Annotated in this window: 25 protein-coding genes (2 of these 25 only partly in view); 11 read left to right on the top strand and 14 right to left on the bottom strand. The window is 73.7% G+C overall.

The genetic code is table 11. The annotated features are described in order from the left end of the window. The 6 genes in view from AB0C66_RS26840 to AB0C66_RS26815 are tightly spaced (at most 49 nt apart) and all read left to right on the top strand, a layout consistent with a single transcriptional unit that may run on beyond the window. Nucleotides 1-728 carry the 3' portion of a trypsin-like peptidase domain-containing protein gene (locus AB0C66_RS26840; RefSeq protein ID WP_362443712.1) on the top strand. It extends 292 nt beyond the left edge of the window, so only the last 728 of its 1,020 coding nucleotides appear in the window; the start codon falls outside the window, past its left edge; its stop codon occupies nt 726-728. 10 nt (nt 729-738) lie between these two features. Further along, nucleotides 739-2,412, top strand: coding sequence for a hypothetical protein (locus tag AB0C66_RS26835; protein ID WP_362443709.1), 1,674 nt, complete (start codon nt 739-741; stop codon nt 2,410-2,412). After that, nucleotides 2,409-3,605: a MoxR family ATPase gene (locus tag AB0C66_RS26830; protein ID WP_362443706.1), complete on the top strand. Its 1,197-nt coding sequence runs from the start codon at nt 2,409-2,411 to the stop codon at nt 3,603-3,605. Before AB0C66_RS26835 ends, AB0C66_RS26830 begins: the two co-directional genes overlap by 4 nt. Continuing rightward, on the top strand, nt 3,602-8,761 hold the full coding sequence (locus AB0C66_RS26825) for an SAV_2336 N-terminal domain-related protein (RefSeq protein WP_362443703.1): 5,160 nt from the start codon (nt 3,602-3,604) through the stop codon (nt 8,759-8,761). The genes AB0C66_RS26830 and AB0C66_RS26825 overlap by 4 nt, the downstream gene beginning before the upstream one ends. After that, nucleotides 8,758-8,997 carry a hypothetical protein gene (locus AB0C66_RS26820; protein WP_362443700.1) on the top strand — a complete coding sequence of 80 codons (240 nt, stop codon included), beginning with the start codon at nt 8,758-8,760 and terminating at the stop codon, nt 8,995-8,997. Before AB0C66_RS26825 ends, AB0C66_RS26820 begins: the two co-directional genes overlap by 4 nt. A 49-nt stretch (nt 8,998-9,046) precedes the next feature. Then, the gene (locus AB0C66_RS26815) at nt 9,047-10,006 is read left to right on the top strand and encodes a hypothetical protein (protein ID WP_362443697.1); all 960 of its coding nucleotides are present in this window, start codon (nt 9,047-9,049) and stop codon (nt 10,004-10,006) included. Nucleotides 10,007-10,070: 64 nt separating this feature from the next. On the opposite strand, the gene AB0C66_RS26810 is transcribed toward AB0C66_RS26815, so the two are convergent. Continuing rightward, the gene (locus AB0C66_RS26810) at nt 10,071-10,649 is read right to left on the bottom strand and encodes a hypothetical protein (protein ID WP_362443694.1); all 579 of its coding nucleotides are present in this window, start codon (nt 10,647-10,649) and stop codon (nt 10,071-10,073) included. A gap of 90 nt (nt 10,650-10,739) precedes the next feature. Further along, on the bottom strand, nt 10,740-11,978 hold the full coding sequence (locus tag AB0C66_RS26805) for an ANTAR domain-containing protein (RefSeq protein WP_362443691.1): 1,239 nt from the start codon (nt 11,976-11,978) through the stop codon (nt 10,740-10,742). Between the two features lie 294 nt (nt 11,979-12,272). On the opposite strand from AB0C66_RS26805, the gene AB0C66_RS26800 reads away from it, so the two are divergent. Beyond that, a complete protein-coding gene (locus AB0C66_RS26800) occupies nt 12,273-13,220 on the top strand; it encodes a GlxA family transcriptional regulator (RefSeq protein WP_362443688.1) in 948 nt (315 codons plus the stop codon). 120 nt (nt 13,221-13,340) lie between these two features. After that, nucleotides 13,341-13,973 (top strand): DJ-1/PfpI family protein, encoded by a 633-nt coding sequence (locus AB0C66_RS26795; RefSeq protein WP_362443685.1) that lies wholly within the window; start codon nt 13,341-13,343, stop codon nt 13,971-13,973. Between the two features lie 66 nt (nt 13,974-14,039). Here the strand turns inward: AB0C66_RS26795 and AB0C66_RS26790 are convergent, their stop codons facing one another. The 4 genes from AB0C66_RS26790 to AB0C66_RS26775 all read right to left on the bottom strand — a co-directional run bounded on the left by AB0C66_RS26790 (nt 14,040) and on the right by AB0C66_RS26775 (nt 19,525). Next, nucleotides 14,040-15,536, bottom strand: a complete 1,497-nt coding sequence (locus AB0C66_RS26790; RefSeq protein WP_362443682.1) for an aldehyde dehydrogenase family protein — start codon at nt 15,534-15,536, stop codon at nt 14,040-14,042. Nucleotides 15,537-15,613: 77 nt separating this feature from the next. Then, complete coding sequence (locus AB0C66_RS26785) at nt 15,614-16,141, bottom strand: DUF5134 domain-containing protein (RefSeq protein ID WP_362443680.1); 528 nt, start codon at nt 16,139-16,141, stop codon at nt 15,614-15,616. A 13-nt stretch (nt 16,142-16,154) separates the two neighbouring features. Then, a complete protein-coding gene (locus AB0C66_RS26780) occupies nt 16,155-18,077 on the bottom strand; it encodes a primary-amine oxidase (protein WP_362443677.1) in 1,923 nt (640 codons plus the stop codon). Next, the gene (locus AB0C66_RS26775; protein ID WP_362443674.1) at nt 18,074-19,525 is read right to left on the bottom strand and encodes an APC family permease; all 1,452 of its coding nucleotides are present in this window, start codon (nt 19,523-19,525) and stop codon (nt 18,074-18,076) included. Before AB0C66_RS26775 ends, AB0C66_RS26780 begins: the two co-directional genes overlap by 4 nt. A gap of 316 nt (nt 19,526-19,841) precedes the next feature. On the opposite strand from AB0C66_RS26775, the gene AB0C66_RS26770 reads away from it, so the two are divergent. Together AB0C66_RS26770 and AB0C66_RS26765 are read left to right on the top strand one after the other, a co-directional pair. Next, nucleotides 19,842-21,389 (top strand): APC family permease, encoded by a 1,548-nt coding sequence (locus AB0C66_RS26770; RefSeq protein WP_362443671.1) that lies wholly within the window; start codon nt 19,842-19,844, stop codon nt 21,387-21,389. Beyond that, complete coding sequence (locus tag AB0C66_RS26765; RefSeq protein WP_362443668.1) at nt 21,386-22,150, top strand: IclR family transcriptional regulator C-terminal domain-containing protein; 765 nt, start codon at nt 21,386-21,388, stop codon at nt 22,148-22,150. The genes AB0C66_RS26770 and AB0C66_RS26765 overlap by 4 nt, the downstream gene beginning before the upstream one ends. Nucleotides 22,151-22,161: 11 nt before the next feature. Here AB0C66_RS26765 and AB0C66_RS26760 read toward each other — a convergent pair whose 3' ends face one another. Then, nucleotides 22,162-23,022 carry a LuxR C-terminal-related transcriptional regulator gene (locus AB0C66_RS26760; RefSeq protein WP_362443665.1) on the bottom strand — a complete coding sequence of 287 codons (861 nt, stop codon included), beginning with the start codon at nt 23,020-23,022 and terminating at the stop codon, nt 22,162-22,164. Nucleotides 23,023-23,312: 290 nt separating this feature from the next. Between AB0C66_RS26760 and AB0C66_RS26755 the strand changes: the two genes are divergently transcribed. Beyond that, on the top strand, nt 23,313-24,449 hold the full coding sequence (locus AB0C66_RS26755; protein ID WP_362443663.1) for a DNA alkylation repair protein: 1,137 nt from the start codon (nt 23,313-23,315) through the stop codon (nt 24,447-24,449). 66 nt (nt 24,450-24,515) lie between these two features. Here AB0C66_RS26755 and AB0C66_RS26750 read toward each other — a convergent pair whose 3' ends face one another. The 7 genes from AB0C66_RS26750 to AB0C66_RS26720 form a co-directional block, all read right to left on the bottom strand. Further along, the gene (locus AB0C66_RS26750; protein WP_362443660.1) at nt 24,516-25,838 is read right to left on the bottom strand and encodes an MFS transporter; all 1,323 of its coding nucleotides are present in this window, start codon (nt 25,836-25,838) and stop codon (nt 24,516-24,518) included. A gap of 2 nt (nt 25,839-25,840) precedes the next feature. Further along, nucleotides 25,841-27,208, bottom strand: coding sequence for an FAD-binding oxidoreductase (locus tag AB0C66_RS26745; protein WP_362443657.1), 1,368 nt, complete (start codon nt 27,206-27,208; stop codon nt 25,841-25,843). 82 nt (nt 27,209-27,290) lie between these two features. Next, nucleotides 27,291-27,878 (bottom strand): helix-turn-helix domain-containing protein, encoded by a 588-nt coding sequence (locus AB0C66_RS26740; RefSeq protein ID WP_362443654.1) that lies wholly within the window; start codon nt 27,876-27,878, stop codon nt 27,291-27,293. 160 nt (nt 27,879-28,038) lie between these two features. Next, on the bottom strand, nt 28,039-28,242 hold the full coding sequence (locus tag AB0C66_RS26735; protein WP_362443651.1) for an MbtH family protein: 204 nt from the start codon (nt 28,240-28,242) through the stop codon (nt 28,039-28,041). A gap of 65 nt (nt 28,243-28,307) precedes the next feature. Continuing rightward, on the bottom strand, nt 28,308-29,606 hold the full coding sequence (locus AB0C66_RS26730) for an MFS transporter (protein ID WP_362443649.1): 1,299 nt from the start codon (nt 29,604-29,606) through the stop codon (nt 28,308-28,310). Then, on the bottom strand, nt 29,603-49,588 hold the full coding sequence (locus AB0C66_RS26725) for a non-ribosomal peptide synthase/polyketide synthase (protein ID WP_362443646.1): 19,986 nt from the start codon (nt 49,586-49,588) through the stop codon (nt 29,603-29,605). Before AB0C66_RS26725 ends, AB0C66_RS26730 begins: the two co-directional genes overlap by 4 nt. A gap of 15 nt (nt 49,589-49,603) precedes the next feature. After that, nucleotides 49,604-57,671 carry the final stretch of a non-ribosomal peptide synthase/polyketide synthase gene (locus AB0C66_RS26720; protein WP_362443643.1) on the bottom strand. The gene runs 10,613 nt beyond the window's last position, so 8,068 of the gene's 18,681 nt are visible here — the last part of the coding sequence; the start codon falls outside the window, past its right edge; it ends in the stop codon at nt 49,604-49,606.

The raw sequence follows: 57,671 nt of genomic DNA, 5'->3' as shown, positions 1-57,671 counted from the left end.
TGTCCGGGGCGCTCGACCGGTCCGCCGCGCCCGTTCACCCCGACCGGGGTGCTTCGGTCAGCGCCACCCACGCAGAGAAGCTGATGGGCAGTCAGAGCACCCTGCTGCCGCTGGCCTTCCTGGAGCAGGGGGTGCGGGCGGCCCGCTGCGTCGGGCTGTTGCGCGGACCGCTGGGAGCCCTGGGCACCGGCTTCCTCGTGGCCGGTGACTTCGTGGTCACCAACCACCATGTGCTGCCGGACGCGGAGACCGCCGCCACCGCCCGGATCGTCCTCGGCTACCAGGAGGGGGCGGACGGCGAGATCGACGGCGGCCGGAGCTTCCCGCTCGACCCCGGACTCGGCTTCGCCCTCTCCGAGGAGCACGATCTGGCCGTGGTGCGCGCCTCCGAGCCGCTGACCGCGGAATGGGGCGCGCTGGAGCTCGCGCCCTCCGGCGCGCAGCCCCCACAGCGCCTCAATATCGTGCAGCACCCCGTGGGCGGCCCCAAGAAGGTCGCGCTCTACCACAATGTGGTCAGCCACAGCGATGAGAACCGCCTGCTGTACTTCACCGACACCCTGCCCGGCTCCTCCGGCTCGCCGGCCTTCGACGACCAGTGGCGGGTCGCCGCCGTCCACCGCGCGGGCGGCAACCTCCCGTCGCCGGACGGCAGCGGGCGCGTCTATATCAACGAAGGCACACCGGTGCGCCGCCTGGTGGAGCTGCTCGCCTCCGCCGCCTCCTGAAGGCGCGTCCGTGGCGACCCCGATCGAACCCCTGCCACCGGACGAGGCCGCTCTCCTGGCCGAATGGGAGCGCACCCGCTGGTGCGGCCCGTTCGGCAAGGAGCTGGCCGAGCGCCTCGGCGACGCAGTCCCGGCCGTGCTCGCCCAGGCCGGGATCGATGTGGTGTGGCCGGCCGGTGGGCCCGGTCCGCTGAGGGCGGCGCTGGACGGCGTGCTGCGGCGCCATCTGCACAACGCCGACGCGATGGAGCGGCTGTTCACCGCGCTGCTGGAGGACTACGGCCCTCAGGAGTGGATCACCGAGCAGCGGGCGCGCTACCGGGCGATCCGGGCCGGGCGCCGGGGCGGGCTCCCGGCCCTCGCCCCCGGGTTTCTGGACCCGGAGGAGCGCGCCGACCTCCACACCCTGCTGGGCGACGCCGGATGCCCCGCGGAGCCGGGCGAGCTGTGCGAGGTGTTGTGGGCCGCGGCCTCTTCCCTGGGGCTCCCGGCCGCCCGGGACGGTCTGCTGACCGCGGAGAAGGCCGGTACGGTGACCGCTCTGGTGGAGGAGCTCGACACGCGTCACAGCCCGGGGGGACGGGTCCCCCCGCTGCTGGTCTTCCTCGAACACCTCGCCGCCCGCGCCGAGGACCCCGTCCGCGACGAGCTGCGGGCCTGGATCGACACCGTGGCCTCGGCCCGCGGCCGACGGGTGCCCGCGGCGCGGCTGGCCGAGGAGCGCGCCGCCGCGGATACCGCGGCCTCGGTGTCCGACAGCTGCCACGCACCGCTGACCAGCTGTCTGATCCGGGTCGAGGCCACCGGCCCGGGAGCCGACCGGTACCGGCTGGCCGCCTGGCTCTACCGCCGGGGCCGTTGCCTCGGCATCAAGGTCCAGGACAACACCCTGTACACGGTGGCCGAGATCCCCGGCGGCGCCGAGGAGTTGATCGCCCGGCTCCAGCCGTATCTCCAGCATCTCGACCCCGAGGCCCTGACCTTCGAGTTCCTGCTGCCCTGGGAGGCGCTCGGCTGGCCGGTCGACGAGTGGAATCTGCGCGGCGGGGGTCAGCTGGCCGTGGACCGCCCCATCGGCCGCTACGGCCGGGTGGTCGTCCGCTCCCTGGACCGGCTGCGCGACGGCTGGTCCACCACCCAGTGGGTGGCGCGCTGGGAGCGGCTGGACGGACCGTCCGCCGCCGACGGACCACCGCCCCGGGCCTGTTGGCTGGACGGTGCGGGCACTCCGGCGGACGAGTCCGACGACCGGCCGGAGGAGGATCAGCGACCGCTGGTGGCGGACGGGGCGGCGCCACAGGTGCTGGCGGCCGAGGTCGCCTCCCGCAAGGACATCAGCTGTCTGATCCTGACCTACCCCTATCCGCATCTGACCACCGCGGTGCCGGACGCCCTGCTGTCCGCCATCCAGGAGGGCGTACCGGCCGCCGTGTGGTGGCGCGGCCACCGGGACGGCGGGATACCGCCCGGACGCGCCCGGCGCGTCGCCGCGCTGGCCGAGGAGGGCGCCGGGCTCGCCGGGCTGCCCGCCACGGTGCTGACGCTGCGCCAGGAGGCCGCCCGGTGCGCCGACGGGGCCCATGACGGCACCGGTATCGCGGTGTTGTGGGACAACCCGGGCTGGCATCCCGAACGGCTCAGAAGACTCGGCGGCCCCAGGGCCCACAGAGGAGGCAACGGATGATCCCCGAAGAGCAGCAGTCGCCCGCCGAGGCGCCCGGGGCGGGGGCCGGGGTGCCGGAGGCGCGCGCCGGGGCCGATCAGGTGCCCGCGCCGCCGAGCTGGTGGATCTACTACGGCGACGGCGTCCGCCGCACCGGCTGGACGCTGCCCGAGGCCCCGCCCTGGCGGCAGTTCGACGGCAAGCGGCCCGAACCCGACGAGCCGGTCGCCGAGCCGGACACCGCGACCGACACCGCCGTCTCCGACACCGCCACCGCGCCGGACGCCGCCACCGCGCCGGACGCCGCCACCGCGCCGGACATCTGTGCCCGCCACCACGGCGAGAGCGCCGTGCGGACCGACCGGATCACCACCTACCGCGCGGAGCCGGAAGAGGCCCGTATGGTCAACGCCGCGCTCCATCTGCGCCGTCCGCTCCTGGTCACCGGCAAACCCGGCACCGGCAAGTCCAGCCTCGCCCGGGGCATCGCCCATGAACTGGCCCTCGGCCGGGTGCTGCGCTGGTCCGTCACCAGCCGTACGACCCTCGCCGACGGGCTCTACGCCTACGACGCGATCGGCCGTCTCCAGGGCGAGCGGCGCACCGAGGACCCCGGCGGCGGCGCCACCAAGCACCCCGTCGACATCGGCAAGTATGTGCGTCTCGGGCCGCTCGGTACCGCTCTGCTGCCCTCCGACCGCCCCCGTGTGCTGCTCATCGACGAGCTGGACAAGGGCGATGTGGATCTGCCCAACGACCTCCTCTCGGTGCTGGAGGAGGGGGAGTTCACCATCCCCGAACTCCAGCGGTACCCCGAGTGCGATGTGAGGGTGATGACCGACGACGGGCGCCGGGAGCCGGTCCGGCACGGGAGGGTGCGCTGCGCCGAGTTCCCCGTGGTGGTGCTCACCAGCAATGGCGAACGGGAGTTCCCACCCGCGTTCGTCCGCCGCTGTGTCCGGCTGGACATCTCCCCGCCGTCCCGGCAGAAGCTGGAGCGCATCGTCGAGGCCCACCTCGGCCCGGAGGTGCTGCGGGCCTCGGCCGCCCGTCTCGAGCGGTTCGCGCGCGACCTCGAAGAGGGCCGCAAGCTGCTGGCCACCGACCAGTTGCTCAACACCCTCCGGATGGAGAGCGCGACCGCGCACTCCGACGACCCCGAGTGGCCCGTCGTCCTGCGTGAACTCCTCCGCCCGCTGAACGACACGGCATGACGGACCTCACCCATCTCCTGGCCATGGCCAGGGAATTGACAGGCGACGACGAGCTGACCGCCCGTGAGCTGGCCGAACTGCTCTGGCTGGCGGAGGAGGTGCGAGGCGCCGCGCGGACGCCCGCAGCACCGGCCGAGCCACCGCCCGGCGACCCGCCCGCGCCGCCGTCCGCGCCCCCGGCCCCGCCACCTGAGGCCGAGCCGCCACCCGGGGAGCCCGCGGACGACACCCCGCCGCAGCAGCCGCCCGCGGAGGAGCCGCAGCGGCCGCCCGCCACCCCGCTCCACAGCCCTGTCGCGTCCGGACCCGAGGACGGCGGCGGAAGCGGCGGCGGCGTCGCGAAGGCCAGCCCCCTTCCGCTGCGGCAGCCCTCCGCGCTTCCGCACCGGCTGGAGCTGGCCCGTGCCCTGCGCCCGCTCAAGCGGCGGGTGCGCGCCCCCGGCCGCGGGGTGCTCGACGAGCCGCGTACCGCGGACCGTTCCGCCCGCGCCCGCCGTCCGCTCCCGGCGCTGTGCCACGCCTCCGAACGCTGGCTGGAGCTGGCCCTGGTCGTGGACGAGAGCGTGTCGATGTCCGTGTGGCGGCGTACCGTGGACGACTTCCGCGCGCTCGTCGAAGGCCATGGAGCCTTCCGGGACGTACGGATGTGGCGCTTCGACGCCGACGAACCCGAGCTTGTCCTCCGCTACGGTCCGGGCGGTGGTGACGGCCGCACCGCCCCGGGCGCCGAGGGGCGCAACCCGGCCGAGCTCCACGACCCCGCGGGCCGCCGTCTGATCCTCGTCCTCACCGACGGTCTCGGGGAGTTGTGGGGCACCCCGGCCATGACCGGGACCTTACGGCAGTGGGCGCGCCGCGCCTCGCTGACCGTCGTCCAGATGCTGCCCCCCGACCTGTGGCACCGCACCTGGCTGCCACCGGTCCGCGCCGCGCTGCGCGCCACCGGACCGGCCCGGCTGACCGTACGTCCCGTGGGCCCCGGCGGCACCTTCGTCACCGGCGGCGGCTGTGCGACACCGGACCTGGTGCCGCTGGTCACCCTGGATCCGGAGTGGCTGCGCCCCTGGGCCCAGGCGGTGTCCGGCAGCCGGACCACCTGGCGCCCCGGTTCGGCGGTGGACCTCGCCAGGGCGCCGTCCCACGGCGAGCCCGATCCGGTGACACATCCGGTGCCGGAGCACGAGACGTCGGCGGCCCGGCTGGTGGAGGAGTTCCGCACCTGGGCCACGCCCGACGCGGTGGAGCTGGCGTTCCTGCTCTCCGCCGCCCCGCTCACGCTGCCGCTGATGCGATGGCTCCAGCAGACCCTGCTGCCCGCCACCGGCCCGGCACAGCTCGCCGAGGTCTTCCTCTCCGATCTGCTGGTCCGCCCGACCGGACGGCGCCGGGGCGGGAACCCCGACCGGGTGGTGTACGAATTCCGCGACGGCGTCCGCGACGAACTGGCCTCCGGGCTCACCCGCACCCGTGCGTACCAGGTGCTCACCACGCTCATCCGGGCCCCCGAGGCGCTGGCCGAGCCCTTCGGCGGCTCACTGGACTTCCGGGTGCTGGCCGCCGACCCGGCGGGCTCACTGGAAATCGCCGACGGCCGGGTGTTCGCCACCGTGGCCGCGTCGGTGCTGGGCGGTCTCGGCGGTGAACTCACCCCCTACGCGGAGCGGATCGACGACGCGCTGGGGGACCTCGACCGCGATCTCGACCGCGAGCGCACCAAGGACGAGCCGCGCGGACGGGTCTGTGTGACCGCCGCCCAGGTGGCCGGGCGCGATGTGGTCGTCACCTCCGTCGGCGGTGAGCTGTGGATCTGGGACCTGACCACCGGCCGCGGCCGACTGGCCGCTCACGGCGGGAAGACGTCCGTCACCGCCCTCGCGTGCGCCACCACGGCGTCCGGCCGGGCGATGGCGGTGGCGCTGTACGCGGACGGTGTGCTGGCGGCGGTGGACCTCGCCGCCTACCGCTGGCCGGAGTCGTGGCGGCGGGGGGTGGGCGCCCGCCCCGGGGCGCTGGCCTGCGGTGAGGTGGCGGGCCAGCGGATCGTGGCGGTGGCCGGGCCCGACGGGATCGATATGTACGACCTGGACAGCGGGGTGCGGTTCCTGCCCACCGTGCCGGTCACCGAGGAGGTCTCGGCGCTGGCGGTGCTGACGCTCCAGGGCCGTTCGCATCTGTTCACCGGGGACACCGAGGGCGTGGTGCGCGACCGGGTCCTGGAACCGGGCGGCATGGGGACGCTCCCGGCGGCGAGTGGACCGGTCGGCCGGCGCTACTTCCTCAGCTTCGCCCTCGGAACCCCCGCCGACCCGGCCACCGAATCCGCCTGCCATCGGCTCGCCCTGGCCTTCCAGGCGTTCGGCTGCCACGTCCGCGTGGCCACCCAGCCGAGCGAGGGGGAGTACCGGGGGGTGCTCGACGAGATCACCTCGGGGCTCACCGAAGCGGACGCCCTGATCGTCCACCTGGCGGGCCATCGGCGGGGCGACGCCGACGCGCTGCTCATGCCCGGGGGCCGGGGCCCGGAAGGAGGGCGTCGGATGCTGATCGCGGACGGCTGCCAGGAAATCGCCCTCGACCGGTTCCCCCTCCTCGGCTTCGACACCCTCGTCGTCCCCGCGCCGGAAGTCCCTTCCGGGGTGCTCACCCATGCGTTCGCCGAGGCCCTGGAGCGCCTGGGCGACGCACGCCGGAGAGCGCCGAGCGCCGAGCCGTACATCCCGCTGACCGAAGTGGTGGACTTCGTCGGGCTGCTGGCCGACGAGCCCACGGCGCCCCACCCGGTGCTGAATGTGCGCCACACCCGCCGCCTCCACGACGAGTTCCTGCCCAACCCCGGATATGAACCCGCCTCGGAGCGGGACACACCCGTCCGCACCCTGTGGAGGTATCCGCAGGACGCGCCGACCTTCCGCACGCTGACCGGATGGATCGGCAACCCCTCCGCCTCTCCACGGCTGGCCCTGGTGCTCGGCCCCGAGGCGAGTGGCAAGACCACCTTGCTGGTCACGCTGACGCAGTGGGCGCGGCGGGAGGACTCCGGCCGCGCTGCCGTCATGGTGTCGGCCGCCGGGGCCAGCCGTACGGCCCTGACGCATCTGCTGGCCGCGCGGCTCGGCGAGGAGGACGAACCACCCTCCGGACTCGACGAATTGGTGGGACGGCTCGCCCGGCGGGGGGACCAGCCCCTCATCGTGGTCGACGCCCTGGACGAGACCCCGAACGCCCGCGCCATCGTGCGGGAACTGCTGCTGCCCCTGCTCGACGCCAGGGTGTGCCGGGTGCTCGTCGGCTCCCGCTCGGGGCGTCACACCAGGGAGCTGTTGGAGAACGACCGGCCCGCGCTCACCGTGCGACTCACCGCCACCCGCGATATGCGGCGGCGCGCGGTGCGCACGGTGTGCGAGGAGATGCTCGGTTCGGCGCCGTACTACCGCCGCCGGGACGACGCCTTCGTGCGCAAGGCGTTCAGCGAGGCCGTCGCCGCCACCGTGGTCCGGCGGAGCGCCCCCGGAGAACAGATCGTCATCGGCCGCGCCTTCGCCGGATTCATCGCCTCCCGGGGCGAGCCGCTGGAGAGCGTCGACGAGGCGGAGTGGGTCGGCTCCGGAGTGCCCGGGTCCCTGTCCGACGTGGTGGACCTGTTGCTCGCCGACGCCCGCAACCCCTGGACCCGGCCCGCGCTCAAGATCCTCGCGGATGCCAGGGGCGACGGGCTGGCGGACACCGACATCCAGCGCCGGTGCGCCACGTTCGAGGGCGCCCCGCCCTCGCTCTACGAGGTGCGGGAGGCACTGGTGCCGGTCCGGGGGCTGGTCACCACCACCGTGGACGCGCGGGGCGCCACCCGCTACCGCGTGGTCAACGTGGCCGTGGCGAACCGTGTGCGGTCCGCGCCGACCGCCGATCCCGACCTGGCCCGCGATCCGTTGCCGGTCCGCCCCTGGTCCGCACCGGCCACGGTGGCCCGGCAGCCGGGCGGTCTGCTCGCCATGGCGGTCGACGGCCGGTCCGCCGCCCCCGCGCTGGTGTTCACCGGCACCCGGGCACCGATGCTGTCGTGCTACTTCACCCACGGGGAGGACCGGCTGCGCCGGGTGCGCTTCACTCCGCGCGATGAACTCCTGCCCCAGCTCGGCTTCGTGGACTGGTCGGGGGGCAGGGCGGCGGTCCTGGGGTCCCGGTCCGGGCTGACCGTCCTCCCGCTGGACGGCCCGGTCGTCATCGAGGAAGGCGCCCTCGAAGGGGCGGGCGCGATCGAGGCGTTCACCGCCACCACCAGCGCCGCCGGACGTCCGGCGGCGGTCACGGTGGACGGCGAGGGAGTTCCACGGGGCTGGCACCTGGACCACGGCACCCCTTGGGGACGGCCCTGCGTCGCCGTGCCCCGGGTGCTGTTCCTCCACCCGTCCGAGCTGGACCCGTGGGCCGCCGGGCTGAGTTCCGGTCTGGCGAAGGTCGGTCTCCCGCTCGCCGCGGACAGTGTGGATCTGCGGACGGTGTCCTATCTGCCCGTACTGCGACCGGCCCCGGACGAACCGGACATGCTCGATCTGGACACCGTGGCCGCGGCGCAGCAGCTGCTGCCGGAAGGGTCCACCAGGAGCAGATTCTCCTTCCGGGGGCTGCTGAACTCCCTGACGCGGCGGCTCGGTGTGCTCCCGGACTGGCTGCCCGCCGTCACCCAGGAGTTCATCACCTATCTCGCCGACGACGCGCGCCGGGCGGCGGTGCAGAGCATGCTCGCGGAAGCGGTCGCCGCACAGCGGCCCCGGGTCCTGATCACTCATGGAATGGGCTCCGTCATCGCCTACGAGGCCCTGTGGGAGCGGCCCGAACTGTCCGTGGAGCTGCTGGTCACCATGGGCACCCCGATGGGTCTGGACGCGATCTTCCCCCGGCTCCAGCCCGCTCCGGTGGACGGCAGGGGGCGGCGGCCACCGGGTGTGCGGCGCTGGGTGAACCTCGACGGCACCCTGGATCCGCTGTCCTTCAGCCCGCTGTCCGAGAAGTTCGACGGCGTCGAGCTGAACATCGTGTGCGAGGGGATCGGAACGCTGCTGGAAGGCGGCCGCAGGAGCTATCTGAACTCCCCGTCCCTGGCCGAGGTCCTGACCCCCTATCTCCACCTCACCCCTCCGAAGGAAAGGACGCCATGACGGACGAACGGCGGCCCTCCGGCCCGCCCCCGGGCCCCGAGGACGACTCGAACTTCCTCGAACACTCCGCCGGTGACCCGCTGCTGCCGCTGCCCGGCCCCTCCTCCGGCTACGAGGTCTACCTCTTCCGGTGCGAGGTGTGCGGCGAGGAGTGCAGGATGATGTTCATGGACGCGGGGGAGTCGCCCCTGTGCGCCAGGGAGCCGGACCACGGGGCGGCCACATGGGTGAGATGAGCCGGCCGGCCCCCGGCGCGGCGCGGGGGCGCCGGTGAAGCTCGACAGCGTGGCGAAGCCCCTCTCGCCCGCGCTCTCCGGCCGGTTCTTCCTCGTCTCGACGCTCCCCACCGCGGCGGGCGCCGTCTTCGTCCTGGTGCTGCTGTGGGCGGGCGCCCCCGACGCGGTGCGGTTCGAGCGGGCGTGGCGGACCGCGGCCGGTCTCAAGGCGGGTGAGCTGCTGCTCCTCGTACTGAGCGTCACCCTGGTCGGCGTCATCACCATGCCGCTGCAACTCTCCCTGGTGCGCTGGCTGGAGGGGTACTGGCCGCGCTGGCTGGCCCGGCCCGCCGCCTGGTGCACGGCGCTCCAGCGGCGACGGCGCGGTCCGCTGGGCTGGCCGCACGGCAGCGCCGTACCCTCCGCGGCGCTCGTCCAGCGCGAGGGGGAGCGCGGCGCCTGGCGGCGCAGCAGGTTCCCGGTGGAGGACCATCTGTTGCGCCCCACCGGACTCGGCAACGCCCTCACGGCGGCCGAGCGCCGCGCCGGACGGCTGTACGGCCTGGACGCGGTGGTGGTGTGGACCCGGCTGGAGCCGGTGCTGAGCGAGCGGGTGCGCGGTGCGGTGGCCTCGGGCCGTGACGCGCTCGACGCCGCGGCCCGGCTCTGTGTCACCGCGGGCGCCCTCGTCCCCGTCTCCGTGGCCTTGCTGTGGCGTTCGCAGTGGTGGCTGCTGCTGGCGCTGGCCCCGGCCGTCATCTGCTGGGCCGCCTACGCGGCCGCGGTGCACGCGGCGGTGGCGTACGGCGAGGTGCTGGCGGTCGCCTTCGATCTGCACCGCTTCGACCTGCTGGCGGCGCTGCACCTGCCGCTGCCCGACGACCGCGCCACCGAGCGCACGGCCAACGCGGAGCTCAGCAGACTGTGGCGGCAGGGAGTGGGAAGCCCGGCGGCGATGCGCTACGACCATCCTCCGCGGGCCGTGGATCCGGCCGCGGCGCCGTCCCCGGCCCCCGGCACGGGGCCCTGACGGTGTCGACCTTCGCCCAAGGGGGAGGCGGAGGCGGGGTCGGGGAGCCGCCGGGCCGTCGGTCTCAGGCGGTCGGCGGCCCGGCGGTGGCCGCCGCCTCGGGGCGGGGGCCCGGGGTCCCGCCGGGGGAGACGAGCGCCGAGACGGCACGGGCGTGCAGCGAGTCCAGGGTCGTCAGCTGGTGCCCCGCCGCGTCCAGCAGCTCCGCGAGGCGGCCGGTCTCCAGACGGGAGTCGTGCACGGCGGCGGCGAGCAGGGTGCGCCACAGCAGGGCCTTGCCCTCGACGCCCAGCCGCAGCGCCTCCAGCTCCAGCACCGTGTTCAGCCCGGAGCGGCGGCGGGTGCGGCCCCGGGGCCGCAGCCGGGTGATCCGCTCACCCGCCCACGCCCCGTAGATCTTGTAGCGGCGGGTGGGTACGTCCAGCGCGGCCATGCACCACAGCAGCGCCTTGCGGTCCCGCGCGATCTCCGCCTTGAGCCGTGTGAGCTCACCGCTGTACGCCGAGTGCCGGTGCTCACGGGCCATCCGGCGGGCGAGCCCGACCCCGGCCGTGGCTCCGGCGAGGTGGTCGTTGAGATAGATCTGGAGCATCCGCGGCGCGGAGGCGCTCCCGGAGCGGGCCAGGGCCGGTACCGCCATCATCGTCCTCCCGAACGCCGGGGCCCCCGGGGACCCGTTCACGCCCAGGGGTACCCGGCCGGGGCGCGTGTCAAGGCCCCCCTCACCCGTGCCTCACCCGTGCGGGGTGCCGGAGGCGGCGGACGGGCTACCGCGGTCGCGGGTGGCCCGCTGGTGGAGGTGCTCGAGGGCGTCGCGGAGGACCGTGGCCTCGTGCCACTCGAGCCACGCGCCGCCCTGCGCGGCGAGCTGGGTGAGGAGCCGCTCCTCGCCCGCGCTCAGAACCCGCCCGGTCCGGTCCACATGGAGGGAGAACACTCCGACGACCCGGCCGGAACCACCGGTCATCGGGAAGCTGTGCACGGTGCGGGAGCCCGTGGAGAGGATGAGGGTGCGGGCGTCGTCGGAGAACACCCGGTCGGTCGCGACGTCCGACATGACGGGGCGGGCCCGCTCGGCCGCCAGGGAGCAGGGCGTCTCGCCGTCGCCGACCACGTCGAAGAAGTCGACGAACTCCTGGTCGAAGCCGTGGTGCTGTTCCATCCGCAGCCGCCGCGCCGGATCGATGAGCTGGAGGTCCCCCATCTGCGAGTCCACCGTCTCCAGCGCCTGGTACAGCACCCGCTTCACCACCGCGCCGCGGTTGGCGTCGCCCCGGTGCGCCTCGGGCAGCAGCGGCAGCGGAGGCGCCGGGCGGCGCACCCGGCCCGGGAACCACAGCGCACTGCCCGGTGCGGGGCGCGGAACGTCCACGAGCGCGGCCGCCAGGGTGCGCAGCTTTACGTTATGCGCCTGGGAGCTCTCCTTCAGCAGGCTGAACGCCACCTCCGGACTGGACAGTCGGTAGCGCTCCAGCAGAATGCCCTGCGCCTGTGCGATCAGCGGATGCGAGCGCAGCCGTCCGCGCAGATCCGCGGCCTCCCGGCGCAGCCGCTCGAGTTCCGACTCCCGGGCGGCGGCCGTCGCGGCCTCCGTCCGGGCCGGTGTCTCGGCTCCCGCCCCTGCTCCGGGGGCCGTTGGACGCGCGGGGGCCGCCGCCCGCCGGGCCTCGGCCACGGTGGGGAAGAGCCGTACGCCGGTCTCGACCAGTGTCAGCCGCAGCAGCCGTGCCACCGCCTCGGGGGCGGCGGCCAGCAACAGGGTGCCGCCCGCGGCGTGCAGCGAGCGCACACAGTCCAGCAGTCCGCGCATACCGTCGGCCGTCACCGAGTGCACCCGGGACAGATCGACGACCACGGCGCCCGAGGGCCCTTCCAGCCCGGCCCGCAGGACCGCGGCGAACAGCGGATGGTCCGGTCGGTCCAGGTCGCCGTCCGGACGCACCGGTCTCTCGGGGCCACGCATCTGGTACATCTCCGCCTCGATTCCGCCTCGTTCCCCGGGGCCTCTCAAAAGGGGACGTCGCCCCGGGATTCGCCCACCATGGTCGGCCCGGGCACCGGGAGTCAACGCCGGCCCCGGCCGCCCGGACGCCGGACGGACGGAGCCGCGGAGGGCGTCCACGTTCTGGTGGACGGGGTGCGCGGACGGCGCGCGCGGTCCCTGCTCGCGCCCCCGCTGTGGCGATGATCACTCGACCCGGCCATGGCAGAAAAGGTGGGAAGAGCGTCATTGCTGTCCTCACCGGCGGCGGTCAGCATGGAAGGCATGGAACGGCGCACCGTACTCATCGTCCTCTTCGACGGCGTGCAGAGCCTGGACTTCACGGGGCCGCTGGAGGTCTTCACCGGTGCGGCCGAGATGGTCCCCGGCACGTACGAGATCAGGACCGGCAGTCTCGACGGCTCACCGGTGCGCACCTCCAGCGGGCTGACGGTCACTCCGGACCTGGCGCTGCGCGGCGTCCCCGCCCCGCACACCCTCATCGTGCCGGGCGGTGAGGGCACCCGTGTGATGGACTCCGGCGTCGTCGCATGGCTGCGTGAGAACGCCCCGCTGGCGCGGCGTCTGGTGTCGGTGTGCACCGGGGCCTATCCGCTGGCCGCGGCCGGACTGCTGGACGGACGCCGGGTGACGACCCACTGGGCGCTGTGGGAGGGGCTGGCCGCGCGGTTCCCCGCCGTGGAGGTGGACCCGGACCCCATCTTCATCCGCGACGGGACGGTGTCCACCTCCGCCGGGGTCACCAGTGGCATCGACCTCTCGCTCGCGCTCGTGGAGGAGGACCTCGGCCGAGATGTGGCGCTCGCCATCGCCCGCTATCTGGTCGTCTTCCTCCGCCGCCCCGGCAGCCAGCGGCAGTTCAGCGTCCAGCTCGCGGCACAGAGCGCACAGCGCCGCCCGCTGCGCGACATCCAGCAGTACATCGCCGAACACCCCGGCGCGGACCTGTCCGTCACCGCCCTGGCCGAGCGCGCCCGTCTTTCGCCGCGCCACTTCGCCCGCGTCTTCCGCGAGGAGGTCGGCACCTCGCCCGGCCGGTACGTGGACCAGGTGCGGCTCGAAGTGGCGCGGCGGCTGCTGGAGGACACCGACGACGGGATCGAGGAGGTCTCGCGCGCCTGCGGCTACGGCACACCGGAGGCCATGCGCCGCGCCTTCGTCCGGGACCTGGGCGCCGCCCCGGCCGAGTACCGGCGCCGCTTCCACCCCTGAGCCCCGTACACCCCAAGTCTCCTTTTTCCAGGCCCCGTTACCCCAGGCCCCGTTTGCCCTGAGCCCCGTCCCGCGGGTTGTCCGCCGGGATGCCCTCACCACCGACCGAGAGGCACCATCGTGCAGATCGCGATCCTGCTCTACGAACACTTCACCGCACTCGACGCCGTCGGCCCGTACGACACCCTGGCCGGACTGCCCGGCGCACAGCCGGTGTTCGTGGCCGAACGCCGCGGCCCGGTGCGCAACGACAGCGGCAGCCTCCAGCTGGTGGCCGAGGCCACCCTGGAGGAGGTGGAGCGGCCGGATGTCGTGCTGGTGCCCGGCGGTCCGCTCCCGGGCGAGCAGCAGAAGAATTCGGCGGTGCTCGACTGGCTGCGGGCCGTGGACGCCACCACCACCTGGACCACATCGGTGTGCACGGGTTCGCTGATCCTCGGCTCGGCCGGACTGCTCACCGGCCGCCGCGCCACCACCCACTGGACCGCCATGGAGGAGCTGAGGGCCCTGGGGGTGGCGGCCGTCGACGAGCGCTATGTGTTCGACGGCAAGTACGTCACCGCGGCGGGGGTCTCCGCCGGTATCGATATGGGCCTCGCCCTGGCCGGGCGGCTCGCCGGGGACACCATGGCGCAGACCGTGCAGCTGATGCTCCAGTACGATCCGCGGCCGCCGTACGACAGCGGCTCACCGGACAAGGCGCCCGCGGAGCTGACCGCCAGGATGCTCCGGGAGGTCCAGGTCCAGAGCTAGGTCCTGGCGCACGGAGGACGGCGGCCGCTGGGATCCCGCCGTCCCCCGTGTCGGCCCGCCCCACCGTCACAGCTGCATATTGACCGCCTTGACCTGGGTGTAGAGGTCGATCGCGCCCTCGCCCAGCTCCCGGCCCCAGCCGGACTGTTTATAGCCCCCGAAGGGCATCGCGGTGTCGAAGGCGTTGTAGGTGTTGACCCAGACCGTTCCGGCCTTGAGCTGCCGGGCGACCCGGTGGGCCCGGGAAACATCCCGGGTCCACACCCCGGCCGCGAGACCGAAGTCGGTGTCATTGGCCTGCGATGCCACACCCTCCGCCGCGTTGAAGGGCTGGGCGACCACCACCGGGCCGAAGATCTCCTCGCGCACCACGCTCAACTCGGGCCGGACATCCACCAGGACGGTCGGCTGCACGTAGAAGCCGGTGTCCCCGTGACGGCCCCCGCCGGTCAGGGCCCGGGCGCCGTCGGCGAGCCCCTGCCGCAGATAGCCGGTGACCCGGTCCAGTTGCTCCTGGTCGATCAGCGGGCCGACCTGGGTGTCCGGGTCCAGCCCCGGGCCGAGTACGGCCTGTCCGGCGAAGTCCGCCACGGCCTGGGTGAACTCCTCGAAGATGGTGTCCTCGACGAAGAGCCGGGTGCCCGCCACACAGCACTGCCCGTGGTTGAACAGCCATGCGTTGGCCGAACCGGGTACGGCCGCGTCCAGATCCGCGTCGGCGAAGACGATATTGGGGCTCTTGCCACCGAGTTCGAGGGAGACCTTCTTGAGGTTGCCGCGCGCGGCGTCGACGATCTTCTTGCCGACCTCGGTGGAGCCGGTGAAGGCCACCTTGTCCACTCCCTCGTGCGCGGCGAGGGCGGCACCCGCCTCGCCATAGCCGGTGATGACGTTGAACACACCGGGCGGCAGGCCGAGTTCGAGGATGAGCTCACCGAGCAGCAGGGCGGTCAGCGGGGTCTGCTCAGCGGGCTTGAGGATCACGGTGTTGCCGGTGGCCAGGGCCGGGGCCACCTTGAACGCGGCCATCAGCAGCGGGAAGTTCCACGGGATGATCTGACCGCACACCCCCACCGGTTCACGGAGGGTGTACGCGTGCCACTGCGCGCCCGGCATCCAGGGCACCGACACCGGAATCGTCCGGCCCTCCACCTTGGTGGCCCAGCCCGCGTAGTAGTGGAAGATGTCCGCCGCCCAGGTGACGTCCACCGCTTGGGCCACCCCCGCGGACTTACCGTTGTCCAGGGACTCCAACTGAGCGAATTCCTCGGCCCGTTCGAGCAGCCGGTCGCCGATCCGCCAGACGATCCGCTGCCGCTCGGACGGGGTGATCCGGCTCCAGGGACCCTCGAAGGCACGGCGGGCGGCGGCGACGGCCCGGTCGACGTCCTCGGCGGTGCCGAGGGCCACATCGGTGAGCTTCCGCCCGGTGGCCGGGTCATGGGTGGCGAAGGTGGCGCCCGCCGCGGCATCCACCCACTCCCCGTCGATCAGCAGTTGTTTGCCGCTCGCGAGGAAGTCGCGGACGGTGGGGGAGACGACGCTGTCCAGCGTGGTGGTCATGGCTTCGTCCTTCTCTCGGGTGGTGGGGCGGGTGGTGGGGTCGGGGGGATACGGGAGGTGGGGGCGGGCGCGGCGGCTCATGGGACCATCAGGCCGAGGGCGCCCGCCGTGGCGAGACAGCCGAGCCCGGCCCGCGCCCGCCGGGTGCGGGTACGGCGCAGCAGCGCCCATCGGGCCGCGGCCCACAGGGCGATCAGCACCAGCGCGGCCACCGTGGCGGCCGGTGTCCCGTGGTACGGGGACGGTGAAGCGATGCCGGGTCCGGTGCCGGAGTGGCCATGCGCCCTCGCGGCGCCGGTGCCACCCCGCACCGTGGCGTACCAGTGCAGGTGGCACAGGCCCGCCATGGCCAGCAGATCGAGCGCCACCGGAAGCCGTACCCGTGGCGGATCGGTGACCGTCAGCGCAGTCCAGCCGGTGGCGGCGGCGAGGACGAGACACCAGATCGCGGGGCCGAGCGGACCGGCCGCCCCGGGCAGGGCCATGGCCACCATGGCGGTGGCCATGACCAGATGTGGCACCCAGCGGCGTGGCACCCGTTCGCGGTGGGCCGCCAGACAGCAGCCGCTGCTGATCAGCCCGAGCAGCGCCGCGAGCGCCATCATCGGAGACCTCTCCTCAGCCCTGGCCGTGACAGTGGCCGTTCGCGCTCGGCGGCACGTCCAGGGTGGGGTTGCGGTCGAAGAAGCCGACCGGCTTCAGGGTGAAGCCCGCGTAGTCCACCGGCATCACCGGCCAGTCCTCCGGGCGCGGGAAGTGGGTGAGCCCGAAGGTGTGCCACACCACGATGTCCTCGCCGTCCACCGCGCGGTCGGCCGCCGTCCACGCGGGCAGCCCGGCGCCGCCCGGGTGCTGGTTGACGAAGTCGCCCGCCGGATAGCGCTCGTCGGGGTGGTACGGGGTGACCCACAGATGGCGGGTGGCGAAGGCCGCGCGGCCGTGGATGACGGAGGATTCGTCGGCCAGCAGGGTGGGGCCGCCCTCGGGGTGGAGGGCGTAGCCGGTGGGGCGGCCGAACCGGTTGGTCTTCTCCGGGTTGACGATATGCCAGGTACGGGCCCGGCTTCCGTCGGCCGGGCGCTGGGCGAGCGATTCGCGGGTGAGCCGGGTGCGCTGTTCGGCGAAGGCGTTGCCGTACGGATTCTCCGGTCCGATGGGCACCCGCACCGCGTCCACCTCGTCGACCGCGTTGCACGCGCCGTCGACCATCATGTCCAGCCGGGCGGAGAACAGATGCTGGTGGTACGGGGCGCCGAGGCCGGGCGCGATCTCGCTCGCGAACCGATGGCCCTCCTCGGGGTAGGCGGAGGTGAACACCACGCCGGTGGCCTTGGTCTCGCACTGGATGGTGCCGTCCAGGTAGAGGTACCAGTAGAAGCCGTAGTCGTAGTTGCCGATGGTGGTGAAGAACGAGACCACCATGCGGCGCTGGCGGCGGGTCTCACTGGAGCCCGCGAACATATCGCTGTGCTTCCACAGCACGCCGTAGTCCTCCTCGTGCAGACAGATGGCGTTACGGATCACCGTGGGATCGCCGAAGTCGTCGGCGAGCACCACATCGGCGTAGGTGATCTCCCCGAGGCAGTCACAGCCCAGCTCGAGCGAGTTGGTGTAGCGGGCGAACATGTACTCGCCGCAGTCGAAGTAGTTCTGCCAGAAGCGCACCGGCGAGGGGTCGGCGTAGGGCACCACCATCTCGGCCACCGACGCCCGGTAGACCACCGGACGGTCGTCGAAGGCGATCTGGTGAAGGGTCAGCCCCTCGCGTTCGTTGAAGCCGATCCGCAGACTCCAGTTCTGCCAGCGCAGTTCATTGCCCTCGAGGGTGAAGCCGGGCCCCTCCGGCTGGGTGATCTCGATCGGCCGCAGCGTGGTGCGGTACGGGCCCGTCTGCGCGGGGTCGTCGAAGTTGCCCGGCTCGGCCGGGACCGGATGCGTCCGGTGGTCGATCACCCGGATCACCTTACGGCGGGTGAGGTCCACGAAGGCCACCAGACCGTCCACCGGATGGGCCCAGGGATGGTCCTTCTCGTGCAGCTGCTGGAAGCCCAGCGCGCGGACGATCCGGCGGCCCGCCTCACCGGGGCAGTCGTCGTACGCCCCCGCCGACAGCGGCACGGTGCGTACCGTGCCCGGGTCCAGCTCACGGCGTTTGAGGGCGGCACACCACTCCTCGCTGCCCAGCAGGACCTCTTCCACCAGGTCGAATTCGCTGTCGGTGATGGGGAGTTGACCGGTGACCGCCGGGTCGAGAGCGGTGTCGCGGTCCACCGCGGAGCGGGTGGCCGAGACGATCACATCGCGGGAGCCGCCGGTGGCCAGGTCCAGCAGCAGGGTCCGGAAGCGGCGGTCCACCGGTGCGCCGGGGGTGTGGGCCAGCACCGTGGCCTTGTCGGGCTCCTCCAGTGCGCAGAAGGCCATCCGTACGGTCCCGGTGAGCAGCCCGGCGCCGGTCAGTACCTCCTTGACGGTACGGATCTCCTGCTCGGTGGCCATGTCCAGCGGATGGGCGGCGGTGGCCGTGACGGGCGCGGTGCTCATGCCAGTTCCTCCAGTTCACGAGGGGTCGGGTCGTGTGGTTCCGGGTGGTGTCCGGTGGTGCGGGCCGCGTCGCGCCGTAGCTTCGCCAGGACCACACCGGAGGCGAAGAAGGTAGCGAGCACCGTCTCGATGGCCACGGCGAGAGCGGTGGAACCGCCGATGAGCAGCGGGAAGTTGGACACCGTCAGCACCAGGCAGCCGCACAGTCCGGCCAGGCCGAGCAGCGGGGCGACCAGGGTGTGCCAGGGGCGGGTGTCCGCCCGGGTGCGCCGGAAGAAGACGATGACCGAGAGACAGGTGAGCGACATCAGCACCAGCACCCCCAGCGTGGCGGTCCCGGCCATCCACGCGAACACCTGGCTCACCGGGTCGAGACCGGCCGTCACGAACACCGCCAGCAGGACCAGGGCGCCCGCGCTCTGCGCCAGCGAGGCCCGGTACGGGGAGCCGTGGCGGGGGTGGCAGCGGCCCCAGGCGGCGGGCAGGGCCGAGGACCGCCCCAGCGAGAACACATACCGCGCCACCACGTTGTGGAACGAGAGCAGCGCCGCGAACAGGCTGGTGGCCAGCAGGATCCGGACCAGGTCGCCACCCGTGCCGCCGAGGTAGCGGGTCACCGAGGCGATCAGCATGCCCGCAGGATCCGATCCCGCCTCGGCCACGGCCTTCCGGTCGCCCCACGCGGACACCAGCGCCCAGGACGACAGCGCGTAGAAGCCGCCGATCAGCAGCAGGGCGAGATACGTGGCGCGCGGGACCGTACGCTCCGGGTCGCGGGCCTCGTCCCGGAAGACGGCGGTGGCCTCGAAGCCCAGGAAGCTGGCGATGGCGAACATGATGCCGATGCCCGGCGATCCGGAGCCGATCTCCGACAGGTGCAGGGGCGCGGTGGACGGTCCGGAGTCCCCGCCCCGTACGGTCACCACCAGATCGAAGACCAGCACGATGCCGACCTCGCAGACCAGCAGCACCCCCAGCACCCGGCTGGACAGCTCGATATGCCGGTAGCCGAGCACCGCCACCAGACCCAGCGCGGCGAACGCGTACAGCGGCCACGGCAGCCCCGGGCCCCCGTAGTGGGTCACCAGCTCCCGCAGGGTGGCGCCGAGGTAGCCGTACACCGCGAGCTGGACGGCGGTGTACGCGGCCAGCGCCAGGAACGCCGAGCCCAGCCCGGTCACCCGGCCCAGCCCCTGCTGGACGTATGCGTAGAATGCGCCCGCGTGCGGCACATGGCGGGTCATGGCGCAGAAGCCCACCGCGAACAGCGTCAGGATCGCGCAGCACACCATGAAGGTGGCGGGGAAGCCCGCCCCGTTGCCGAGCGCGATGCCCACCGGAACCGCCCCCGCGATCACGGTGAGTGGGGCGGCCGCGGCCACCACCATGAAGACGACCGACCGGACTCCCAGCGAGCCGTCGAGCTTGGATGTTCTCCCCGCGTCCATGGATCCTCCCGGGGATCTGGTCGAGGCGGATGGCGATGGGCATTGACGTTCGCGGCGCCGCCACCCGGGGTCAAGGCGCGATCTCCCGGCCGGTAAATCCCGCCCCGCCGCTCTCGCGCAACCAGGGAATGCGGCGGCCCGGATTCTCATAACCCGGGAATCGCGCACCGGGAATTCTCATTCCGCCGGGGCGGTGGGCCGACGCGGCCCGGTGCGTTACCTTGTTCGCCACGAAGGACCCCGCGGGACACAATTCCCGGCCGCCTTCCGCGAGGTTTTCCCACGGCCCGGCCCCACAGCACACGGGAGGAGCCCGATGCGTCCCGGCGAGCGGAGAGGGCCTCCGGTGGAGGAGCGGCCGAGGCCGCCGCGCGCCGGCGGCTATGTGGCCCTGGCCGAGGCCGCCACCCGCGAGCCGCACCGGCTCCGCTCCCGTTCCCCCGTACACGGGCTGGACCGGCGGCGGCTCGATCCGCTCCAGGTGCTCGCCCAGTCGGTGTCCGGCGCGGCCCCGACCGCCGCCATGGCCGCCACCCCGGCGATCGTGGCCTCCCAGGCCGGGCCCGCCACCCTCTGGTCGTTCGCCGTCGCCACCGTCGTGGCCCTGCTGGTGGGCTCATGCGTCGGCCGGTTCACCCGGCGGATGGCCGCGGCGGGCTCGCTGTACAGCCTCACCGCCAAGGGGCTCGGCCCCACCGCCGCCTTCACCAGCGGCTGTGCGCTGCTGGTCGGCTATGGCGCGCTGACCATGGCCGCCCTCAGTGGATCGGCCGACTACCTCGGCATCCTCCTCGCCCGCGGCGGGATCGGCACCGGCCGTTCCGCCCCGGTGTTCATCGCCGTCCTGCTCGTGCTCGCCGCCGCCGCGACGGCCCTGATGGTCCTCGGCATCCGGCTGGCCGCGCGGGTGATGCTGCTGACCGAGGCGGCCTCGATCACCCTGATGCTGGTGATCTTCGGAACGCTGCTGGCCCGCCACGGCCCGCCGGACGGCCTCCCCGGGCTCGGTCCTGCCCGTCCCGACCTCGGCGCCACCGCCGCCGGAGTGCTGCCCGCCCTCGCCGCCTTCATCGGCTTCGAGGCGGCGGCCGCCCTCGGGGTCGAGGCCCGCCGCCCGTTCCGTACCGTGCCACGCGCCGTGCAGTGGACGGCCGGTGCCTCCGGGCTGCTCCTGCTGCTCGCCGCGTACGCGCAGCAGCTGGGCCTCGACGATGTGCCCGGCGGGCTGGCCGGGCAGCGGGAACCCGTCGGGGCCCTGGCCACCGCCCAGCGGCTGCCCTGGCTCTCGGTCCTGCTCGAGGGCGGTATCGCGCTGTCCTTCTTCGCCGCCGCGCTGGCCAGCGCCACCGCCCTGGTCCGGGTGGTGTTCTCGATGGGCCGGGAGGGCATCGCGCCACGCGCCCTGGGAGCCGCCCACCCCCGGCACCGTACGCCGCACCTCGCCATCGCCGTGGCCCTGCCGCTGATGGCCGCCGTACCCGTGGCGCTGCGGCTCGCGGGCGTGGACGCGGGCCGCGCGCTGCCGGTGCTGCTCAAAACCGCCGCCTTCGGCTACCTCGTGGCCTATCTGCTGATCTGCCTCGCCGCGCCCGTCTTTCTGCACCGCATCGGCGAACTCACCCTCGGTCCTGTGGTGGTGACGGCGATCTGCGCACCGGTGCTGATGGTGGTCCTGGGCGCCTTCGTCACCACCCAGTCCGGCTGGGCGCTGTGGGCGATCGGCGCGGTCCCGGCCGCCGGTGCCCTGTGGTTCGGCTGGCTGCGGCTGCGCCGACCGCGGGAGCTCGCGGCGGTCGGGATCTACGACGAGACCAGCGCCGCCGATCTGCTCCACGGCCCGGCCGCGCCGGAGGACCGCGGATGAGCCCGCCGCGGGAGCCCGCCGCCCTGTCCGGACGCCAGCCCCGGGCGGTGCGGAACGCCCTCGCCGTGCTGGAGGAGGTGATCGCCATCGGGCCGGGCGCCACGGCCAAGGAGATATCGCGCGCCCTCGGACTGCCCTCGGCGACCACCTACCGGCTGCTCAACCTGCTGGTCGCCGAGGAGTATCTGGTCCGGCTGCCGGGTCTGGGCGGTTTCGCGCTCGGCCGCCGGGCGGCCCGGCTGTGCGTCCCCGTCGCTCCGCCGCTGCCGACCGCCGCCCGCGCCGTGCTCGACCATCTGCGCGAGGTGATCCGCTGGGGTGTGCACCTGGCCGACCTCACCACCGGACGGATCGTGCTGACCGATCCCGACCCGGACCATCCGCCGTCAGAGGAAGCCCTGCTGGCCCGCCATCCCCACGCCTCCGCCCTCGGCAAACTGCTGCTCGCCGAAGAGGCCGGGGACGGGGAGTTCGCCGCGCACCTCCCCGAACCGCACCGGTTCACCCGCCACACCATCACCGACCCGGCCGGGCTGACCGCCGAGCTCAAGGAAGTGGCCGCCGCCCAACTCGCCCGCCAGTGCGGTGAGCTGCGCCCGGACCGCGGCTGTCTCGCCGTCCCGGTGCGCCATCCGGCCACCGGCGCCCTGGTCGCGGGACTCGCCCTCGCCGGACCGCCCGCGCGGGTGGCGCAGCCCAACGGCGAGCTGATCGCCGTGTTGCGCGAGCACGCCGACCGGCTGGCCCCGCTGCTGGCCTGAGACCCCCGCCGCTACGGCAGCAGGCCCCGGCGGCGGGCGACGACCACGGCCTCGAAACGGGTCCGGGCGTCCAGCTTGCGCATGGCGCCGCGCAGATACGCCTTGACGGTCTCCGGGCGCAGCGAGAGCCGGTCGGCGGCCTCGGCGTTGGTGCAGCCCAGCGCGACCTGGGCGAGGACGTCGAGCTCCCGGGGGGAGAGCGACCCGGCCGGTTCGGGGGTGGTGGAGCCGAGTCCGGCCAGCCGCCGGGAGGCGGCGCAGAGCCGGGCGCGCAGCGCCTCGTCCCCCACCGCCTGGGCGATCAGCCGCAGTTCGGCGTGGAGCTCACGGACCTCCTCGGCCCGGAACCGCTCCTCCGGGGTGGCCGGCTCGCACTCCGCCGCCCGCTGGAGCCGCAGCCGCCGGTCGACCTCGTCCCGTACGGCGAGCTCCCCGGCCAGCTGCCGTGAGATGTCCACGACCGCGTCCGTCGCCCGGTCCCCGAGGGAGGTGACGGTACGGCTGGCGCCGTAGAGCACCCCGCGCACCGCGCCGGTGACCACGACGGGGACCGCGACCACGGAACGTATGCCCTCCGCGGCCACCGGGCCGTCGTAGTCATGGGTGATCGAGCGCGATGCCTCGTAGTCGGCCACGGAGGCGGGCCGCCGACTGGCCAGGACCCGGCCGCCGAGGCCGGTCGCGGATCTGATGCCGAGCCCGCGCAGCGCCGCCGTCCGTACCCCGGCGAACTCCGACAGCCGCAGGACGCCCTCGGACACCTGGCCGCCGAAGACGACCGGGAGGTGGGAGCGCTTCTGGACCGAGCGGAGCGCCTGCCGGAAGGCGTCCCCGTCGTCGGGCCGCAGGGAGAGGTCGGTACTCGTTTGCATTGCCACTGCCCCTTTCCGGGGGTAGTCGGCTCCGTGCGTATCGCGCAGCATAAGACGGCGTAACGCCGCGGCAAAAGGCCCTGGGCCGGAAAAGAAAGGGAGTTGTTGTCCTCTTCGGTTCTCCGGATGGCCGCGCCGCCGAATTCCGGCGCGCTTGAACTCACCCGCTTCCCCTGCGCGTGAACTCGCCCGCGTAAGGCGTCCGATGTCCACTGCTAAAGTGAATCCGGCGGTTCTCCGGTGCGCACTCCCGGACCTCGCCGAAACCACAGAGGACAGGGGGACGGCCGGTGCCGACCGCGGATGAATTGCTGGGAGCCGGGGTGGTGGCGGATCTCGCCGCCCGGATGGAGGCCGTGGACCCGGCACGGCCGCTCACCGCCGTACGGCGGACGGTGACCGCGCTGGACGGCCTGGGGCTGCGGGAGCGCAGCGACCTGGTCCGTGACGCGCTGCTCACCGATCTGCCGGGCGACTACCCGGAGCTGGCGAAGCGGGTGCGGGCCGCGCTCGGCGACGTGGGGTTCACCGGCTGGCTGATCTGGCCGGTGAGCGAGGCCGTGGCGGTACGGGCGCTGGAGCACCGGGCGGCCGATCCGGACGGCCCGGGGGACACCTTCGAGGACGCGCTACAGCTGCTCGCCGCGCTCACACCCCGTCTCACCTGCGAGTACGCCATCAGGCGGCTGCTGAACGCCGATCCGGACCGGGCGATGGCGGTGATACGGGAGTGGACCGCGCACCCCGATGAGCATGTACGGCGGCTGGCCAGCGAGGGCACCCGGCCCCGGCTGCCCTGGGCGGTCCGGGTGCCCGCCCTCTCCGCCCGCCCCGAGGCCACGCTGCCCCTGCTGGACGCGCTGTACCGGGACCCGTCGGAGTATGTGCGGCGCTCGGTGGCCAACCACCTCAATGACATCAGCCACGACCGTCCGGAGCTGGCCGTGGAGACCGCCGCGGCCTGGGCCGCGGCCCCCGACGCCCGGACACCGCGGGTGATCCGGCACGGTCTGCGCACGGTGGTGAAGCGCGGGGATCCGCGGGCCCTGGCGCTGCTCGGCTTCGCACCGGTCACCACCCTGGCCGTGTCCGGTCCGACGGTGGCCGAGCCGGTCGTACGGGTCGGTGGTGAACTGCGCTTCGGCTTCACCCTGGAGAACACCGGGGCCACCCCGCTGCGGCTGGCCGTCGACTACCTCGTCCACTACCGCAAGGCCAACGGCACCACCTCGCCGAAGGTGTACAAGCTGACCACCCTGACACTCGGGCCGGGAACGACGGAGACCTTCAGCCGGGTGCGCTCCTTCCGGCAGATCAGCACCCGGGTGTTCCACCCCGGTGAGCACAGGGTGGAGCTCCAGATCAACGGGGAGCCGCGCGGCTCGGCCCCGTTCGAGCTGGTGATCCCCCGGCCCGTGGCCCCCTGAGCGCGCGGCGCGTACGGAGCCCGGAACGGCCACGCCGTCCGGGCTCCGGTCGTCCGTGGACGGCGGTCAGTCGCGTACCGTCCGCGCCCGCGCCAGCAGGGCCAGCGAACAGATCAGGGACACCGCCACCAGCACCATCTGGTAGATCACCACCGGCACGATCGAGCCGCCGGAGGTGTGCAGCAGCCACTCGCCGACCAGCGGTGCCGTCCCGCCGATGAGCGCCGAACACAGCTGGTAGGACAGGGAGATACCGGTGTAGCGGACGGCGATCGGGAACGCGGCGGCCAGCAGCCCCGCCAGGATCGCGTAGTTCATCGCGCCGGTGACACCCAGCAGACTGATCCCCAGCCCCGCCAGTGTGGGGTTCGAGGTCGAGACACAGGCGTACATCACCGGCACCAGGCAGAAGTTGAGTGCCAGCAGGGTGGCCACGGTCCGGCGCGGACCGAACCGCTCGGCCAGCACCACTCCGAAGGGCTGGACGAAGAACTGCACCACGCTGTAGACGAGCAGCACATTGAGCATGGTGGAGCGGTCCATGCCCAGATCGCCGGTGGCCCACGACAGGATGAACGTGGTGATGAAGTAGGTGGCGGCGATGCCGATCGAGCTCGCGAGCACACCGAGCGCGAGGGTTCCGGGATGTCCCGTGACCAGGTCCCGCAGCGGCACCCGCGCCACCCGCTTCTCCTCGCGCAGCCGGGTGAACTCCGGGGACTCCTCGACCTTCAGCCGCACCGCGAGACCGACCACCACCATCACGGCGGAGAACAGGAAGGGGATGCGCCAGCCCCAGGCGTCGAACGACTCGTCCGGAAGCTGGGTGAGCAGTGCGAACATCCCGGTGGCGAGGATCGATCCGGCGGGTGAACCCTGCTGGGCGAAGGCACCGAACGACAACGCCCGCCCCTTGGGCGCGTGTTCACTGGCGATGAGCACCGCACCGCCCCATTCGCCGCCGACCGCGATGCCCTGGAGCATGCGCAGCACCACCAGCGCGGCGGGCGCGGCCACCCCGACCTGGTCGTAGCCGGGCAGCAGTCCGATGAGGGTGGTGGCGATGCCCATCATCAGCAAGGTGGTGACCAGTGTCTTCTTACGGCCGATACGGTCACCGAGGTGGCCGAAGAGCAGACCGCCGATCGGCCGGGCGAGGAACCCCAGCCACAGGGTGCCGAACGCCTCCAGCGCGCCGGTCGTACCGCCTCCGCCACCGAAGAAGACATCGCCGAGGACGAGTGCGGAGGCGGTGGAGTAGATGTAGAAGTCGTACCACTCGACGGTGGTGCCGATGAAGGAGGCCAGACCGGCCCGACGGGCGGCCCGGGTACGGTCGGTGGCCCCGGACTCGCCCGTGGCCGCGGTGGTGGCGGTGGCGTGGTTCATGGTCAGCGTCCAGATATCCGGTCGGCGAGCAGGGCGATGGGGGAGGTGGTGGTGCGTCCGGCGGCCTCGGCGCGGTCGGCCGCGCGATAGGCGGCGTACATTCCGTGCACCCCGAGCCAGCGGAACGGCTCCGGTTCCCACTTGCGGGTGCGGTGGCCGACCCAGGGCAGCTCGGTCAGTTCGCTGGAGCGGCCCAGCAGCAGATCACACAGGGTGCGTCCGGCCAGATTGGTGGCGGCCACACCGTGGCCGACATAGCCACCGGCGGAGCCCAGCCCGGTGGCCGGGTCGAAGTCGATCGAGGCGCACCAGTCACGGGGCACGGCCAGCACCCCCGACCAGGCGTGGTCGATGGCCACGTCGGCGGTGTCCGGGAAGAGGGAGGTCAGGATGGAGCGCAGGGCGCGCACGGTGTCGGCCGAGGTCTGCCCACTCCGGTCGGTACGTGAGCCGAAACGATACGGCACCCCCCGGCCGCCGATCGCGATCCGCCCGTCGGGGGTGCGCTGGCCGTAGGTGTACGCGTGGGTGGCGTCGCTCAGCAGCTCCTGCCCCTCCCAGCCGAGCCGCTTCCACAGCCGGTCGGGGAGCGGTTCGGTGACGATCATCGAGGAGTTCATCGGCAGCCAGGTGCGCCGCTCGCCCTCCAGCGCGCTGGTGAAACCCTCGGTGGCGCGTACGATCCGGTCCGCGCGGACGGTGCCGAACGGTGTGCTGACCCGGCCGGGCGCGAGCGCGGTCACCGGGGTGGACTCCAGGATCCGCACCCCGCTCGCCGCCACCGCCCCGGCCAGCCCGCGCACCAGCTTGGCCGGGTGCACCCGGGCACAGTGCGGATTGTGGTAACCGGCCAGCGCGCCGTCCAGCCGCAACCGCTCGGTGACCTCGGGTGCGCTCAGCCAGGCAAGGTCCGCCATGCCCCAGTGGCGCGCCTGCTCGTACACCGCCCGCAGCCGGGGCAGCTGGGCCGCGCCGCGGGCGACGGTGAGATAGCCGCTGCGGACGATATCGGCCTCGATGCCCTCGGCCTCCGCCACCGCGATCACCTCGTCCACGGTCCGGACCATCTCCCGCTGGAGGGCGATCACGGCGTCGCGGCCCCGCCGCCCGGCGTAGGTGGCGGCCGATCCGGCGATCTTGCTGCTCAGCCAGCCCGCGTTCCGCCCCGACGCGCCGAATCCGGCGAACTCCCGCTCCACGACGGTGATGTCGAGCTCGGGCGCGGCCCGCTTGAGGTAGTACGCGGTCCACAGCCCCGTGAAGCCCGCGCCCACCACGCACACATCGGTGGTGAGGTCGCCGTCCAGCGGCGGCCGTCGTTCGGGGAAGCCGGTCTGGCGGTACCAGAAGGACACATTTCCGTTCAGCACTGCGGCACTCAGCCAATCGTGTAGTCCGGCCGCTGGTCGGGCGGTCGTGGTGGCCCGGTTTCTGAGGTGGCTGCGGGACGGGTCAGTAGCTGGGCGGGCTGATCACCCACAGCACTCGGGCGCCGGCCCCGGCCGTCTCGCACAGCCGGTGCGGTACGGCGGAGGAGTAGCGGATGCTGTCGCCACCGCCGAGGGTGAAACCGCGGTCGCCCAGGCAAAGCCTGACCGTCCCCTCGAGGACGTACAGGAACTCCTCCGAGTCACCGTGGCTGTACTGGGTGTCGCCCGTGGAGCCACCGGCGTCGAACTCCCCGAGGAACACCTCGAGATGGTGCTGCGGCCCCGGCGTCAGCCGGAACTTGCGTCCGCCGAGCACCCCGAGGGCCAGCCGCGGTGCCTCGTCGGCCCGCAGCACACTCGGCCCGCTGGTGAAGTCGTCGCCGAACAGATCGGCCACCTTCAGCCCGAGCGCGGAGGAGATCTGCTGGAGGGTGGCGATGCTCGGGTTGGCCTGACCGCGCTCTATCTGGCTCAGATAGCCCTCGCTGATCCCGGCGGACCCGGCGACGGCCTTGAGCGTCAGACGGCGGGCCTTGCGCAGGGTGCGCAGCCGCTCGCCCACGGATTCGTCGTCGCCCCCGGACCGCTGGACGGGGAGTTCGTGTTCCATGGCGTGCCACCGTAGAGACGGCTGAGCCTTGAGCACAAGGGTCTGTAGTAAGAACTCAGAAATCTTTACCGGGCCGCCCACTCGGCCTGCCCGGGTGACGCCCCGGCGAGGGCCGGCCGGTACGCGGTGCGACCGGCCGCCCTCGCCATGCGGACCTGGCTCAGGAGGCAGCCTGGTCCATGCGCTCCCGCAGACTGCGCGGCCGCATATCGGTCCACACCTCGTCGACATGGGCCGAGCACTCCTCCTTGGTGCCCTCCTTGCCGACCGGGTGCCAGCCGTCGGGCACCTCGAGATCGGCGGGCCACAGCGAGTACTGGTCCTCGTCGTTGCGCAGCACCTGGTAGCGGGCGTTGTCGTCCATGGTGTTCTCCTCTTGCGTGTCGGTTCGTGCCGAATGGTGAGGGGCCGGTCTGTCGGAAGTCGGTGTCAGCTGTCCTCGGGCTCCTCCTTCTCCGGGCGGCCCCGGGACATTCCGCGCAGCGTCGGGCCCGCGGTGGCCAGCACGGCCGCCACGGTGATACCGGCCGAACACACCAGGATCGCCCCGTCGCCCGGCAGCACTTCGGTGAGCAGACCGCCCAGCGCGGGGCCCGCCGCCCCGGCCGCGCCGCACGCCAGCACCAGCACACTGGTCAGCCGCCCGCGCAACGCGTCGGGTGTGCGCAGCAACTGGTCCGTCATGATGGCGGTGTTCGCCGTCGGCGGGAACAGCGCCATCAGCGCGAACAGCACCCCGGTGAGATAGCCGTCGCGCACCACCACGGTGACCGGGGTGAGCAGGGCCAGCGCCCAGAACACCGCCACGATGGCGCGGTAGGGACCGAGCCGTCGGTGCCAGGCCGGTGCCACCAGCGCTCCCACCAGCCCACCCGCCCCCAGCATGGCCGCCATGACCCCGACCTCCCCGGAGGGCACCCCCCGGGTCCCGGCCAGTACCACCACCACGATGTAGAAGGCGCTGAAGAACAGGTTGAGCACGATGGCGCACAGCACGGTCACCCGGATCGGGCGCTCCCGCCACACCCACCGCAGACCGTCCAGCACCTCCCGGCCCGGATGTGGCGCCGGACCCGCGGGCCGCTCCCGTCGCGGCAGCCGCAGGAAGAGCAGAGCGGTGAACGACACCGCGTGGGTGACCGCGTCAGCCAGGAACGGCACGAAGCGCCCCGCGGCGAAGAGGAAGCCACCGGTGGCGGTGCCCGAGAGCTGTCCCATCGAGGCGCGGGCGGTGTTCATCGCGACGGCCGTGGGCAGTTGGGCGTCGGTCACCAGCGCGGGCAGGGACGCGCTCTCGGCCGGTTCGAAGAGCGCGGCGCACGCCCCGAACACCGCGGCGACGGCCACCATATGCGCCACGGTGGCGGTGCCCGTCCACACCGCGACCGCCAGGCTGACGGCGGACACCGTCTGCGCCCCTTCGCACACCAGCATGATGGTCTTGCGGTCGTAACGGTCGGCCAGCACACCGGCGGGCAGCCCGGCCACCATCTGGGCGGCGGCGATGGTGCCCATGACGAGCCCGGAGGCGGCGCCGGAGCCGGTGAGCGCCAGCACCAGCAGCGGGAACGCGATCATCGTCGCGTGGAACCCGAACTCCGACAGCGCCTGACTGCCCCACAGCAGACGGTAGTCGCGGTTGCGGGACAGTGGTGTCTCCGGAACCTCCCGCCCCCCGGCCGTGACACCCGGCCCGTCCGGCGCCACGGCCCGCCGCTCCCCGGTCATCCGTCGCCCCGGCAGTCCCGGGCGATCCGGCGCAGCGCGTCCGCGAAGTCCGCGGCCACCGCCTCCACCGTCGACCGCTCATGTACCTCGGGGTGGTAGTACCAGGTGAAGCCCAGCCGTCCGTCCTGTACCGCGCCCACCACCTCCAGCAGATGGGAACCGCCCTGGCCCGGGTCGTGGTCCTGGCCGAAGGAGCCGTGCTCGGCGTGGAGAAGACCGCCCTGGGCCTGCGAGGAACGGGCGTCCCACTGGCCCAGATAGTTGAACACGATCTGCGGCCCGGGACCGGTGCCGGTCAGCCGCTCCCGCACCTCCGGCGCCCCGAAGGTCCGCAGCGCCCCGTAGCCGAAGCCGTTGCCGGGCACCGTGCGCAACTGCCGTCGCACCGACTTGACCAGTGCCCGCCAGTCGGTGGCCGCGCGGTCACCGACCTCCGGTCCGCCCGGCACCTCGAAGGAGACGGGGTACATCGTGGTGAACCAGCCGACCGTACGGGACAGGTCGGCGCCCTCGACCACGTCCTCCCGTCCGTGGCCCTCGAGTTCGACGGACACCCGGCCGCGCCCCGTCCAGCGTGCGAGGGCCAGTGCGAGGGCGGCCAGCAGCACATCGTTGATCCGGGTGCGGTACGCGGTGGGGGCCGAGCGCAGCAGCGCCTCGGTGTCCGTCTCGTCGACCTCGACCGGCACCGTGTCCGTCTCCGCGCCCGGGGCGTCGACGGTGTGGTCGACGGGCAGCGGCCGGGCCTCCAGCGCGGTGGCCCAGTGGTCGGCCTCGTGGTCGAGGCCGCCGTCGGCGACATGGGCGGCGAGCCCGGTGGCCCAGTCGCGGAACGAGGTGGACTTCGGCCCCAGGTCGACCGGTTCGCCCCGCAGGGCCTGCTGGTACGCGGTGTCCAGGTCGTCCAGCACGATCCGCCAGGACACCCCGTCGATGACCAGGTGATGGGCGGTCAGGAAGAGGTACGGACGCCGGGTGTCCCCGCGCCGGAACAGCGCCGCCTTCAGCAGCGGCCCCCGGTCCAGCGCGAAGCTCGCGTGCAGGGCGTCGGCCGCCCGCTCCATCGCCGAGTCCGCCTCGTGCGGGGGCAGCGGGGACAGATCGTGGTGGGTGAGCACGGTGGCGGTGGGATCGGGGGCCGGGTTCTCCTGCCGCCACTCCGCCCCGTCTCCGGTGACCTCCCGGGTGAACCGCATCCGCAGCGCGTCATGGTGGGCGAGCAGGGCCGCGAGGGCCACCTCGAGCGCCGTCTCGTCCGGCTCCTGGTGCAGCTCCAGCAGCGCCGACTGGTTGAAGTGGTGCGGACTGACGGTGTGGGTGGCGAAGAACCAGCTCTGGATCGGGGTGAGCGGAAGGGCGCCGGTGACCGGCCCCGAGCGGTCCTGGTCCCGTTCGGCCGTCACCACCTCCGCCAGCGCCGCCACCGACTGATGGGTGAACAGGTCCTTGGTGGACATGTGCAGCCCGGCCTGCCGGGCCCGCGAGACCACCTGGATGGAGAGGATGGAGTCCCCGCCGAGATCGAAGAAGTTGTCGTGGACGCCGACCCGTTCCAGCCCCAGGACATCCGCCCAGATCGCCGCGATCTTGCCTTCCAGCGCGGTGCGCGGTGCGACATGGCCGGGGCCGGAGGAGGCCGGGGCCGGGTCGGGGTCGGGCAGCGAGCGCCGGTCCACCTTGCCGTTCGGGGTGAGCGGCAGCGCCTCCAGCGTGGCGTACGCCGAGGGCACCATATGGTCCGGGAGGATCCGGCCCAGGAAGTCACGCAGGGACGCGGCGGTGGGGGAGGCGCCCGGTGCCGGGACCACATAGCCGACCAGCCGCTTCAGCCCCGACGGAGGTTCCATGGCGGAGGAGGTGTCCCGGACGGCGACCACCGCGTCCCGCACCTCGGGGCAGCGCCGCAACGCGGCCTCCACCTCCCCGGGTTCGATACGGAATCCGCGCACCTTGACCTGGTCGTCGGCCCGGCCGAGGAACCGCAGGGTCCCGTCCGCGTCCCAGCGCACCACATCGCCCGTGCGGTACATCCGCCCGCCCGCGGGGCCGAACGGATCGGCGGTGAACCGCGCGGCGGTCAGCCCCGCCCGGCCCAGATAGCCACGCGCCAGGCCCGGGCCCGCCACATACAGCTCCCCGGCCACCCCGACCGGCACCGGTCGCAGCGATTCGTCCAGCACATACGCGCGGCTGCCGGGGATCGGGCGGCCGATCGGCGGCGCCGCGGAACCGGCGGTCAGCGGCTCCGACCAGGTACTCACCACCGTGGCCTCGGTCGGGCCATAGGAGTTGATCATCCGTCGGCCAGGGGCCCAGCGGTCCACGAGGGCGGCGTCGCACGCGTCACCGCCGACGATCAGGGTGCGCAGCTCCGGGAGTCCGGTCTCCGGCACGGTGGCCAGGGCCGCCGGGGGAATCAGCGCGTGGGTGATCCGCTGCCGCTCCAGGACCTCGGCCAGCCGATCGCCCAGCAGCGGCCCCTCGTCGGCGACCACCAGAGTGGCGCCACTGGTCAGCGCGGAGCACAGCTCCAGCACGGAGGCGTCGAAGCTGGGCGAGGCGAACTGGAGCATCCGGTCCCCGGCGTGGACGCCGTAGTGCGCGGCGACCGCCGCCGAGAAGTTCGCCAGACCCGCGTGGCCGACCACCACGGCCTTGGGCACCCCGGTGGATCCGGAGGTGTAGATGACGTACGCCGGGTGGTCCGGGGTCAAGTCCCGCACGCGCGGCGGCTCTTCGGGGCCCTCGTCGACCCAGACGGCCGACCGGTCGTCCAGCACCACCGCGGGCGCGGCGTCCTGGAGCATGAACGCCCTCCGCTCCTCGGGATAGGCCGGGTCGACGGGCAGGAACGCACCGCCCGCCTTCACCACGGCGAGCTGTGCCACCACCATCTCCACCGACCGCGGCAGCACCAGCGCCACCAGCCGCTCCGGCCCCACTCCCCGTGCGGTCAACTGGTGGGCCAGCCGGTTCGCCGCCGTGTCCAGCGCGGCATAGGTGAGTTCACCCGCCGGGTGGCGTACGGCCGTGGTGTCCGGGACCGCCGCCACCTGCCGCGCGAACAGCTCGGGCAGGGTGGCGGGCGGCACCGGGAGCCCGGTGTCGTTCCACTCCCTCAGGGTGCGCCGCAGCTCCTCCGGAGTCGTCAGCGGCAGGGCGCCCACCGGCCGGTCCGGATCCTCGGCGATACCGGTGAGCAGGGCCTCGAGGGCGCCGCCCATCCGCGCGGCGGTCGCGGCGTCGAACAGGTCGGTGTTGTAGCCGATCAGCCCGCGCAGCGTGCCGTCCTGGGCCTCGGCGAACTCCAGGGTGATGTCGAAGCTGGCGGTGTGCACATCGAGTTCGACATCCTCCAGCACCAGTCCGGGCAGCTCCATCGCCGGCGCGGGGATGTTCTGGAGTACCACCATCGCCTGGAACAGCGGTGTCCGGCTGGTGTCCCGGGCCGGCTGCACCTCGTCCACCACCCGCTCGAACGGCACGTTCTGGTGGGCGAAGGCGTCCAGGACGGTACCGCGCACCTCGGCCAGGAAGTCGGTGAAGCCACGCCGGGGATCCACCGTGGAGCGCAGCACCAGGGTGTTGACGAAGAACCCGATCAGCCGCTCCACCTCGGTGCGGTCCCGCCCCGACGTCACCGTGCCCACGGCGATGTCCCGCTGCCCGGACAGCCGGGCCAGCAGGATCTGGGACGCCGCCACCAGCGTCATGAACAGCGTGGTGCGCCGGGTCCGGCCACGGTCCTTCAGCCGCCCCGCCACATCCGCGGGCAGGGTGAACTCGACGGTGGCGCCGTGACGGGTCTGCACCGCGGGACGGGGCCGGTCGGTGGGCAGCTCCAGTGGTGGCACCCCGGCCAACTGGTGCTTCCAGAAGGCGAGTTCCTCCTCGGCGTGCGGTCCTTCCAGCTCGGTGCGCTGCCAGGACGCGTAGTCCGCGTACCCCACCGGCAGTGGCGGCAGAGCGGGCGCCCGGCCGCTCAGCTCCGCCCTGTACAGCTCCCGCAGATCGCCGGTGAGCACCCCGGTGGACCAGCCGTCGGTGATGATGTGATGCGACGTCAGGGCCAGTACATGGTCCCGCGCGTCCATCCGGATCAGCGCGGTGCGCAGCAGCGGTCCGCGCCGCAGATCGAACGGGCGGGCCCGCTCGTACGCCAGCAGCTCCGCAAGCTCCGCTTCCCGCTCCGCGTCGGACAGCGCCGACAGATCGGTGGGAGTGAGCCGCACCTCGGCGGGCGGACGCACGATCTGCACCCCCCTGCCGTCCACCGTGTCGAAGGTGGTCCGCAGCGACTCGTGCCGGGCCACCAGCGCGGTCAGCGCCCGGCCCAGCGCCCCGATGTCGAGGTCCCCGCGCATCCGCAGCGCCAGCGGGGTGATGTACTCCGCGCTGTCCGGTTCGAAGGAGTCCAGGAACCACAGACGCTGCTGGGGATAGGACAGCGGAAGTTCCGCGTCCCGGCTCACCGGTGCGATGGGGGTGAGCCGCCGTCCGCCGCGGCCCTCCGGCACACCGAGTGCCGCGGCGAGCGCGGCCACGGTCGGATGGGTGAACACCATCCGCGGCGAGAGCTCCCGGCCGAAGGCTTCCCGCAGCCGTGAGGTGAGCCGGATGCTGAGGATCGAATCACCGCCCAGCGCGAAGAAGTCGTCCTCGGCGCCGACCCGTTCCACCCCCAGCACCTCGGACCAGATCTCCGCCGTCAGCCGCTCCGCCTCACCGCGGGGTGCCCGGGAGGGCGCCCGGTCCCCGGCGGTGGCCGGGGCGGGCAGCGCCGTACGGTCCACCTTGCCGTTGCGGCTCAGCGGCAGCGCGGCGAGGGCCACCACGGCCGACGGCACCATATAGTCCGGCAGCCGCTCAGCGGCGTGGGAGCGCAGCCGCTCACCGTCGACGGGGGCGCCGTCGGCCGCCACCACATAGGCCACCAGCCGCTTGGTGCCGGAGCCGTCCTCGCGGGCCGCCACCGCCGCGTCGGCGACCGACGGGTGCGCGGCGAACACCCGCTCCACCTCGCCCGGTTCGATCCGGAAGCCGCGCACCTTTACCTGGTCGTCGGCGCGTCCGGCGAACTCCACCGCCCCGTCCGGCCGCCGCCTCGCCAGATCCCCGGTGCGGTACATCCGCGCCCCGGGCGGTCCGTACGGATCGGCCAGGAACGACGCCGCGGTCGGGCCGGGACGGCCCAGATATCCACGCGCCACGCCCTCACCGGCCACGTAGAGCTCCCCGACCACGCCCGGCGGCACCAGCCGCAGCCGCGCGTCCAGGACATACACCCGGGTGTGGTCCAGCGGGCGGCCGATCGGCACCGTCTCCGGCACCTGGTCCGCCCCGGACATCGGGAAGGCCGTGGCGAACGTCGTCGTCTCCGTCGGCCCGTAGCCGTCCACGACCCGCAGCCCGGGGCAGTGCGCCAGCACCCGGCGCACCGCGGCCGCGGGCACCACATCGCCGCCGGTCCACACCTCGCGCAGCCCCCCGAAACAGTCCGGGGCGTCCTGGGCGAGCAGCCGGAACAGCCCGGCGGTCAGCCAGATCCCCGTCACACCGTGCTCCGCCACCAGCGTCCGCAGCGCCCCGGCGTCCAGCTCGCACGGCGCCACCACCACCTGCCCGCCGCGCAGCAGCGGCACCCACACCTCGTAGGTGGCCGCGTCGAACGCCACCGGCGAGTGCAGCGGCACCCGTTCGTGTCCGCCGCCGTCGAAGCCCCGGTGGCGGGCGAGCGCCACCACATCGCGGTGGCGCACCCCCACCGCCTTCGGCTCCCCGGTCGACCCGGACGTGAACATCACATACGCCAGCCGGTCCCGGTCCGCCGGGACCGGCGGCGGGGTCCGCTCGGCGTCCCGCGCGGCCGCCACCTCGGCCGCCGTCAGCATCACCGTCGCGTCCACCGCCGCCAGCAGCGCCTGCCGCCGCTCACCCGGGGCACGGGCGTCCACCGGTACGTACACCCCGCCGGCCTTCACCACGGCCAGTTGCGCCACGACCAGTTCGGCCGACCGGTCCATCAGCAGCCCGACCCGGTCCTCGGTGCGCACCCCGGACCGTATGAGCACCCCCGCCAGCCGGTCCGACCAGTCGTCCAGCGCGCGGTAGTCGAGCACGGTGGGGCCGTCGGTGAGAGCCACCGCCTCCGGGGTGCGCTCCGCCTGGGCGGTGAACAGCTCCGCCAGCGACCCGGTGGGCAGCGGCGGAGCCGTGGTGGTCCACTCCGCCATGGCCGCCCGGCGCTCCGGCGCGGTGAGCAGCTCCAGTGCGTCCAGGGTGCCCCCGGCGCCGTCGGCGATCCCGGTCAGCAGGGTCCGCAGATGGCCCGCGGCCCGCTCGGCGGTGGCCGCGTCGAACAGCGCCGGGTCATAGGCGATGTCGAATCCGAGCGTCTCGCCCAGATAGGCGCGCAGGCAGAGCGGGAAGCTGGTGGAGTCCTCGGCCCGCACCTCATGGATGACGATCCCGGCACCGGTCGCCGAGGACTCGTCGAAGGGGTAGTTCTCGAAGACCACCATGCTGTCGAAGAGCGCCTCACCGGGCGGCAGCGCGCTCAGCCCCTGGATCCGGGGCAGCGATACGAAGTCGAAGCGGCGGGAGTCGCTCTGGTGCTCCTGGAGCTCCCGCAGCCACTGCGCCACCTCACGGCCGCCCTCCACCACGGCCCTGGTCGGGACCGTGTTGATGAACATGCCCACCATCGTCTCCACACCGGGCAGTTCGGCCGGGCGCCCCGAGACGGTGGTGCCGAACACCACGTCGGACACCCCGCCGTAGCGGGAGAGCAGCAGTGCCCAGGCGCCCTGCACCACGGTGTTGACGGTCAGCCCGTGGCCGCGCGCGGTCTCCCGCAGCCGCGCGGACACCTCCCGGCCGAGCTCCAGCCGGGTCAGCGCGCCGGAGTCGGCGCGGTGCGCCTCCGCGGGCCGCCGGTCGTACGGCAGCGGGGTGCGCGCGGTGAACCCGGCCAGCGCCTCCCGCCACCAGCCCTCGGCCCGCTCCTGGTCCTGCTCGTTCAGCCAGCGCAGGAAGTCCCGGAACGGACGGCGCGCGGGCGGATGCGGGGTGCGGCCCTCGACGAGCGCCGCATAGCCCTCGCACACCTCGGCGAACACCTGGCCGGTGCTCCAGCCGTCCAGCATCACATGGTGCGAGGTCCACACCAGGGTGATCTCGTCGTCACCGAGCCGGGCCACCGCGATCCGGCTCAGCGGAGCCGCCGTCAGCTCCATCCCGGCCGCCCGGTCCTCGGCGAGCAGCCGCCGCAGCGCCGCCTCCCGTGCCGCCGGGGACAGCTCCCGCCAGTCGTGGTGGGCCACCGGCAGCACCGCCTCGCGGTACACCACCTGCACCGGTGCGGGCAGCCCCCGCCAGCGCACCGCGCTGCGCAGCACCGGCGTCCGGTCCACCACACCCTGCCAGGCCGCGGCGAAGGCGTCCGGGTCGGTGATCCCGCCGATGCGCAGTGCCATCTGGTCGACATAGGCGCCGCCGCTCTCGCCGGTGTCCGTTTCGACGAGTCCGTGGAAGAGCATCCCGGACTGCAACGGGGTCAGCGGACAGATGTCCTCGACCGACGCGCCGTCGCCCGCGAGCAGATCGACCTGGCGCTGGTCCAGCCCGGCGAGCGGGAAGTCGGAGGGGGTGCGGCCGCCCGCCCCGGGGGTGGCGCAGTGCGCGACGATCTCCCGCAGGGCGGCCATGACGCCGTCGGCCAGCCCGCGCACCGTGGCCTCGTCGTACATCCGGGCCGGATAGGTCCAGCCCAGCTCCAGCCGTCCGTCCTGGACCGCCCCGGTGATCTCCAGCAGACAGCCGCGCGTCTCCCCGGCGGGCGCGTCCCGGCCGGTCGACGGAAGCGCCTCGCGGCAGAGGCCGGACGCGGCGCCGCCGTCGGCCACCTCCCACTGGCCGTGGTAGTTGAAGGAGATCTGCGGCACCGGACCGCCGCGCAGCGCGTCGGCCGCGGAGCCCTCCGGCGCGAGGTGGCGCAGCGCGCCATGGCCCAGACCGTGCCGCGGTACGGCCCGCACCTGCTCCTTGACCGAGCGCAGGGTGTCACGCCAGTCCGCGTCGGCCGCCACCGTCAGCGCGAGCGGGAACTCGGCGGTGAACCAGCCGACCGTCCGCGACAGATCGATCTCCTCGAACAGATCCTCACGGCCGTGGCCCTCCACCCCGATGAGCACGGTCTCGCCACCGGTCCACCGGGCCAGTGTCCGGCCGAGCGCGCTCAGCAGCACCTCGTTGATCCGGGTGCGGTACACCCCGGGTACCTCGCGCAGCAGCGCGCCGGTCTCGGCGCGGCCGAGTACGGCGGTCACCGTGGCGGCGGTCTCCTGGGTGTTGACGCCCTCACGGTCCACCGGCAGCGCGAGGGCGGGCGTCCGCGCGGTACGCGTCCAGTACGGCAGCTCCGAGTCGAGGCCGCCGGAGCGCACATGCTCCGCCAGCCGGGCCGCCCACTGGGCGCAGCCGGTGCCCACCGGGGGGAGTTCGGGCACCCGCCCGTCGGCGGCCTGCCGGTAGGCGGTCTCCAGATCGCCCAGCAGAATGCGCCATGACACCCCGTCCACCACCAGATGGTGGGCGGTGAGCAGCAGTTCGGGCGGGTGCCGGTGGCCGGAGGTGAACAGCAGGGCCCGCACCACCGCCCCCTCGGCGATGTCGAGACCGGTCTGGGTCCGGACGGTGGCCTCCCGCACCGCCTCCGCCCGCGCCTCCTCGCCGAGCCCCGACAGGTCGTACCGCTCGAAGACCCCGGCCGGGGCCGAGGGCAGCACCTCCTGCCGCCACCGCCCGCCGGAGAAGGCGAACCGGGTGCGCAGCGCCGGATGGTGGTTCACCAGGGCGCGCACCGCGTGCCGCAGCGCGGCCACGTCGAGGTCATCGGTGAGCCGCAGCCGCTGGGTCATGGTGAAGTGGTGCGCCTCACCGGGCCGCCGCCCCTCCAGATACGCGTACTGGATCGGGGTGAGCGGGGCCGGTCCGGACGGTGCCGGGGCGGCCACCGGGCCCGGGGCGGCCGGGGTGACGGCGCCCAGGGCGAGTTCGGCGATGGTCTGGTGGCGGAAGATGTCCTTGGAGGTGAGCCGCAGCCCGGCCTGGCGGGCGCGGGCGACGATCTGGATGCTGAGGATCGAATCGCCGCCCAGGGCGAAGAAGTTGTCCTCCACGCCGACCCGGGGGGTGCCCAGCACCTCCGACCAGATCCGGGCCAGTTCGGTTTCGGCCGGGGTGCGCGGCGCGGTGTACGTCTCCGTATCGGGCCGGACGGGCGGCGCGGGCAGCGCCCGCCGGTCCACCTTCCCGCTGTCGGAGCGGGGGATCCGCTCCAGGGTGACGAACGCGGCCGGAACCATGTAGTCGGGCAGGGTGCGCTTGAGCCATGCGCGCAGCTCCACCGGATCACCCGCGCCGGAGGCATCCCCGGCCACCAGATAGGCCACCAGGCGCCGGTGGCCGGTGTCCTCCCGGACCACCACCACGGTGTCCTCGACGGCCGGGTGGTCGCGCAGCGCCGCCTCGATCTCACCGGGCTCGATCCGGAAGCCGCGGATCTTGATCTGCTCGTCGGTGCGGCCAAGGAACTCCAGCGCCCCGTCCGCGGTCCAGCGCGCCCGGTCGCCGGTGCGGTACATCCGGGTGCCGGGCGGACCGTAGGGATCGGCCACGAAGCGCTCCGCGGTGAGCCCGGGACGGCCGAGGTAGCCGCGGGCGATCTGGGCACCGGCCAGATGCAGTTCACCCGGTACCCCGGGCGGCACCGGCCGCAGCGCGCCGTCCAGTACGTAGGCGCGCAGGTTCCGGCCGGGCCTGCCGATGAGGGGACGGTCGCCGAGGTCGGCCAGCCGTCCGTACACCGCGTCCACGGCGCATTCGGTGGGCCCGTAGAAGTTGTACGCCGTCGTCTCCGGAAGGGCGCGCAACTCCCGCCACAGCGCCGGGTCCAGGGCCTCGCCGCCCACCATCACGATCCGCGGGTGGTGGCGGCCCGGGGCGAACAGCCCGGCGGCCATCAGCTCATGCAGATACGACGGGGTCAGGTCGAGGAAGTCCACCTCGCGGGCGCCGACCAGCTCCACCAGCGCGGCCGGGTCGAGCCGTTCGGTGTCACCGATCAGATGCACCTCCTGCCCCAGGGCCAGCATCAGTGGCCCCTCCCAGGAGGTGTCGAAGGAGAACGCGGCGGTCAGCGCGGTGCGCAGCGGACGGCCGCCTACGGCCGTATGCGGCTCCACCAGACCCGCCCGGTGGTCATGGCAGAGGTTGACCAGCTGGCGGTGTTCCACGGCCACGCCCTTGGGACGGCCGGTGGATCCCGAGGTGTAGTTGAGGTACGCGGTGTGCTCCGGGCGCAGCGGTGCGAGCCGGTCGCCGTCGTCCGGATCGGTGGTGGGCAGCCCGTCGAGCGGCGCGGCGGCCAGGGCGTCCGAGGTGAGGACGACCTCCGGCGCCGCGTCCGCCAACAGGAACTCCAGCCGCTCGGTGGGCAGTTCGGGGTCCAGGTACACATAGGTGCCGCCCGCCTTGACGACGGCGAGCAGCGCCACCAGCAGCGCGGAGGTGCGTGGCAGCCGCACGGCGACCACGGTCTCCGGGGCGACGCCCAGGCCGATCAGATGGTGGGCCAGCCGGTTGGCGCGCGCGTTGAGCTCTGCGAAGTCGTAGCGGGCGTCCTCGGCCACCAGCGCGGTGGCGTGCGGAGTGCGGGCCGTCTGCTCCTCGAAGAGCCGCGGGAAGGTGGTGTCCGGCACCGCGAGCGCGGTGGCGTTCCACTCCTCCAGCACCGTGTGGCGCTCGGCGTCCGAGAGCATCGGCAGCTCGCCCACGGTGCGGTCGGGGTCCCGCGCCACCGCCTCCAGCAGCGACCGCAGCCGGCGGCACATCCGCTCCACGGTCGCCGCGTCGAACAGATCGGTGCTGTACTCCACGAACGCGGTGAGCGTGTCCCCGTGTTCCACGAAGTCGATCCCGAGGTCGAAACCGGTGCCCCGGCCCGGCATCCGGACGGCCTCCACCGCCAGACCGGGCAGCTGGGGCACCTCGCCGCCCAGGTTGTGCAGCGCCACCATCACCTGGAACAGCGGACTGCGGCTGGTGTCCCGCTCCGGCTGGAGCTCGTCCACGATCCGCTCGAACGGCACGTCCTGGTGGGCGAAGGCGTCCAGCACGGTGGTGCGGACCTCGGACAGCAGCTCCGGGAACGGGCGGTCGGCGCGCACCCGGTTCCGCAGCACCAGCGTGTGCACGAACATGCCCACCAGATGCTCCAGTTCGGGGCGCTCCCGGCCGGAGGTCACCGTGCCCACGGTGATGTCCTCCTGCCCCGACCAGCGGGCGAACAGCACCTGACAGGTGGCGAGGAGGGCGGTGAACAGCGTGCCCTCGGCGCGACGGCCGGTCTCCCGCAGCCCCGCCACCAACTCCGCGTCGAGCCCGAACTCCAGCAGCGCCCCGTTCCGGGTCTGCACCGGCGGCCTCGGACGGTCGGTCGGCAGCTCCAGCGGAACCGGCCCCGCCAGCCGCTCCCGCCAGTGCGCCAGCTGCGCCTCCACCGCCGCCGCCCCGCCGCGCGGATCGCGCTGCCAGGCCGCGTAGTCGGCGTAGCCGAGGGGCAGCTCGGGCAGTTCGGGGTCGCGTCCGGCCACTGCAGCCGCGTACAGCTCGGTCAGATCGGTGCCGATGACGGCGGTGGACCAGCCGTCGGTCACGATGTGATGCATCGTGAGCGTGAGGATGTGCTCGGTCTCCGTCAGCCGGATCAGGGACGTCCGCAGCGGTGGTCCGGTGCGCAGATCGACGGGGGTGGCGGTCTCCCGAGCCAGCATCCGGTCCACCTCCCGCGCCCGCTCGGCTTCGGGCAGAGAGCCGAGGTCATGGACGGCGAGCTCCACCTCGAACGGCTCCCGTACCCGCTGCACACCACGCCCGTCGACCTCGGCGAAGGTGGTGCGCAGCGGTTCATGCCGGGCCACCAGCCCGTCCAGCGCCGTGCGCAGGGCGGCGGTGGCCAGCTGTCCGCGCAGCCGCAACGCGAACGGGGTGAGGTACTCGGTCCCGTCGTCGTCGAAGGAGTCCAGGAACCACAGCCGCGCCTGGGCGAAGGAGAGCGGCAGATCACCGCCGCGCGGTACGGCGGGGATGGCCTCCTGGGCCGCCGCCGCGGTGGGTGCGGTGAGCGCGGCGGCCAGGGCGGCCACCGTGGCATGGGTGAACAGGATCCGGGGGGACACCTCGCTGGAGAACGCCGCCCGCAGCCGGGAGGCCACCCGGATCGCCAGGATCGAATCGCCGCCCAGCGCGAAGAAGTTGTCCTCCGCCCCGACCTCGGCCACCGCGAGCACATCGGCCCACACCCCGGCCACGGTGCGCTCCGCCGGGGTGCGCGGGGCGATCCGCGTGCCGCTGGTGGCGAAGCCGTCCGCGCCGGGGGCGGGCAGTGCCGCGCGGTCCAGCTTGCCGTTGGCGGTCAGCGGCAGCGTGTCCAGCGGGACGTACGCGGCCGGGACCATATGCGCGGGCAGCGTACGGCCCAGCGTCTCCCGGAGCTCGGTGGCGGACGGCCGCGCGGACGCCTCCGCCGCCACCGTGTACGCCACCAGCCGCCGTACCCCCGGCTGGTCCTCGCGCACCGTCACCACCGCGTCGGCCACGCCCGGGTGGCCGGTCAGGGCCGCCTCGATCTCACCGGGCTCGATACGGAAGCCCCGGATCTTCACCTGGTGGTCGGCGCGGCCCAGATACTCCAGGGTGCCGTCCGCCGTCCACCGGGCCCGGTCCCCGGTGCGGTACATCCGGCCGCCCGCCGGACCGAACGGGTCCGCGACGAAACGGGACGCGGTCAGCCCCGGACGGCGCAGATAGCCACGGGCGAGCCCGGCCCCGGCCACGTACAGCTCACCGACCGCACCCGGCGGCAGCGGCTCGAGACCGTCGTCGAGTACGTACACCCGCAGATCGGGGATGCCGGTGCCGATACCGCTGCCGCTGGCGCGGGCCGCGCCCTCGCGGTCCAGCGCGGCGTAGGTGACATGCACGGTGGTCTCGGTGATCCCGTACATGTTGACCAGCCGCGGCGCGGTGTCCCCGTGGCGCGCGTACCAGCCCGCCAGCCGCCGAGGTTCCAGCGCCTCGCCCCCGAACACCACGGTGCGCAGGGCCAGTTCGGTGCCGGGGCGCTCCTCGTCGGCGCGCGCCAGCGCGGCGAACGCCGAGGGGGTCTGGCTGAGCACCGTCACCCGCTCCTCGGCCAGCAGCCGCAGGAACTCCTCCGGGGAGCGCGAGACGGCGTACGGCACCACCACGAGCAGTCCGCCGTGCAGCAGCGGGCCCCAGATCTCCCACACGGAGAAGTCGAAGGCGTAGGAGTGGAACATGGTCCACACCTCGTCCGGGCCGAAGCCGAACCAGGGCGCGGTGGCGGTGAACAGCCGCACCACATTGCGGTGCGGCACCACCACACCCTTGGGCAGCCCGGTCGAGCCCGAGGTGTAGATGGCGTAGGCGGGGCTGTCCGGCAGCGGTCCGGCCCCGGCCGGGACGGTGGCGGGGCGCGCCGCCAGATCGGCCGCCACCGCCGGGTCGTCCAGACACAGCGCGGGCACCTCCCCGGCACATCGCGGCGCCAGGTCCCGGGTGGTCACCACGGCCACCGGCTCGGCGTCGGCGAGCAGATGGGCGATCCGGGCGGCGGGCAGATCCGGGTCCACCGGCAGATACGCCGCACCCGTCCTGAGCACCGCCACGATCGCCACGACCAGGTCCAGCGAGCGGGGGAGCGCGAGTGCCACATACCGCTCCCGCCCGGCACCTCCGGCGGCCAGCCGGTGCGCCAGCCGCCCGGCCCGCGCGTCGAGTTCGGCGTACGACAGCGACGCGCCCGCGCAGGCGACGGCGGTGGCGTCGGGTGTGCGGTCCACCTGCTCCGCGAACAGCTCCACCACGGTCCGCTCGGGCGAGGGCCACCGCGCGGTGTCCGGCCCGGCCCACTCCCCGACCAGCCGGGCGCGCTCGGCGTCCGTGGTCCACGGCAGGGCGCGCAGCGGACGGGCCGGGTCCGCCGCCATCCGCCGCAGCAGCAGACACAGCCGGTCGGCGAGGTCGGCCGCGGTCCGCTCGTCGAAGAGAGCCGGGTCGTAGCCGAGGTTGAAACCGAGCCGGTCGGACAGATGCGCCCGCAGACTCAGCGGGAAGTTGGTGGCGTCGGTGGACCGCACCTCCGCGATCCGCAGCCCGGCCTCCCGCGCCGAGGAGTCGTCGAAGGGGTAGTTCTCGAAGGCCACGAGGGTGTCGAAGAGCGGGGTGCCCGCCGGGACCTCGCTCCAGCCGGTCAGCTGGGCCAGCGACACCGCCTCGTAGCGCCGCGAACCGGCCTGCGCCATCTGGAGCTCCCGCAGCCACTCCACGGTGTTCCGGTCGCCGTCCACCCGCACCCGGGTGGGCAGGGTGTTGATGAACATGCCCACCATGGACTCCACCCCGGCCAGTTCGGCCGGGCGCCCCGAGACGGTGGTGCCGAAGACCACGTCCCGCTCACCGGAGTACCGCGAGAGCAGCAGTGCCCAGGCGCCCTGCACCAGGGTGTTGACGGTGAGCCCGTTCCCCTGCGCGGTGCGCCGCAGCTCGTCCGAGGCGTCCCGGCCGAGCGCCACCGACAGGGTGGCGGAGGACCGGGCGAGGTGCGATTCGCGGGGCGCGCGGTCCCAGGGCAGCGGGGTGGGCGTGGTGAACCCCGCGAGCAGCGCCCGCCAGTGCTCCCGCGCCTCCCGGTCGTCCTGGCCGTCCAGCCACTGGAGGTAGTCGCGGAACGGGCGGCGGGACGGCAGGACGGGGCGGTCGCCCCGGGCGGCCGCGGCGTACCGCTCACACACCTCGGTGAACACCTGCGCCAGGCTCCAGCCGTCCAGGACCAGATGGTGCGAGGTCCAGATCAGCGCCAGCCGGTCGCCGGTCAGCCGGGCCAGGGTCAGCCGCATCAGCGGCGCCGCGCCCAGATCGACACCGCGCGCCAGGTCCGCCGCCCGGACCCGCTCCAGCTCCTCCTCGCGCCGCTCCTGGGGAAGTTCGCGCCAGTCCAGGTGCGCCACCGGTACGGTCACCTGTCGGCGGATGATCTGCACCGGGCGCTCGACGTCCTCCCACACCACCCCGCCGCGCAGTACGGGGGTGCGGTCCACCGTCTCCTGCCAGGCGTCGGCGAACGCCCGCGGATCGCTCACCCCGTCCAGGATCAGGGTGGCCTGGTCGAGATAGACGTCCTCCTCATCGCCGACCAGCCGGTGGAAGAGCATGCCCTCCTGAAGAGGCGTCAGCGGATGGATGTCCTCGACATCCCGGCCGTCACCGGCCAGCCGGTCCACGCCCGCCTGGTCCAGCCCGGCGAGCGGGAAGTCCGAGGGGGTACGGCCCCCGGCGTCCGGCCGCCCGCAGTGCCATACGATCTCCCGCAGCGCGCCGAGCATGGCCTCGGCCAGCCGCCGCACCGTGGAACCGTGGTGCACCTGGTCGGAGTAGAGCCAGGTCAGCTCCAGTTCCCCGGCCGCCACCAGACCGGACACATCGAGCGCGTAGGTGGACGGCTCATCGGCGGCCAGATCGGCTCCCAGGCTCTCACCGGTCAGGGTGAACCCGCCCTCGTCCGCCACGGAGTCCCACTGGCCGTGGTAGTTGAAGCACACCTCGGGCAGCGGCAGGGCGCGCAGCGCACGGGCGGCGGAGTCGGGCCCGCTGAGGTGGGCCAGCGCCTCGAAGCTCAGCCCCCGGTGCGGCAGGGCGCGCAACTGCTCCTTCACCGACTTCAGCACCGCGCCCCAGTCGTGCCCGGGGAGGGTGAGCGACACCGGGTACTGGGTGGTGAACCAGCCGACGGTACGCGACAGATCGACCGTGTCGTCGATCTCCTCCCGGCCGTGGCCCTCCATGGCCACCAGCACCCGGTCGGCGCGTGTCCAGTCGGCCAGCACCCGGCCGAGCGCGCTCATCAGTACGTCATTGATCTGGGTGCGGTACACCCCGGGCACCCGGCGCAGCAGCGCGTCGGTGGTGTCCCGGTCCAGCCGCACCCGGACGGTACGGGTGGAGCCCGCGGTCGCCCGGCCCGGGAGGTCCACCGGGAGCGGGGCGCCCCCGGCCCGTCCCACGCCCTCCCAGTACGCGAGGTCACCGTCCAGACCGCCGCCGCGCACCAGGGCGTTGAGCCGGTGGGCCCAGCGGGTGAAGGGGGTTCCGGCCGCCTCCAGCCGTATCGGCTGCTCGGCGGTGGCCTGGCGGTAGGCGCTCTCCAGATCGCCGAGCAGGATGCGCCACGAGACGCTGTCCACGGCGAGGTGGTGTGCGGTCAGGAACAGCCGCGGCCTGGCCCCGCCACCGCGCAGCAGCAACGCCGCCCGTAGCAACGCGCCACCGTCCAGGTCGAGTTCGGCGCGCGCGGCCTCGGCCGCCGCCTCCGCCGCGGCGCGCTCCTCCTCACCGCACAGCGCCGACAGGTCGTGGCGGCGCAGCAGCGGCCCGGCCACGGCGCCGTCGCTCCGCTGCCGCCACCTGCCGTCCGCGACGGTGAACCGGGTGCGCAGGGCGGGGTGATGGGCGGCCACCGCCTCCAGGGCGGCCACCAGGGTGGTCTCGTCCAGGTCGGGCGGCAGATCGGCCACCATCGACATGGTGAAGTGGCGCAGCGGGCCGTGGGTGGTGAAGAACCAGTGCTGGATGGGGGTCAGCGGCGCCGGAGCGGTGTCGTCCGGTGTCTCGCCGCCGGTGGCACCTGATGCGGTCCGGGCGGACACCGCGGCGGCCAGGTCCGCCACGGTCTGATGGAGGAAGACATCCCGCGAGGTGAGCCGCAGTCCGGCCTGGCGGGCACGGGAGACGGTCTGGATGCTGAGGATCGAATCGCCGCCGAGCTCGAAGAAGTTGTCCGTGGCGCCCACCGGTCCGGCGCCCAGCACCTCGGCCCAGATCCGCGCGAGCTCCTTCTCCACCGGGGTGCGCGGCGGCACATAGCCGTGCTCCCGCCGGTCCGCGTCGAGCCGCGGGGCGGGCAGCGCCCGCCGGTCCAGTTTGCCGCTGGTGGTCAGCGGCATGGTGTCCAGGGCGGTGAACACCGCCGGGACCATATGGCCCGGCAGGGTGCGCCCCAGAGCCGCCCGCATCTCGGCGGCGGTCAGCTGCTCACCCTCGGCGGCCGGGACGTAGTACGCGGCCAGCCGGGCATGGCCGCGGTCGTCGGTCACGGCGATGACGGCCGCCTCAGCGACGGACGGCACCGCGAGCAACGCGGCCTCGATCTCGCCCGGTTCGATCCGGTGGCCGCGGATCTTCACCTGGTCGTCCACCCGGCCGAGGTAGTCCAGCTCCCCGTCGGCGGTCCAGCGGGCCAGATCGCCGGTGCGGTACATCCGGCTCCCGGGCGGGCCGCAGGGGTCGGCCACAAAGCGTTCCGCGGTCAGCCCGGGGCGGCGCACATAGCCCCGCGCCAGCTGCTCACCGGACAGATACAGCTCACCCGCCACACCCACCGGCACCGGCCGGAGCCGCGCGTCCAGCACCTGGGCCCGCAGATTGCCCAGCGGCCGCCCCACCACCGGCCGTCCGGCCCCCGTGACGCGGGCGGAGAGCGCGTCCACCGTGCACTCGGTCGGCCCGTAGAAGTTGTAGGCGGTGGTGCCGTCCGTCCCGGCCAGCTCCCGCCACAGGCTCTGGCCGACGGCCTCGCCACCGAGCATCAGCACCCGCGGGCGGTGGCGGGCGTCGGTGAGCAGACCGGCCGGCAGCAGCTGGCGCAGATAGGAGGGGGTGAGATCGAGGAAGTCGACGCGGTGCTCGACGACATGGCCGACCAGGGCGGCCGGGTCCAGCCGGGTGGCCTCGTCGATGAGGTGCAGCTCATGGCCGTCGGCCATCAGCAGCAGCCCCTCCAGCGAGGTGTCGAAGGAGAACGAGGCGGTCAGCGCGGCGCGCAGCCGTCCGCCACCCGCCTCCGCCACCAGGCCATGACGGTGGTTGACCAGAAGATTCACCATCGCCCGATGGGATACGGCCACCCCCTTGGGGCGGCCGGTCGAACCGGAGGTGTAGAGGACATAGGCCGCGCCGTCGGGGTGCGGTGGCGCGACGCGGTCGGTGTCCGAGGGATCGGTCACCGGCGAACCGGCCGGTACCTCCCGCAAGGCCGCCCGGTCGAGCACCAGCGCCGGTTCCGCGTCGGCCACCAGGAACGCCAGCCGGTCGTCCGGGAGTTCGGGGTCGAGCGGCAGATAGACCCCACCGGCCTTGAGGACGGCCAGAATCGCCACCACCATGTCGGCGGTGCGTGGCAGCCGTACCCCCACCACCCGCTCGGGACCCACCCCGCGCGCGATCAGATGGTGCGCCAGCCGGTTGGCCGCCGCGTTCAACTCCGCGAAGGTGTACGCCGTGTCCCCGGCGACCAGCGCGGTGGCCTCCGGGGTACGGGCCGTCTGCGCCTCGAAGACCGCGGGGAAGGTGGTCGGCGGTACCTCGCGGACGGGACCGTGTCCGGCCTCCACCACGCGTCGCCGCTCCTCATCGGTCAGCAGCGGCACCTCCCGCAGCGGCCGCTCCGGCTCGGCCGTCACCCCGTCGAGCAGGGTCAGCAGATGGCCCGCCATCCGCTCGGCCGTCGCCGCGTCGAACAGTTCGGTGCTGTACTCCAGCAGCCCCCGCAGCTCCGCACCCTCCTCGACGAACTCCACGCTGAGGTCGAAGGTCGAGGACCGCCGGGGCACATCGACGCTCTCCGCGGTCAGCCCGGCCGGGCGCGGTGTGTTCCGCGGGGTGCTGTGCAGCAGCACCATCACGTCGAACAGCGGATTGCGGCCCGCGTCCCGGCGCGCCCCCACCGCCTCCACCAGCCGCTCGAACGGCGTCTCGTCATGTGCGAAGGCGTCCAGCACCAGGGCGCCCGCGCCGTCGAGGAGCTCATGGAACGAACGGCCGGTGTCCACCGCCGACCGCAGGACCACCGTGTTGACGAAGAAGCCGACGGCGCGCTCCAGTTCGGTACGTCCGCGTCCTGAGGTGACCGTGCCGATCGCGATGTCGTCCTGCCCCGACCAGCGGGCGAACAGCCCCTGGCAGACCGCCACCAGCGCGCCGAAGAGGGTGGTGTGCCGCCCGGCGGCCAGCTCCCGGAGCCGGGACGCGGTGGCCGCGGACACGGTGAAGGTGTGCACGGCGCCCGCCGAGGTGCGCACCGCGGGCCGCGGCCGGTCGGTGGGCAGCTCCAGCGGTTCGGTGTCCTTCAGCCGCTCCGTCCAGTAGCCGAGCTGACGCTCCAGCGCCGCCCCGGACAGCCGCTCCCGCTGCCATACCGCGAAGTCCGGGTACTGCACCGGTACCGGTGGCAGCGGATCCGGCGCCCCGGGTGTGGCCGCGGCGCCGTACAGGGCACACAACTCATCGGTGAGCACCCCCATCGACCAGCCGTCCGTGACGATGTGATGTGCCGTCAGCAGCAGCACATGTTCCGTATCGGCCACCCGGATCAGCAGCGCCCGCAGCAGCGGCCCGGTCCGCAGGTCGAACGGGCGGGCGTACTCCCTCAGCAGCAGCCGGTCCAGCTCCGCCCCGCCGTCCGCCGCGTCGACGAGGTCCGCCACCGCGAGCGGCAGCTCGGCCACCGGGGACACCACCTGCACGGGACGGCCGCCGGTCTCCTCGAACGTGGTCCGCAGCGCCTCGTGCCGCGCCACCAGGCCGTCCAGCGCCCGGGAGAGCGCCGGGCGGTCCAGCGCACCGGTCAGCCGCAGCGCCACCGCGCTGTTGTACCCCGCCTCGTCCGGCTGGAGGGTGTGCAGGAACCACAGGCGGGTCTGGGCGAAGGACAGCGGAAGCGGCCGGGCGCGATCCGCGCGGGGGATCGCCTCGGCGCGTCCGGCGCGGCCCGCCAGCCGACGGCGCAGCGCCTCCTGCATTTCCTCCGGCAGGGCGGCGGCGCGGCTCTTCCTCGAAGACGTCATCGTCTGTTGTGTCCTCTACCGTTCGTGGTGGTCGCCGCTCGCGGCGGCGTCTTCGAGTTCGCGCAGGATGGACTCCTCGACCAGGTCGGCGAGGCCGGAGACGGTGCGCGCGGTCAGGATGTCCCGCGGCGTCAGCTCCACACCGAACGCCTCCTTCGCCCGGGAGGCGATCAGCAGACTGCGCACCGAGTCGCCGCCCAGCGCGAAGAACTCGTCCTCCGCGCCGACCCGGGCCGCTCCCAGCACCTCCGCCCAGATCTCCGCGAGGACCTCCTCGGTGGGGGTGCTCGGCGGGACGAAGCGGGCCGCCGGAGCGGTCGCGGCGGCGGGCGCGGGCAAGGCGGCACGGTCGGTCTTGCCGTTCTCCGTGAGCGGCAGCCGGTCCAGGACGGCGAAGGCCGACGGGACCATATGCGCCGGCAGCGTCCGGCCCAGCAGGTCGCGCAGCTCGGCGGTGTCCGGGGCGGTGGCCCCGGCGGCGGGCACCACATGCGCCACCAGACGGCGTACCCCGGGCTCGTCCTCCCGGACGGTCACCACCGCCGCCACGAGGTCCGGATGGCCGCACAGGGCGGTCTCCACCTCCCCGGCCTCGATGCGGTAGCCGTGCAGCGAGAGCTGGTGGTCGGTGCGCCCCAGGTGGTGGATCCGGCCCCACGCGTCATGGCGGGCCAGATCGCCGGTGCGGTACATCCGGCTGCCGGGCGGGCCGTAGGGGTCGGCCACGAACCGTTCCGCGGTCAGTCCCGGACGGCCCAGATAGCCGCGGGCCAGCGAAGGCCCGGAGATCCACAGTTCCCCGGGGACTCCCGGGGGCACCGGCCGCAGCCGCCGGTCGAGCACCCGCGCACCGGTGTGGGGCACCGGCCGCCCGATCGGCGGCGGGGCGCCGTCGGGGTCGAGCGGATCGGACCAGGTGGCCACCACGGTGGTCTCGGTGGGCCCATAGGAGTTGATCATCCGGTGGTGCGGTGCCCACCGGGCCACCAGCTCCGCACCGCAGGCGTCCCCTCCGACGATCAGCGTGCGCAGCCCGGGCAGTTCCTCCTCGGTGCCCGGGGGCAGGGTGGCCAGGGCCGCGGGCGGGATCAGGGTGTGGGTGATCCGCCGCTCCCGCAGCACCCGGGCCAGCTGACCGCCCAGCAGCGGACCGGCCTCGGGCACCACCAGCATCGCCCCGGCCGGCAGCGACATGCACAGCTCCAGGACGGAGGCGTCGAAGCTGGGCGAGGCGAACTGGAGCACCCGGTCGCCCGGCCGCACCTGGTAGTGCTCGGCCTCGGCGGCGGCGAAGCCGCCGAGCCCGCGGTGGGTGACCACCACACCCTTGGGGGTTCCGGTGGAGCCCGAGGTGTAGATGACGTACGCCGCGTCGTCCGGGCCGACGGGCCCATGGCGGTCCGCGTCGCCGGGGCGGTGGTCCGGCCCCTCGGCCACGTTCACCGCGTCCGGGCCCTCCAGGGTGACCAGCGGCGCGGCGTCCTCGAGCATCAGGGCGATCCGCCCGGCGGGGTAGCCGGGGTCGACGGGCAGATAGGCGCCGCCGGCCTTGGCCACCGCGAGCTGGGCCACCACGATCTCCACCGAGCGGGGCAGGACCAGGGCCACGATCCGGCCCGGGCCGACCCCCTGGGCGATGAGGCGGTGGGCGAGGCGGTTGGCCCGCCGCTCCAGCTCGGCGTAGGACAGCTCGGTGTCGGGGGAGACCACCGCGGGCGCGTCGGGCCAGCGGTCCGCCGCCGCCTCGAACAGCTCGGCCAGGGTGACGAGTGGCGCCTCACGGCCGGTGTCGTTCCCCTCGGTCAGGATCCGTCGCCGCTCGGCCTCGGGCAGGATGTCGATCCGGTCCAGCGGCAGTTCGTCCGGGGCCGCGGCGAGGGCGCCGAGCACCTGGGTCAGCTGGGCGGCCAGCCGCTCCGCGGTGATCTCGTCGAACAGCCGGGGATCCCAGCCGAGTTCCACCGCCAGCTCCGCACCGGGGGAGACGACCACGGTGAGCGCGTAGTTGGTGCTCTCCAGGGCGTGGAGGTCACGGACCGCGAGACCGTGCTCCGCCGCCGCGGAGCTGTTGATCGGGTAGTTCTCGAACACCACCAGGCTCTCGAAGAGGTTGGCCCCGCCCGGCACCCCGCTCCAGCCCTGGATCCGGGACAGCGGCACATGGCCGAAGCCGCGCGCCTCCGCCTGTTCGGTCTGGAGTGTGCGCAGCCATGCCGCGGTGGCGGCACCGCCGTCCACCTCGGTACGCACCGGCAGGGTGTTGATGAAGATGCCGGTGATGTCGTCGGCGCCGGGCAGTTCGGTCGGCCGCCCGGACACCGTGGCCCCGAAGCACACGTCCGTCTCCCCGTTCCAGCGCGACACCAGCAGCGCCCACGCGCCCTGGACCACGGTGTTGAGGGTCAGCCGGTGGCGCCGGGCGAAGTCCTGGAGGGCCGTGGTCTCCCGTTCGCCGAGCCGCTGGGAGAGCCAGCGCGAGGAGCGGGTCGGGGTGTGCGGAGCGGGCCTGCGGTCGTAGGGCAGGGCGGTGGCCGCCGCGAACCCGGCCATCGCCGTCCGCCAGTGCTCCTCGGCCCGGGCGCGGTCCTGGCCGCCGAGCCAGGCCACATAGTCCCCGAACGGCCTGCGGGACGGCAGCCGCGGCGGTGTGCCCGCGGCCAGCGCGGCATGTGCGGCGAACACGTCCGACAGCACCTGGAAGACGCTCCACCCGTCCAGCAGTACATGGTGGAAGGTCCACAGCACCCGTACCCCGGTGGGCGAGAGCCGGGCCAGGGCGACCCGCAGCAGGGGCGCCGCGGTCAGGTCGAGACCCCGGGCGCGGTCCTCCTCGAGCAGCCGCTCCAGCGCGGCGGCGCACCCGTCCTCGTCCAGTCCGCTCCAGTCGTGTACCTCGACGGGCACGGTCGCGGCGGGCCGCACGATCTGGAGGGGTTCTGGCACCCCGCGCACCACCACCTCACTGCGCAGCACCGGGGTGCGGTCGACGACATGCTGCCAGGCGGCGGCGAGCACGGCGGTGTCCCGGACCCCGTCCAGTACGAAGGTCGCCTGCTCCACGTAGAGCCCCTGGCCCTGCTGGGCCAGCCCGTGGAAGACCAGCCCGGACTGGGTGGGGGTGAGCGGATAGATGTCCGCCACGTCCCGCCCGTCGCCCGCCAGCCGGTCCACGGTCTCCTGGTCCAGGGCGGCCAGCGGGAAGTCCGACGGTGTCCGGCCGCCGGAGCCGGGCGCGGCGCACAGCGCGACGATCGCCCGCAGCTCCTCGGCCATCTCCTCGGCGAGCCCGAGCACGGTGGCGCGCCGGTGCAGACTGCGCGCGTACGACCAGGACAGCTCCAGTGCGCCGCCCGCCACCCGGCCGACCACATCGATCAGATGCGACCGGGGCGCGTCCGCGCTCATCCCGCCGTCCAGATCGTCGCGCAGGGTGTGCAGCAGCCCGCCGTCCGGACCCGCCCCGGGGCGGGCCCAGTCCAGCTGCCCCAGGTAGTTGAAGCTGATCCGCGGTGACGCGGCCGGGAGGTCCGGTACGGCGCCGGGCGGCAGATGGCGCAGCGCGCCGTAGCTCAGCCCGTTGCCCGGTACCGCTCGCAGCCGTTCCTTGACGGCCTTCAGCGAGTCCGCGAGAGAGCCTTCGCCCGAGCCCTCGAGCGCGACGGGGAACATACTGGTGAACCAGCCGACGGTACGGGAGAGATCGACACCCTCGAAGATCTCCTCGCGGCCGTGCGCCTCCAGGTCCACCAGCACCCGGTCCCGGCCGGTCCAGCGGCCGAGCACCCGCCCCAGCGCGCACAGCAGGACGTCGTTGATCCGGGTCCGGTAGACCCCGGGCACGTCCTGGAGCAGGGCGCGGGTGGTGGCGGTGTCCAGCCGGACGGCCACCGACTCCTCGAAGGCCACGGTGTTCGGCCCCTCGCTGTCCGTGGGCAGCTCGGCACCGCCGTCCAGCGCGGCCCAGTGGGCCTGTTCGGCGGCGAAGCCCCCGGCCGCGGTGTGGTCGCGCAGCCGCAGCGCCCACTCGCGGAACGAGGTGGTCTTCGGGCCGAGCCCGGCCGTCCGGCCCTCGGCGAGGGCGCGGTAGGCGGTCTCCAGGTCCTCCAGCAGCACACGCCAGGAGACGGCGTCCACCACCAGGTGGTGGGCGGTGAGCAGCAGGACCGGACGCTCCCCGTCGCCCCGGGTGAACAGGGCGGCTCGCAGCAACGGGCCCCGGGCCAGGTCGAATCCGGCCTCGATCCGTGCCGCGGCCTCCCGCAGCGCCGCGTCCCGCCGTGCGGGCTCGTGCCCGGACAGGTCGACCAGCTCGAGCACCGGCTCGTCACCGGGTGGCGCGTTGTGCTGCCGCCACGGGCCGTCCCCGGTGCGCTCGAACCGCATCCGCAGGGCGTCGTGGTGGTCCAGCAGGGCCGCCAGCGCCGCGCCCAGCGCGGTGGTGTCCACCGGTCCGGTCAGCTCGGCGGAGAGCGACTGGGAGAAGTGCCACGGGCTCTCCGGCAGGCTCTCGAACAGCCAGTGCTGGATCGGGGTGAGCGGCACCTCGCCCAGCACCGGGCCCTGTTCGGCGGTGGCCGCCGAGGACACCGCGCCCTCCGCGGCGGCGGCCAGGGCGGCCACGGTCTGGTGCACGAAGAGGTGACGCGGCGTCAGATCAATCCCGGCGCGGCGCGCCGAGGACACGATCTGGATGCTGAGGATGGAATCGCCGCCGAGGGTGAAGTAGTTGTCCTCGACGCCGACCTCCGCCACCCCCAGCACCTCGGCCCAGATCTCGGCCAGTGCCTTCTCGGTCTCCGTGCGCGGCGCGACACGTCCCGCCGTGGGGGCGGCCCAGTCCGGGGCGGGCAGCGCCCGCCGGTCGAGTTTGCCGCTCGGCCCCAACGGCAGCCGCTCCAGCCCGACCACGGCCGCCGGGACCATATGGTCGGGCAGGCTGCGGGCCAGGAACTCCCGCATCGCGGCCTGGTCCACCGTGGCGCCCGGCACCGGGACCACATACCCGGCCAGCCGCTTATGGCCCGCGGTGTCCACCACCGCCGCGGCCGCCCCGGCCACCTCCGGATGGCGCGCCAGCGCGGCCTCGACCTCGCCCAGTTCGATCCGGAACCCACGCACCTTGACCTGGTCGTCGGTCCTGCCCAGATACTCCAGCTGCCCGTCGGCGTCCCAGCGCACCAGGTCGCCGGTGCGGTACATCCGCCCGCCCGCGGGGCCGAAGGGATCGGCGGTGAACTGGTCCGCGGTCAGCCCCGGCCGCCCGGCGTAGCCGCGGGCCAGTCCGGCCCCGGCGAGAAAGAGCTCCCCGGGCACCCCGACCGGCACCGGCCGCAGCCGCGCGTCCAGGACGTACGCCCGGGTGGCGGCCACCGGGGAACCGATGGGCGGGGTCCGCCCGGGGTCCGCCGGATCGCAGGTCCACGCGGTGGCGTAGACGGTGGCCTCGGTGGGGCCGTAGATGTTCGCCACCCGGCAGCCCGGAACGGCGGCGCGCACCTCCTGTACGGTCCGGGCGGCGAGCCCCTCGCCCGCCAGCACCACGGTGTCCGCGCTGACCGACACCGCGCCCTCGCCGAGCACCTGCCCCAGCGCGGACGGCACCGCGCTGAGCAGACCGGCCGACCACGGACCGGTCCGCTCGGCCAGCGCGAGCAGATCACGCACCACCTCCAGGGAGCCCCCGGCCAGCAGCGGGCAGAGGATCTCGAAGACCGACACATCGAAGTTGAGCGAGGTGGAGGCCACCACATGGGACAGCCCCGCCGCGCCGAACTCCGCTGCCGCCCACGCCGCCAGCGCCGCCACGCTTCTGTGGGTGACCACCACGCCCTTCGGCGTGCCGGTCGACCCCGAGGTGTGGATGACATAGGCGGGATGGGCGGGGTCCAGCGGGCCGCGGCGGTCGGCGTCGGTGAGGTCGCGGGGGTCCTCCCCGGCCATCCGGTCCGCGAACTCCGCGCCGTCCAGCAGGAGATGAGCGGCCCGCCCGGCCGGGATCCGCGTCGACTGCTCCGCGGTGGTCAGCACGATGTCCGGAGCGATGTCCTCGAGCATGAACGCGACGCGTTCGGCCGGGTACGCAGGATCCACCGGCAGATATCCGGCCCCCGACTTCACCACCGCGAGCAGCGCCACCACCAGCTCCGGGGTGCGTGGCAACGAGAGCGCCACAAAGCGCTCGGGGCCGGCGCCCGAGGCGATCAGCAGCCGGGCCAGCCGGTTGGCGCGCTCGTTCAGCTCCCGGTAGGTGAGGGATCCGCCGGGCGATCCGCCCCCCGCCCGTACGGCCACCGCCTCCGGTGTCCGGGCCGCCTGGGCCTGGAACAGCTCCGGCAGCACCGCGTCCGGTCCCGGGGCCACCGGCCCGCTGAACTCCGCCAGGATCCGCCGGGTCTCCTCCGCGCCCGCCGGCGGCAGATCCGCCACCCGGCGGGCCGGGTCGGACGCCATCTCCTCCAGCAGCCCGCGCAGAGTGCCGCCCAGCCGCTCGACCGTCGGCGCGTCGAACGCGGCCGGGTCGTAGTCCAGTGACACCGAGAGCCGCTCCTCGGGCGCCACCACCACGCTGAGCGCGTAGTTCGTCGGTTCGAGATCCCGCTCCTGCCGGATGCCCAGACCGTGCGCGGCGATGGCCTCGCTGTCGAAGGGGTAGTTCTCGAACACCACGATGCTGTCGAAGAGGTTCCTCCCCCCGGGCACATCGCTCCAGCTCCGCAGCTGCGCCAGGGAGACGAAGTCGAAACGCCGGGACTCCGACTGGGCCGTCTGGAGCTCCCGCAGCCAGGCCAGCAGCGTCAGTCCGCCGTCCACCCGCACCCGGGTGGGCACCGTGTTGATGAACACCCCGACCATCGACTCCACGCCCGCCAGCGCCGCCGGACGCCCGGAGACCGTGGTGCCGAACACCACGTCGTCCGTACCGCTGTAGCGCGCGAGCAGCAGCGCCCACGCCCCCTGCACCACCGTGTTCATCGTCAGCCCGTTGTGCTGGGCCGCGGTCCGCAGCCGGGCCGACTCCTCGGCCCCGAGGGTGACCTTGTGGGTGCCCGAGGACGCCGTACGGTGCGCCTCCACCGCGGGCCGGTCGCGGGGCAGTTCGGTCGGTGAGGTGAAGCCCGCCAGCGCCTCGCGCCAGAACCGCTCGGCCTCCGCGGTGTCCTGCTCGGCCAGCCAGCCCAGATAGGCGCGGAAGGGGCGCCGGGACGGCACCACGGCGGTACGCCCGGTGGTCAGCTCCGTGTACCGCTCGCAGATCTCGTCGAAGACCTGCGCCGCGCTCCACCCGTCCAGCAGCACATGGTGGAAGGTCCAGATCAGCCGCACCTCGTCGGCGGAGAGCCGGATCAGCGCCAGCCGCATCAGCGGCGCGGTGCCCAGGTCGATCCCCTCGGCCCGGTCCTCGGCGAGCAGCCGGTCCAGTTCGGCCTCCCGCCACCGCTCCGGCCGGGCGGTCCAGTCGTGGTGGACGATCCGCACCGCGGCGCGCCCCCGGACGACCTGGAGCGGTTCGGCCGTCTCCGCCCACACCAGATGGGTGCGCAGGATCGGGTTGGCGTCCGCGGTCCGCTGCCACGCGGTGGCCAGTGCCTCCGGGTCGGCCACCCCGGTCATCGTCAGCTGCACCTGGTTGACATAGGCGTCCGAGGCAGGGTCCACGAGGTGGTGGAAGAGCATGCCCGCCTGCATCGGGGTCAGCGGATAGATGTCCGCCACCTCACGCCCGTCGGCGGCGATCCGGTCCACCGCGGCCTGGTCCAGCCGGGCCAGCGGGAAGTCCGACGGGGTGCGGCCCCCGGCGCCGGGTCCGGCGCAGTGGCCGACGATCTCCTCCAGCGCGCGCACGGTCTCCCGGGCCAGCCGGGTCACCGTCTCCTCGGTGTGCGTCGCCGTGCCGTAGTACCAGGTGAGTTCCAGACGGCGCTGCTCCACCCGGCCCACCACGTCCAGCAGATGGGCCCGCGCGGACTCCGGCGCGGCGTCGCCGCCGAGGCCGCCCCGTACGGTGCGCACCAGGGAGGCGGTGTCCTCACCCGGGTCCGACCAGTCGAACCGGCCGAGGTAGTTGAAGCTGATCCGGGGCTCC

Origin of the sequence: Streptomyces sp. NPDC048636, assembly GCF_040650655.1 — a bacterium.
Classification (GTDB): domain Bacteria; phylum Actinomycetota; class Actinomycetes; order Streptomycetales; family Streptomycetaceae; genus Streptomyces.
The sequence above is the reverse complement of the archived record's forward strand: the minus strand, read 5'-3'. Positions and strand labels throughout refer to the sequence as shown.

What these genes read in the sequence shown, in the direction of transcription:
- AB0C66_RS26765 (WP_362443668.1), top strand. Translation starts at nt 21,386, where the DNA reads ATGAGCCCGCCGCGGGAGCCCGCCGCCCTGTCCGGACGCCAGCCCCGG.
- AB0C66_RS26740 (WP_362443654.1), bottom strand. Translation starts at nt 27,878, where the DNA reads ATGGAACACGAACTCCCCGTCCAGCGGTCCGGGGGCGACGACGAATCC.
- AB0C66_RS26780 (WP_362443677.1), bottom strand. Translation starts at nt 18,077, where the DNA reads ATGAGCACCGCGCCCGTCACGGCCACCGCCGCCCATCCGCTGGACATG.
- AB0C66_RS26735 (WP_362443651.1), bottom strand. Translation starts at nt 28,242, where the DNA reads ATGGACGACAACGCCCGCTACCAGGTGCTGCGCAACGACGAGGACCAG.
- AB0C66_RS26750 (WP_362443660.1), bottom strand. Translation starts at nt 25,838, where the DNA reads ATGAACCACGCCACCGCCACCACCGCGGCCACGGGCGAGTCCGGGGCC.
- AB0C66_RS26790 (WP_362443682.1), bottom strand. Translation starts at nt 15,536, where the DNA reads ATGACCACCACGCTGGACAGCGTCGTCTCCCCCACCGTCCGCGACTTC.
- AB0C66_RS26800 (WP_362443688.1), top strand. Translation starts at nt 12,273, where the DNA reads ATGGAACGGCGCACCGTACTCATCGTCCTCTTCGACGGCGTGCAGAGC.
- AB0C66_RS26805 (WP_362443691.1), bottom strand. Translation starts at nt 11,978, where the DNA reads ATGTACCAGATGCGTGGCCCCGAGAGACCGGTGCGTCCGGACGGCGAC.
- AB0C66_RS26825 (WP_362443703.1), top strand. Translation starts at nt 3,602, where the DNA reads ATGACGGACCTCACCCATCTCCTGGCCATGGCCAGGGAATTGACAGGC.
- AB0C66_RS26760 (WP_362443665.1), bottom strand. Translation starts at nt 23,022, where the DNA reads ATGCAAACGAGTACCGACCTCTCCCTGCGGCCCGACGACGGGGACGCC.
- AB0C66_RS26830 (WP_362443706.1), top strand. Translation starts at nt 2,409, where the DNA reads ATGATCCCCGAAGAGCAGCAGTCGCCCGCCGAGGCGCCCGGGGCGGGG.
- AB0C66_RS26785 (WP_362443680.1), bottom strand. Translation starts at nt 16,141, where the DNA reads ATGATGGCGCTCGCGGCGCTGCTCGGGCTGATCAGCAGCGGCTGCTGT.
- AB0C66_RS26730 (WP_362443649.1), bottom strand. Translation starts at nt 29,606, where the DNA reads ATGACCGGGGAGCGGCGGGCCGTGGCGCCGGACGGGCCGGGTGTCACG.
- AB0C66_RS26820 (WP_362443700.1), top strand. Translation starts at nt 8,758, where the DNA reads ATGACGGACGAACGGCGGCCCTCCGGCCCGCCCCCGGGCCCCGAGGAC.
- AB0C66_RS26725 (WP_362443646.1), bottom strand. Translation starts at nt 49,588, where the DNA reads ATGACGTCTTCGAGGAAGAGCCGCGCCGCCGCCCTGCCGGAGGAAATG.
- AB0C66_RS26810 (WP_362443694.1), bottom strand. Translation starts at nt 10,649, where the DNA reads ATGATGGCGGTACCGGCCCTGGCCCGCTCCGGGAGCGCCTCCGCGCCG.
- AB0C66_RS26775 (WP_362443674.1), bottom strand. Translation starts at nt 19,525, where the DNA reads ATGGACGCGGGGAGAACATCCAAGCTCGACGGCTCGCTGGGAGTCCGG.
- AB0C66_RS26770 (WP_362443671.1), top strand. Translation starts at nt 19,842, where the DNA reads ATGCGTCCCGGCGAGCGGAGAGGGCCTCCGGTGGAGGAGCGGCCGAGG.